We start from the raw sequence: 57,671 nt of genomic DNA, 5'->3' as shown, positions 1-57,671 counted from the left end.
ATTAAATTGCGCCAGAGAAGACCAATCTTCTACAGTACCAAAATCATAATAGCGATTGTAAAGGTCGGCTAATACTGATAGTACGATATCTGGACTGCCAAACGCTTGATTCTGAGTTAGGATATTAGAAGGCTCGCGATCTAAAAATTCACTATCTGAGGAACAACTGCCCAACAGAAAGGGAATTATTAAGAAATATATATATTTTTTCATTGCATTCATTTTTTAAAGTGAGATGTTGACTCCTACGTTTACAAATTTGTTTTGCGGATACTGTAACCCATTATCATCAGATATTTCTGGATCTACGCCAAATTCAGCAAGATTATCAATAGAGAAGAGGTTGTATGCGTTAACATAAAAGCGCGCTCTCGAAACATTGATTTTTTCAAGGAAAGTGTCTGGTAGCGAGTAGCCTAATTCTAGTGTTCTAGCTCTGATATAAGTGACGTTATGCAACCAAAATGTAGAATTTTTGTTGTAGTTACTGTGGCCGCCATCATTGAAGCGCAATGCAGGATATTTACCCGGAATCCACTCACTGTTTGGATCAAACGGATCTGCACGTCTCCAACGATCAAGGAAAATTTTGTTTAACGCACCATTATTTTGATACGCCCAGCGTTGTTCCCAGCTTTGATTCCAAGAGTATCCTGAGGCACCAGAGAAATCTGCTCTTAAGTCAAAGCCTTTATAGGCCGCAGAAAGACTGAACCCAAAGTTGATCAACGGGTTGTAATTATTATAGCCAATTGGGGTTTCATCATAACCATCTATACGGCCATCACCATTAACATCCTCATAAATAATGTCACCAGGTAGCAAGGTGCTGTTTCCGCGACCGTCAATATCAACAGGGTAGTTGTCGATCTCTTCTTGAGACTGAAATTGCCCTAATGCTGTGTAGCCCCAGAAAATTGTATTGTATCTGTTTTCTGAAGATGCACGGTACTGCTGATACGAGTTATCAAAGCGAGGCTTATATGATTCTAAGAATTTACTTCTTGAAATAGAAGCATTACCTGAAACATTAAAGGTCACTTCACCAAAATTTGTAGCGTAGGATAATGCTCCTTCAATACCATATTGAGCATCAGAGTTTACGTTTTCATCAGGAAGACCATAACCCAATTCATTTGGGATAAGGATGTCATATTTACGTCCTCTTAGGCCCGTACGCTTTCTGTAGAAGTAATCAACAGAACCAGATAGCTTAGAGTCAAATAGATAAAAATCAGCTCCAATATCTGTGATCTTACTCTTAAACCAAGAGATGTTTGTGATAGGCTGCCCTTTATCACGGCTAGCGATCACAGGGTTTCCATCTAAAATAGCTACGCCTTGATTGTAGTTATACCCTGTTAAATAATCATAAGGCCCAATACCAATATTATCATCTCCGAGGATACCATATGAACCTCTGAATTTTAGATTATTTAAAACGCTGTCATCACCTATAAGGTCTTTAAAGAATTCTTCTTCAGTGATTCTCCAACCTGCTGATGCAGAAGGGAAATACCCCACGCGCTTGTCTGGTGCAAATTTCCAAGAGGCATCGCGTCTCGCAGAAACTTCTAAATAATACTTGTCTTTATAATTATAGTTTAGTCGACCTATGTATCCTATACGGGCTTCTTCATTATCAGAATCATCGTAAGCATCAGTGTCTGAAAAATAAATTAGAGGTAGCGTATTTGTTTTTGGAACGGCGTGTACCCATTGCTCTTGAAACCTTGCTTCTTGTCTCTCAACAATAAACAGCCCTTCAACAGAGTGGTCTCCAAATTTACGCTTGTATTGTAACTGCCCTTGATAAATATTTCTCAAGACCTTGCGGGTTCTGCGTTCCCTCCAAGGGTTTGAACTTCCACCAGTTACATTATAGACATCATTCTCAGGATCGTAGGTATATGCATCGTAAGTATATTCATGACCATTGAGTACGCGGTCTGCAATATAGTAAGAGTACATTCCTTTTGCTTTTAAACCTTTTACACCGGGAATGTCATATTCTGCAGAAAAATTGGTTTGTAGTACACGCCAAATATCTTCTGCATAACCACCTATTTTAAAGTTGTGTAATGCCCAATTGGTCTCATTATGCCCTATATCGTTAAGATACTCCGGGTTGTCATTAGCATACGGACGCTCGAATGGGCGATTACGCAAAATTGCAAAACGAGGTAGCCAGTAGTCATCGGCTCCGGGAATACCAGGATTTTTACGCGTCTCTACGCGGCCATTGATTTGTACACCAACCTTAAGACGGTCTGTGATATTAGCGTCAACATTACTCTGAATATTACTTCTTTTAAAAGTAAACTCATCACCTAATACCGACTCTTGATCTAAGTGAGTCGCAGATAAATAATAGCTGATGTTTTCAGAACCTCCGGTAGCACTTACGTTTACATTGGTAAGCGGTGCATTTTTCTTGATTATAAAATCTTTCCAATTAAAGGATTGATAGCCACGCTCTTCACCAATTCGGTATTTTTCTAATTCTTCAGGAGTGATTCCTGTTGAGCCGTACTGGTTGACTTCAGCTTCAGCCTTACCTAACATCCATTGATAAGAATCGTTTACTGTCTCAGGAAAACGAGACCAGTTTTGCCAGCCTACATATGCATTAACATTGACCGTATTTTTAACTCCTTTACGTCCTTTTTTTGTAGTTACTACGACTACACCGTTTGCGGCACGAACCCCATAAACAGCAGCTGAGGCGTCTTTAAGTACTGTAATACTTTCAATATCGTTAGGAGATATGTTGTTAAACTGACCTTCATCTTGCTGAATACCATCAATTACATAAAGAGGAGTACCCATATTACGTATCTGAATTGAAGCACTTGCTCCCGGGCGTCCGTCATTCATACGGAAGCTAACCCCAGGTATTTTACCGGCTAATCCAGAACTTACAGTAGCACCTCCGTGCACTTTCTCCAGATCTTCGCTGGTTATGGTTGCAATAGAACCGGTGATCGACTTTTTATCTTGTGTAGAATATCCGGTTACCACAACAGCATCTAAGCCGGCAATATCCTCTTCAAGTTGCACATCTATTTGGGTTTGGCCATCAACAGGTATTTCTTTGGTTTTAAAACCTACATAGCTAAATACTAAGGTAGCATCAGGTGCAGCACTAATGCTATAATTTCCGTCAAAATCTGTAGTGGTTCCCCGCGTGGTCCCTTTGACCAAAATGGTAATATAAGGCAGTGGCCCTGCTGTTTCTCCTGCAGCGCTTACATTACCTTCAACAGTGATATTTTCCTGTGCGTATGTATTCTGTAAACACAAAACGCCTAGAACCAACATCAGCAAGGGATGCCATTTAATCGAGTTCAGTAGAAGTTTTTTCATTGAGTTTCATTTTTGTGTGAATTAGTTTTTAAAATTTCTGATTGTTAAAATTTTAAGAGAATAACGCGTTACGATATCGATATCGTAATGTTTGACGAATGTATAAAAACGTTTTATCTGGTATTAATATTAAAAGTAAATTTTACGTTTAATACGTAATATTGACGCAAATAGTGATGTTTAAGACAATTTGTAGTTACAGCTGTAAATCTTAAATGGCAATTAGGTTTTATATTGAAACTATAACGTTTGAATTTATTGAGTGCAAAACAAATCATTTCAAACGATATGGTATTTGTGTCAACGGTAGGTGAGCACATTCTAAAACCTGATCAATTGTTAATTTTTTTAGGAGTTTCCTGATTTTTTTGATGAAATCGTAATTGCGGTAATTTCTCAAATAATGGAAGATGCTTTCTACTGTCATCGTACTATAGGCCAAAAACTGCCTTTTTGTGAGAAACTAAGGCAAAATGCTCATTATCATGCTTACACACATCACTATTGAAAAATGCTTCAGTTCTAATGAGTTTATCATCTTCTGCTTAAGAGATTTAGTACTGCGCTATACTACTTGTTTAGTAAACAAATACATTCCGTTTTGGGTAGAAAAAAAGCGGAGTTGGTGAGACTCCGCTTCCATAGTATTAACGCTAATTAAATACTACTTGCTCAATTGTTCATCTTTGAGCATTTTAATAAAATAACCACCTACTACAGAGCGGGCTTTAAAACCAACTTTGTGTGCATCAGTGGTCTCGTGCCAGTCAGAAAGCGGCACACGGTCTGGTGTGGTATTAGCAAATTCCCAAACCGGATCAATTAGTGCATTGAAGTCAGCTTCATTATCAGCCAAAGTCGCCGTCCATAAAATCCAGTCAGACTTCGTGTAGGTTTTACGACTGTCTAATGGCAAACCGTAGTCTTCTTGTTTGGTTAGATAATAGGCGATTTCTGTTTTATGAACGTCTTCATCAAAAATATTCAAGCCCAGAATCTCATCCCAAACCAGGTTGTACTTCTGGCTCCAGGTACCCTCGCTTTCAAAAGCCAAGGTGTAGTGATCGCCATCTGCCGCGATGTTCTTCCAATTGCCAGCCATTTCTTTAGCGGCATTGGTATACTTTTCAGCAGTTGCAGTATCTCCCAGCATCGCTGCAAGTTTCCCGTAAGAAGCAATGGCCATAATCGCTTTTACCGAAAGGTTAGCATTACGCGCTAAATGACCGGCAAAATCATCTGTTGATAATTGGTTGGCTGGGTCAAAACCACTTTGCATCAGGTAATCTGCCCAGGTGGTAAGTGTTTCCCAGTGCGCTTTAGCATATGCTGCATTGCCTTCTACTTGAGCGATTGCCGCAGTTAGGATAAGCATATTTCCTGCTTCTTCTACCGGCATATCTTCTCCATAGGTCTGACCTAAAGCAATAGGGTAAGTTCCTATATCGTGCGCCGGAAATGACTTTTTCCATTTTCCGCTTTCGCTGTAGTAAAAGATTCCATTGAGCATTCCTTTAAGTAAATCTGGATTATAAACCAGAAATAGTGGAGCAGAAGGGTAGGTAACATCCACGGTATTGATCGAACCGTTGCTGTTATTTTCTTTTGATAAAAACAAAATATCACCATTAGGCGCTTCTACGAGAATATGAGCAGCAATGGCTTGACGGTAAGCGGCAACACAAAGATCTGCGTATTTCTTACCACCTGCAGCTAACGCATCATCGTACAATTTCTGATCAAAAGTTTTGACTTTATTGATCACGCCGTTGTAATTAGCATACGCTTCGCCAAGCTCAGCATTCATTGTTGCACCGTCTTTAGACCACCACGGTTTAAGGCTGGTTCCAAAATAATTCACCGCTTCGAGTTGATCATAACCAATCATAAAAACTTGTTCTGCGCCCTGTGCATCAATCTTACCAAGATCTGCAACGGTATTCAGGATAAGGTTTTTACCGGTTGTCTCAGCATCAGTATCCTGTACACTTCCGGTAGCAAAAGCTTCTAACCCTTTGGCAGCCGGAGAAACATACTGCTGTACATTTTCAGCTGGAGCAGCAACGTATAAATATCCCCAATCAATACGCAGGTCATCTCCTTTTTTCTCTAATACAGGCTGCGCCACAGAGCCTGCTTTCAATACCGAAAGCCCTTCATTTTGATATTCTGAAACTTCCACCTCTTGCACCGGTTGGTTGATCGCAATAGCAGAAGAAGCTCCTAGATATACTTTGGCTTGTTGCCCTTCTTTACCTGCGACTTTTACATTGATGTACGATATAGGTCTGCTATAGATCGCAAGATCCTCGATCAATAACGGAGAGGTAAATGTCACATTCACCTGAGTTCCATCGGCGTCAAAAACATATTCGGTTTGATTTGCTCTAAAAGCCACATCAATCTGTTTTGCTTTTTTGACGATCGAGTTGGTTTGCGTTTTGGCCTCAGTCACTAATCCGGCGTCTAAAAATTGTCCGCCCGCGGTGTTGCGGATGTGAATCGCAAGTACATTCCCTTCCGTTTTGAGCGTTTGCATCGCTTGTTCAGGAATAGGCAAGTACTTGTAGCTGTTTTGCCAGCCGTTGATATCTGCGATTTGCACCCCGTTAAGCCAAACTTTTACGTTATCATCATGGCTTAATTTTAGATACAAACTCTCCAGATCTGTAGTTTCCAGATCAAAGCTGCGTCTGTAATACAAGTCATCTGTGTTCCACACCGTTTTAGCCATACTCTCATTTTCACTGAAAGGTGCTTCCCCGGTTTTCCAAGCAGAAGCATCGTAGCTGGTGCTGATCCAATTTTCATCAGGTTTACTTTCGGAATAGCTAACTGAATAGGTTTCTTCATCTGAAGCCGGAAGGATGGTCTCATAAACTTTACTCTCGCTTCCTAAAAATTGATAAAACTTATCATCTAGCTGAAGCACTCCGGTGAGGGCGTGGTCTCGTTCGGTCCAATGCTTAGTAGGGCTAGCATTAAGTTCGTCGCCCATAGACCAAATGCTCAAATAAGGGTCGTGGGTAATGAGCGGGTAGGCCGGTGCGCGCAACGAAGCGCTGGCGGCATTTACATCGTTTTCGTTTTGTGCTGTGGCTTTCTCTTCTTTGCACGAAAATACAAAGAGGCACAGAAGGCTAAGCATCAATAAACTGTTTCTGTTCATAGTTTAAAATTTAGTTATTCTGGTTTTTTCCACAAAGTGGAAGGTAATTGGGCTCGATCCTTAATAATCAAAATGGCTTCAGCAGTGCGTTATTCTCTTTTATCAAAATATCCCAAACCCTTTTTTAAGGGCTCAGGATATTAAGGTATTAAGCTGAAGGTCAATCTAAATTATTCAGCAAACAAGCGCCATTCAGCTAATTGAAACAAACTATCGCCACCATTGGCTAAAATGTCTAAGCGATAATACGTATAGCTGGTATCATTGGTGATCAAAAACTCACGCGTTTGTCCTCTGCTTTCAAAAGACTGGCCGGTTCTTGAATCTATTTCTGTAAAATTGGTTCCGTCGTTAGATCCTGAAAGCGTCCAGCCTACAGGGTCTCTGCCGGGAGCATCATTTGCAGAAGTAAGCGAATATTTTGTTACGCGAACCCCTTGCGCAAACTCTTGCTGAATCCACTCAGGATTATTAAAGTCAAACAAAAGGAATTTGGTACCTGTATCTCCATCGGTTACCCTTATGGAAGCTTCGTTAGAATCTGCACCATTACGATTTTCGCGACTTACCGTTGTTATAGCCGTAGCGGTTATGTCTTGAGGTCCAAAGGTTAAAAGCTTAAGATTAAGCAGTCTCCATTCTGTTAGTTGAATGAGCGTGCTACCGTTGTTTTCTAGCACATTAATACGATAATAGCGATAAGCTTGATCGTTGTCAAATGTGAATTCTCTGGTTTGATTACGCGCCGTAAAGGTTTGGTCTGTACGTGTATCTAAAACCTCAAAGTTGGCTCCGTCATTAGAACCTAAAAGTTCCCAGGTTTTAAAATCACGGTCAGGCGCATCATTACCCGAAGTAAATGTGTATTTATTTACCACCTGAGCAAACTCAAAGTTTTGCTGCATATAAAATTCCTGCGGAAAACCATTAGTTAAGAATTTTGTGGTGTAATCATTATCAATCACTTTAAGAGAACCTTCGGCAGAGTCTGCACCATTAGGGTGATCTCTACTTACTACGATTGTCGCGTTTCCTTCTGAAGTAACGTCAATCAATTCTGAAGCGGGATCAAAAGGATAGTTCAAATTAGGGAACTCTGCACGCGCCTGTAGCAATTCGTTTTTATTGGTATCATCAAAACCAAAAGCGCTTTCTGCAAGCGGCTCAAGATCCTCACCGGTAGCACCGCTAAAAAAATGCACGAGTTCGCCTAAATTCATATCGCGGGCATAATCAGTTCCGTCAATAGGATAGTTGGCTGCAAGAACTTTAAAAAAGTTGTTGAGCGTGATACCTCCATTGTAGGTCTCATAAATAGGCAAAAACCAATCTCTGAACCAAAAGGTTTCTGCATTAGGATAATTTACCGAGGTAGCGCTGAACGCTGTTTTTACACGTTCGGCCTCTGCCTCGAGGCCAAGATTTACATAGAGGTCATAGGTAAAGATCTGATTGTAGGTATCTCCCCAAACTGCAGCTGCAGGTGATTTATGAACCCCGTTGCTAGAGTGTTCCACCACTTGCGCCATTAAAGCAGAAGCCACATCAAGCGTAGCACCTGATCCTTCAGTTGTTGTGATAGGAAGATCTATTAAACTACGATTACCGGCATCATCATCAAAGATGGTTTTGTAATACGTAGGGCTGTCAGATTCACCGTGACCAATCACATAAAGCAAACTCTTTTCACCATAGGTGCCGTAGTTTTCTACTACGTAGGCCCAAGAATTACTAAAGAAATTGAATGGCCATTCTATAGCGCGATCTACTTCCGCGTCGTAATAGACCGCGGTCGAAACATCAAAATATTGACGTAAAACATCCTCATCCTGTTCATTCCAGCTAAGTGTAATTCCGCGTAGCGGAGAACCTTCAGGATCATTATTCACAACAGAATCCGGTTCGCCTGTAACCAGAGACGAGTCGTCATCTCCACAAGATTGAAGCATCATAAATACCCCAAATACCAGTAAGACAGTATATATAGTTTTTTTCATAATTATCTAATTTTTTAGATGCTTAGCTTGGGGTTAGCAGCATATTCTTCCCATAATTCATCAACGGTTTTACCCGTGTATTTCTTCCAAGTTTCAGGAGTGTATTGCTTGGTACGCAAGTCTTCATCAAGCTTCACGACAAGGTCCTCATCGTAATTTTGCGTCAACCATACTAAAAAGCGCGCCGTAATACGGTATGCGTTCTCATAACTTTGAGAAGGGCTGAACGGGGTTAGCGACCATCCCGCTCCTTCATTATCTAAAGCATATTTATAACGGACGTAATCTGCAATTCCTTCTGTTAACCAACCGGGTCCTGCACCTCCGGGATAAGATTGTACCAAGTGCATAAGTTCGTGAGTAACTAGATCAAGATCTTCTGGTTTTTTGTGCAACCAGTCTGAGCTGATCGTGATCGCTCCTTGGTGAGCATAAGCTACACCATCGTAAGTTGTATCAATTTTTATGGTTACATGTTCCTGAGCAGCAGGATTAAAATCCTGTACCAGCTTAGGATACACTTTTTCAAAGATCTCTTCAATACCTTCTTGAATTTCGGGATCTAAAGTTTCATCCTGACTGGTGTAGGTTAAGGTATATTTATTTTGATCTTGAGCACAACCGGTAAGACTTAGACTTACTAAAGCGATTACGCAAGCGTTAAAAAATAATGTTCTCATAATATCGTATGTTTTTATAAATTAAGATTAGGCCCTGTACGTGGGCAGGAGCCTAATCTTGTGGCTACTGGTTTACCAACCCGGGTTTTGCACAAGCTCCGGGTTTGCGTTTAATTCATCTTGTGGAATAGGCCACAAATAATCTTGTGGTCTAAATATGCGCGTTTCAAAAGTCACTACGTTGTAGAACTCCTCTTCAGTACGGGCATTGATATCCATACCGTGCATTTCTCCGGCGAGGGCTTCATCAGCGATCTTCCAGCGGCGAACGTCAAAATATCTGGTGTTCTCTAAGAATAATTCTACACGGCGTTCTTTTCTTATCGCCTCGCGCATAGCTTCTTGGGTTGCAGGAGCATCCAGTTCTACAGAACCGTACTCAGGAATTCCTGCACGTTCGCGAATGAGATTGACGTAAGTCAAAATATCAGGATTTCCCGGGTCGTACTCGTTTAGTGCTTCGGCATAATCCAAATAGATTTCTGCTAAACGCAGCATAGGTAACGAGCGGTTATTGTTTCTGTAATCGCCAACCGGAAGTTTTTTTCTTGCGATGTATCCGGTAGGAGGATAGTCATTTGTACCTGCTTGGCGACCAGAGTTTCCACCAAACCAAGTCTTGGTAATGATATCACCAAAATTACGGTTGAGCCATAAACTGCCATTATAGGTTACTCCCACATAAAATCGTGGCTCTCTATTGGTCCACGGATTAAAAGTAGTTCTCGTGGTAAAATCATAAGGCGCCTGAAATTGAGAGAAACCATCAGCCACATAATTGGCCTGTGGATCATCAATAGCTCTTCCGTTTGAAGTAAAGAAGGCATCTACCATTTCTTGCGTAACGCTCAGACCACCGGCACCGCGTACTTCTGTAGCTGAACCTAAGTGGTAAGGAGTCATATCATAATGCAGATAATTAGCACCACCCGGGCGCGCGTAAACAATTTCAGAATTGTAATCTACTAGCATCACATCACGTGTAGAAAGGTAAGGGTTGTACGAACCATCCTCATTAAAACGCTCGTAAAGGCTATAAGTGTTGGGCACGTATTTGTCAATAAAAGCTTTGGCAGCATCGGCGGCAGCTTTCCATTTATTCACGTCATAATTTTGAGGGATTAGGTTTTCTCCTTCGGTGCCTACAAAATCAGCATAATCTGTGTTTCCATTAAAAAGCGGACTCGCCGCAAATAGCAGCGTTTGTTCTTTGATCGCCATTGCAAAAGGTGTGCTCATACGACCTGCATTATTACCTGTAAAGCTTGTGCCTTCAAGATCTGCTGCAGCCACGTCTAATTCTGAAGTGATATAGGCAGCTACTTCTTCAATACTATTTCTTTTTAAACCCAACGCTTGAAGGTCTGCATCAGCAGGAATTGGCGTTTCTCCTAGCAAAATAACCGGGCCGTAGCTTCGCATTAAATTGAAGTAATAATAGGCTCTTAAAACACGCGCTTCGGCTTTGTACTGGGTAATGATTGCAGGATCACAATCCTGGCATAAATCTACCGACTCAATAAAAGTAGATGCCGATCGAATTCCGCGGTAAAAGTTAGACCACAGGTTACTTACATTTTGGGTAGTCGCATTCCAGTCACCAATATTCAGGAAATTCCCCATATGGAATCCCCAAACATATTCGGCTTCATCAGAAGCGCCGGTCCAAGGTCCAGAGTTTTCAGTCGTAGTATAACGCTGTGCAAACTCACTGGGTATTTGTGAATACACATTAGCTAAATACTGTTCAACGGTAGATCTACGTGCAAAAGTCTCCTCAAAGGTAAGGCGATCATCAGGCACCTGATCTAAGTAATCATCGCCGCAGGAGAGCAATAATCCGCTAAGAATAAGTGTTACTATTAGTTTTTTCATAAGTTTTATATTTTTTTGAATCTGCATTACACGAGGTATTGCGATTCAATTATTTTTTTTAGAATTGAAAAGTTCCTCCTAAGGATACTACCGAAATGTTAGGATAACGCCCACCATTGTTGGTATTCAACTCGGGATCCCAAAGGTCAAATTTGCTCAGGGTAAACAGGTTAGTGGCGCGCATATAGATTCTAAAATCATCAACACCAAATTTTTTGGAAAAGGTTTCTTTAAACGTGTATCCAACTTCGGCAGTTTTCAGTCTTAAAAAGTCAATATCTCGCAACCACCACGTACTGTTTTGGTTATTGTTTGTTTGTCCTATCCCCGAAGCACTAAAAGAAAGCCTTGGGTAGGTGGCATAAGCATCATTGTTTTCAGTTGTCCAGCGATCCAGACTAGTGGTGTAGATATTACCTTCACCACCATCACCTATAAATGGGCGAATACCATAACCGCCTATAAAACGGTCAGAAAAACTTTGTCCCTGAAAGAATAAACTCGCATCAAAACCTTTATAAATAGCAGTAATTCCAAAACCGTAAGTCAGTGCCGGAACATCACCATCACCAATTACTTTACGGTCAAAGGCATCTATTTGGCCATCGCCATTTAGGTCTGAATATTTGATATCTCCCGGTTGAATTTGTCCAAACTGAGTTGGAAAACCGTCTGCGGTCGTAATAAAGCCATCGCCATCAAGGTCATCTTCTAGAGTGAATAAACGTTCAGCTATATAACCTACGTTAGCTAAAAGACCTGTACCCTGACGGTTTAACCAAGGATAAGGTTGTTCTGGGACTCCGTTCTCAACGATTTTATTTTTGTTGTAAGAGAAGGTTCCTCTAAACGAAAGGCGCAGCTCTTGAAATTGATGACTGTAGTTAAGCGTTCCGTCAAAACCTTTGTTTTCGGTAACCCCGATATTTCCGTAAGGATCGGTAGTTAAACCAATGTAATTAGGAATGTCGCTTCGGTTTAAGAAGGCACCTTCGGTACGCTCGTAGAAGAAATCTGTAATCAGGCTTAATCTACTATCAAATGCATTGATCTCAATCCCTAAATCTTGTTTGCGCGCTTCGGCCCAAACAACATCAACCCCGTAATAGGTTTGCGCGATTCCATCTACATACTGTCTATTTTCACTAAAGTAATATCCATCCTGCCCGCTTTCTACACGGTTGAGGTAAGCAAAGCGCCCTGCACCTGAATCAGACCCTACCAAACCGTCTGAGTAGCGCAGTTTAAAGTAATCAATATGCTCTTTTATAGGTTCAAAGAATTTTTCGTTAGATACGACCCAACCCACTGCCAGTGATGGGAAAAAACCGTAGCGGTTGTTAGGAGCAAAGTTTTCTGAACCGTTATAACCCGCATTCACTTCAAGAAAATAACGGTCGTCATAGGAATAGGTAGCTCTACCTGCTAGACCTTCATTTCTAAAAGGTATGGCTTCTGTAAAGTTGCCGGCAAATGCATTTGAATAATCGGTACGATTAGCAAGCAGTAGACCGCTAACGCTGTGTTTTCCAAAACTGCGGTCGTAGTTTACAGAAACCTGAGTGTAGAACCTGCGGTTTCCACCATTGCTGCGATCATAGCCAAGAAAGTTAGTACCTGTGTAGGTCTCGTTAAGCAATAAACCGCCATCTTCTGTGTATGGGAAATTAGCATCTACAAAGTAGGTACTTTCACGTTTTGACCTTGCTACATTCTGCTCGTTAAATGAATCAAAAGCAAAAAGACCGTGTAGTGATAAACCTTCAGTAATGAAACTCAGCTGCTGGTTGAGGTTTAGGTTAGTGTTGAGATTGGTACGGGTAATGGTACGGTAGCCTCGTAACGCAACTTCTGCATACGGGTTGCGTAAGCCGCCATTGGCACTTCTACCGGGAACGTAACCGCCTGGGTAAAGCACGGGATATTCTACCGGTGGTGCCTCTAAGGCGGTCCCAAAGATCTGATCTTCTAAACTGATATTAGCCGAAGTAGGCGTTCCGGGATAGTTTCCGTCTGATAAATAACCTTGTATTCCTACATTGATATCTGTGGTTTTGGTCAAATCAAGGGTAAGGTTTGAAGTGAAATTATAACGCTCAAAACCAGTACCTGAATCATAGCTCACATTAGGATCTGTTTGAAAAAGTCCGGTCTCGTTGTAGTATCCAAGCGACACATAATAGCGAGCGCTTTCGGCGCCTCCGGTGACATTGATGAGTGCTTGTCTGTTGCGTCCGTAACTTTTAAAAACTTCGTCCATCCAGTTGACATTAGGGTAAAGCAGCGGATTCTCGCCTGATGCTGTGGCGTCAATGTATTCCTGAGAATATTTAGGTAGATCCCCACGCGTGGTTAAGGCTTCGTTGGCCAAATTCATATAGGTAATACCGTCTACAAGATCTGGTGTTTTAGTAAAGTGCGTTACCCCTTCAAAATAGTCTAATGTAATTTGTGGCTTACCTATTTTACCTTTTTTGGTTTCGATCAAGATCACGCCATTAGCCCCACGAATTCCATAAACTGCGGTTGCTGAAGCATCTTTTAAAATAGAGAAGGATGCAATATCACGTGGATTAATGTTGTCTAAAGAACGCTCAACCCCATCTACCAGAACCAGAGGGTATGCATTACCAAAACTTGAAATACCGCGAATCCATAGATCTGCGCCATCGTAACCCGGTAAACCTGAGCGTTGTACCCCGGTAATCCCAGAAATACGACCGGCAAGCATAGTACCCAAATTGGCAACAGGTAATTCTAGTTCGTCTGCTTTGATCGTAGATTGTGCACCTACCACGCTGATTTTTTTCTGTTTTCCGTATCCTACTAATACGACTTCATCCAAAGATTGCGCATCGTCTGCCATCTGAATGTCAATACTGGATTCCCCCTTCACAGGAATTTCAGCAGTTTTCATACCTACATACGAGAATACAAGCGTTGCTTCGCCATCGCTCACCGTAATGGTATAATTTCCATCAAAATCGGTAAGTGTTCCGTTAGTAGTGTTTTGTTCTTTAATGTTGACTCCGGGGAGCGGTACTCCTTGCGAGTCTGTTACTGTACCGGTAACTGTAATACCGGTTTCTTCTTGGGCATACATTGCTGAAGTGGTGCTCAACAGCAATGTCATGAGAAGTATTCCTAAAACCAGGATGTTACACCTGGATTCTCTAGGTCGATAAAGGACCTTAAGAGAAAAAGAATACTTGTCAATGAGAGAAAGTAATTTTTTCATCCAATAAACTGAGTTTTTAAATTATTCGTGTTTCCGTTAAAAGATTGCTAAAACTAGTAAAACGTTTTACCAAATCTTTAAGAGAACGTTGCCTAATCTAAAATTCTCACGCTTAAAGTTATAGATTGAAGTTGATAATACAATATTAGGATTACAGAATGTAATTAAAATAGCGAAATTGATTAGTTAATGGAATCGTTTCAGTAATAAAAGTCGATTTGCATCATTATGTCTTAAAAGCACTACAAAACGTTTCAGATACCGTTTAATGACGCGTTTTTATAGTTATTGATTATTCGTAACTATTAATAATTTTCAAAAATCGAAGAGCATCGTGATACTATCTACTGCCGAAATGATAGTATTTTAACATAAATTGGCATCGCCGTATTTAATACCGAAAGAGTAAGATAGAAAGGAAGTAAAATTCTGGGGTGATTTTAAAGGAAATATTCCGCATAAAAAAATCCATTTTAGAAAGATTAGATCTTCTTAAAATGGATTTCATTTTATTTATTTAATAAAGCTTACCAAAAAGCCTTTGAACCTATTTTGCATTTTGTTTTAGGCTGAAAAATTGAGCGAAAGCTACTTCTTTTTAGAAGATTCTCGCGGGAGTAATTCTGCATCAAGCACCGATTTGATCACCGGAATTTCTTTATCGCTCTTTTTGAGAAGTTTGAACATAATGCGCATCAATTCTTCGCCTAATTCTTGAAGCGGTTGCGCTACAGCTGTGATCGAAGGCGTATTGATCCTAAAGAACTCATTGTCGTCAAAGGTCACGATCCCTAGATCATAGATGAGTTTTGGGTCCAATTCTTTGATGATCTCTAATGAAGCCTGCGTCAAATAATTGGTAGAAAAGAAAACGGAATCGATCCCGTTGCTTCCGGTAAGTAGTGCTTTGATTTTATTTTTTCCTTCCGGTTTGTGAATTTCTTCAAAAGGCAATTCAAGAACCGTAGGAGATAAGCCTGCTTGCTGTACAGCGTCACGGTATCCTCTCGCGCGATCTTTCATCTGAATTTGCTGTGTATCTATCGAAATAAACGCGATGTTTTTATAACCATTATCAATCAAATGCTGCGTCGCATTTTGGGCGGCTGCATAATTGTTAATCACCACGTGATGCACATCGAGATCTTCAAAATAGCGGTCAGCCAGTACTACCGGGATATCGCTTTTAATTAGGTTTTCAATATCCTTTTTTATTCCGGGAGAGGGTATGATTAAAAATCCGTCTACTTGTCGTTCGTGAAAAACTCTAATGAGCTCTCTGGAGCGCTTATCATTGTTTTCATTACTGCAAAACAAGACTTTGTAGCCTTTTTCATAAGCGATATCTTCAATGATCCTGGCGATTTTAGCAAAGAACCTATTCCCGATATCTTCGACCATAAAGACCAGAATTTTACTTTTTCCGGTACGTAAGCTTTGAGCAACCTGATTGGGGCGATAATTGATTTCTTCTACGTAGTCTTCAATTTTTTTAATGACTTCTTTTGAAATCTTTCGTTCTTCGCCTTTGCCGTTTAATACAAAAGAAATGGTGGTTATAGAGACATTTAGTGCTTTTGCAATGTCTTTTATAGATGGGCGCTTTTGCTTCATGCGTTATTTAGGTTCTCAAGAGATCAATAAGGCTTTTCTTGCCTTTCGTGATTTCTGTGGTTGGTTTTAACGTTTATAAAAATATTGATTAAGATGAGATAACGCATGTTTTTTTAGACTAAAAGCATATTTCAGCCAATTAATATCAAAAAATGCGTAAAAAATCTTTTAAAATCAGATAGAATGCTACCAAGTTAGGATAAAGATCTGCCTTAACTTTGCCTCCTTTTTTGATCTTATAACTCCACATACCTCTATGCGCATAAAAATTGATCGTTTTGTAGTAGCAATTATCGTGGTTATCGCAATTGCATATTTTTTCCCTCAGTGGGGTGTTGCTTCAAGTCCGGTACCTTTAGATCTTATAAGCGCCATAGGGATTGCGTTGATCTTCTTTTTTTACGGACTTAAGTTGAGTCCGCAAAAGTTGAAAGCGGGATTGGGAAATTTTAAACTCCATCTATTAGTACAGGCATGTACGTTTTTAATTTTTCCGTTGCTTGTGCTGTTATTCCGGCCGCTTTTACAGAATGAAACCCACGAGATCCTGTGGTTGTCTTTTTTCTTTTTAGCCGCTTTGCCCTCAACAGTTAGTTCATCTGTTGTGATGGTTTCCATCGCTAAAGGAAATATTCCGGCGGCGATTTTTAATGCCAGTATTTCCGGAATACTAGGCATCATCATCACGCCGCTGTGGATGGGTCTTTTTATAGACGATATGCAAAGCGATTTTGATTTTACCCAGATCTATACCAAGCTGGTGGTTCAGATTTTACTCCCCGTGATTTTAGGGATGTTGTTGCAGCGGTTTTTAGGAGATTTTGTTCAGAAGCATAGCAAAAAACTCACCTTATTTGATAAGAGTATTATTTTACTCATCATTTATAAAAGCTTTGCCGAGTCTTTTTCAGACGGACTATTCGCTTCGGTTTCCTGGTTAGATTTGCTTTTAATATGGGGTGGAGTACTAAGCCTGTTTGCTGTTGTCTTTTGGTTGACCGGAAGCATTGCTAAATGGTTACACTTTTCGATCGAAGATCAAATAACTGCGCAATTTTGTGGAACCAAAAAATCATTGGTACACGGTACCGTCTTTTCAAAAATCATCTTTACCGGAATGCCCGGCTTGGGCTTAGTGTTATTGCCGTTAATGCTTTTTCACGCTTCGCAAATTATGATCATCAGTGCGGTTGCTTCTCGTTTTGCCCGAAGAGTTACTGAGCAGGAAGTGCTTTAATCTACAAACCAATTTTCAAAAATATTCTGCGTATGCTGCTCTACTGAAGTAAGCGGTAAGCGCACAATATGCTTTTCTGTGGCGAGATAGCGACGCACAATACGGTCTGCATATGCCGAGCTTTTCTGCGGAATCAGATAATGCTCAAAATCCTCGTGATGATTAAAATCTGCTGCATCGTCTATAAAACCATATCCTGAAAACCGACCTTGTTTTAAATAGATAAAAGATTTCTCACCCGTTTCTCTGCCTTTTTCTACCAATAGGCAGGACTGCTCGTACTGGTGAATATAATCGAGCGCTTTAGACACGCGCAGATTGTAATCAGCAACACTAAGATCACCAGAACACGCACCACTGCACGTGTGTATTTTATAATGATTGCAGGTAGCCACGCCTTGTTGCAGCCCACAATATTTAGGGCATAATTCAAATTCCTCACAAAGATGCTCCATAAACTGAATGGCCTCCTCACGGGTGTAAAACTGCATCCAACTCACCGGAGCGATCTTGTTTTTATGCAACGCAAACTGCTCAATCCCTTGTTTATTATGATAGGAGGTAAGCTTATAAGGTTTCGACGGATTCTTTTGTGCTTTATTGTACTTAGGGTAATATTTTAAAATCAGTTCAGCTTCCCGCAACAGCGCCAGTAACTCACTGCCGGTAAGTTCATAGTCAATACTGTGCGTGTTTTGCAGCAATTCATATTTGCGATTACTCTTTTCTCTGAAATGCGAAAGCACCCGTTTCTGTATGTCTATCGCCTTACCGATGTAAAGCGGTTTTCCGTTTTTATCTTTAAAGAAATACACACCCGGTTTATGCGGAAGATTCTCAAAATCCTGCGCTTTAAAGTGCGGAGGGAAGTAAGACTCTTTTGATTTTCGGTTAAGGAATTCTTCGATGACTTCATAATCCGGATCAAGGTCCAGGCAGCGTTGAAATAAGATTACCGTAGCTTCGGTATCTCCTTGCGCCCGGTGCCGGTCGTAATGCGGAATGTTTATAGAAGTACACAAATTGCCCAGGCTGTATGAAAACAATCCCGGTATGAGTTTCTTAGCAAGCCGAACGGTGCACAAGCGTTTTCGGTTAAAGTCAATGCCTGCTTCTTTAAATTCTGCTCGCACCACGTTATAATCAAAACCAACATTGTGTGCCACAAAAATACAATCACGAGTAAGCTCTAGGATCTGTGGCGCAATTTCATCAAAATAAGGAGCATCCTCAACCATACGGTCATTGATGCCGGTTAGTTTTTCAATATACAGTGGAATTTCTCTTCCCGGATTTACGAGTGAAGTGAACCGGTTGAGCTCTTTACCATCCTGAAGAACAATGATGCAGATCTCTGTAATTTTATTGCCTTTGATCCCGCCACCGGTAGTCTCAACGTCAATAACCGCAAACTTGGCCTCTTTCATAAGTGCAAAGTACGCAAATCTCTAACTGTTATAAAAGGAAAAAATCCGTATTAACGGAATTTTTCCATCGAAAGTCAAGAGCATAAAAAAAACCGTGCGGGGGAACACGGTTTCTTCAAGTTATCGCATCAGCGTTTTAGAATTTCCATCCGAGTGTGAATAACACACGATCGCTTTCGGTGCTTCGGTAATAGCCTAAATTGGCAGTAAGGGCTTTAAACCCGTTTAAAAATACAGACCCACCATAACTGTTATGCCATTGTTCAGAATCTTCATTAGGTACCCAAACACGACCATAATCAAACCCGGCAGAAACGCCTAATCGCAGCGGGATAAAACTTGTGGTTAATTCAGCAATACCTACACGTAGATCGGTACTTTGATAAAAAGCCGTTTTACCGTTAAAGCGCTCATTTCTAAAACCACGTAAGCTGTTGTTTCCACCTAAAGTAGCTGCGTGATAGAATTCATAGGTGTCGCCAATATTCATCTCAGCACCAATCTTAGTAGCAAGAACGGCCATTCCGCTAGGGTGCAGAGGATAGTCCACCGAAAGGGTCGGGTTTACATAAGCAAATTCGTTATCGTATTCGTCAATATTGGTTTTGTATCCGGTCACCAAGTCAAACTGAAATCCCCTTCTGATGAAGGCAATAGCACCGCTTTTATTTTTGTATTGAAATGCTGCTTCTGCTCCTGCATAATACTGTGTATTGAAGACATTATCACCTGCTGCAAAAACATTAGTATCGCCGGTTACACCGCTTCCTGAATAGGAAGTATTTAAAGATTCGACGGTAGGTCCAAAGCGCAATTGCACGCGATCTTCGCGATAGATCAATGAGGGGTTTACACTCCACTGACTGATGCGTACCCGGTTAAAATCTCGATCTACTGCGTCACGATCATAGGTGGTCTCGTTTCCGGTTCCAAAGAAGTTGATCGCATAGTTAGGCGTAGTGTAGCGTGCGTCAAGGCCAAAATTCCATTTGTAAAAAGCGTGCGCGAATTCCCCTGAATACTTCAACTCAATACCGTGTGTGGCTGCAAAATATTTTGCGGTCAAGGTTTGTTGTGTTGAAAACGGATTATTTGCCAGGCCGTAGGTGGTGTAGGTTCCACTTAAACCTGCAGAAAAACCGGTATCCTGGTCGTAATTGATCGCGGGTAGGGTAGAGAAGGCATCCAGTTTACGAGAGGCATCATTATAAGTGTTGATGTCATAACTGTCAACCAACCATTTTCGCGTACCCGAATTTACAAACGTATTGTTCTTGCTTTTATAATCGTAAGCTTTTACCGCGCGGGTGTTTTCAAAATCATAAACGTCGTTGTTTTCTCCTCCTAAAATCTTGATGGGGATGTACTGATTGCCATCACCGGTCACTTTAAAAGTATCGTCATCATCCAGCCCGTAAATCCAGATCTCTTTGGTAAGCGCTTTATCATATGTACGTTCAAAACTGCGATCATCTTCGGTAGTCAGGCTAATGCTGGTTTTACCATCAGCTTGACGCGTAATCACAAACTCATCTTTATCGCCGGTTCCTAACAGAATCTGATGACGCATCAAATACTCGTAATAGCGGCGGGCAATATCCATTAAATTATCGCGACGCGCTTTTAGATTCTTTTGTATCGCTGCTGTACTTTGGTCCTGTGCTGCTTCGGGCAGGCTAGCAAAAGCAGTAGCGATGGTTTCGTTAGTAAGTCGCTCTTGAATAAACTGAACTTGTTGTTCCCAATCTTCCCAAGTGAGGCTTTTTAAGAAGGCCTGATCCAGCGGATATGCATACCTACTCAACCATTTTACGCTGTTTACGTCTTCGTCATACTTTTCCATAGAACGAAAATCAATCAACGCCACTTTTAGCAAACCTAAAACGAGTCCGTCATACTTAGGAAACGCCTGATCACGATCCCGGCGAATGGTTTTGTATAACGTGGTACCGTCTTCCTGCTCAAAAGCAGACCAACGCCACTGATCATAATGCCGGTCATAATCCCCCACAGCAAAATCCATTAAGCGCACTTTAAGAAAATTAGCTTCATCCACCTGATGTTTTTTCGAATCTTGTATTTCTGCCAAAAGATCTTTGGTGCTTATGATGTCATCTGCGTCGCCAAAGCGTTCAAAAGATTTGTTTTCATCGCCCGCGTGCGCCTCATACATATAGAGTTTGTCGCCGTAGTCTTCATTATATATGCCCAACTGTTTTTGCTTCGGTAGGTAATAGATTTTAGGTTGCGCGTTGTAAATATCAAGACTGTCAAAAATAGGGTTCAAAGCAAACGGCGCATAAGGTTGCGCGGTGGTATAAAAATCTTGTACGATGTCTTCGGCAATAGTGTTTTCCATAAAATCACGTACGTAGTGATCTGTGATTTTAGACTGAATAAAGCGCACAGCACTTTTACGCAGTTCGCGTGCCGTGTACTCGTGTTCTTCATCGTCAATCAGACGTAGCGAGCGCGACTGATTTCCTCCGCCTTCAGAGATCGCGTGAACGTTACCCGGAAGTTTTGAAAGATCAAGTACAGGTGCTTCAATTTCTTTACTATAAACATCTCTGTAGTGGTCGCCCCATAAAAACCGGTACATCCCGCTTTTATCTGTTTCTTCTTTAGTATAGATCGAAGCCTTCTTTGTACTACCCATACCGCTGATGTCCGGACTATTAATGTCTTGAGGTTTGGGTTGCTGGCGACGAATTTCTTTCTCAAAAAGCTTTTTAGGAGTACCGTTGTCTGTTTCATAAAACTCGACTACCGAGCTTCGGTCTTTATAAACGGTAAGTCGGGCAAAACCGTGCGCTTTAGACGCAAACTGACCGTCTTTCGCTTTGCGCACACCATCAAGTTTTTCTGAAGCTGCCCCACTGATGATCTGCGGAATTCCATCATCAAATACATACTGTAAGTTGCGATCACTCGCCGAAACGAAGATCACATCAGGAAATTGACTCGCCAGTGTTTCCAGCGTGCCTGCGTATTTTTGTCTGAGCGTGCTGTAATAATCTTCAACGGTCAAACCGCCTATGTTCTCTATAAAATTCTGCTGTGACAAGGTCAATATGGAATGATGTACAGCAACAATCACGGTTTTGTTTTGCTCGTCTTTAAGGTCGTCCTTAAACTTTGCAAAAAAGTCGTCCCGCGTCTTGATGTCACATTTATTGTTTAGATACAAATGATCGTCCCAGTCTTCAAGAAACCATTGCGAATCGATCATCAATAACTCTACATTATCCATATCAAGATTTTCGATCTCGCGCGGACAACCATCATTGGGCCAGAATTCGATCTCGCTGTTGTCTTGAATAAAAGATTCAAGATCGTCCAGATTTTCGTGACCGTTTTTATTCCATTCGTTTTTTCCCGGCATTAGGATCACGTTTCCGTTAAAAGCTTCCAGCGGTTCCATCAGTTCTTGCTGCAAAAACGTTTCTACCTCCTTACGGTCTTTCTTTTTTGGCGGATAACCTTGTTGGGTGATATTTCCGATAGCTACAAAAGTGGCTTTCGCATCCTTTTGAGACATCGTAGTAATGGCTTCTAAAACCGAAGTTGTAGTGGCATTAGGAGCGTATCCGGTGTTTCCGGTGAAATAAAAAGTTTGTTCTACTTCTTTATCCTGAGCAAATGTTTGTAGCGCAGGAAGTACTAAAACCATTAGTAAAGAAAAGCGAACTTGAAAAATTGATCTAATAAACGCGTATTGGTGATTCATAGAGGCTATTAAGTTTAAGGGATCAAATTATGCTAAATATGTTAATGCGAAATCTTTTTTAACCCTCTATAACATGGTTTTAAATAAGTGTTAAGAGATTTTAAGGGATTGGTATCTAAACAAATTGAAGATGTCCGGCCAATACTGTTTCTCGAGTTTCAACAAATTTCATTTCCCTAATCTATATTGTTAAAAGCAATACTACTCCATCTTAAATTTTTAGAAGATGTGTTCTGGTTGTTTGAAACCGGTAAGCAAGCCGTGACGCTGCATCCTTAGTCTTAGGTGTATTTTGAGGTTTATTCGCGCAGTTCTTGTGCTCTTAATTTTCTGTGAAATAAGATTTTACTAACATTTTAATCCTATTACCCATAATAATTTTGGAAAAAACAAACACTATGAAAACGCAACCAAAAGGACATTTTTCCCACAGCCTCAATCAGTTACTCAAACGTTATACGTTAAGCGAGCAAGATTTACAAACACTTAATGCGATGGATGAGAATAAGATCGTAAGTCTCGCGTATACTGATTATGGCGGTTTTGATGAGAAGACCGGCAATTATTACGCAGAAGAGCGCGATATCAATTACAAGTTGAAAGTAGATTATCTTAAAGACGAAGTCGGCGGAGTTGAAACCTTAATAATGCTTCCGGTAACCATGTCTTAACGATTCGTTTACTTATAGTCACTTAAACCTTATAATGCTTTTAACGTCTTGATTTTTCAGTGCAACTTAATTTTGTTGTACATACAACAGTATTGAGTCTCGGCTCCAATTTACGAGGCCTTGACTGAAAATCAATTTTTAATTTGAGGCGCAATTTGGGATTAATTTTCCACTAACTACGCCCATAAAATTCAAATACTATGAAAGATCAAGTGATTATCATTACCGGTGCTGCGATGGGACTGGGACTAGCAACTGCAGAACTGCTTGCCAAAGAAGGTGCAAAACTGGTTCTGGTTGACTATAATGACGACGCATTAAAAGATGCTGAGAAAAAACTTAAAGAGATCAATCCTGAAGTTGCTTTACTATCGGTAAAAGCAGATGTCTCGAGCGAGGAACAAGTAAAAAACTATGTGGATCAAGCAGTAAAGCAATTTGGTCGAATTGACGGTCTGTACAACAACGCAGGAATTGAGGGTAAACAGGCTCCGATTATTGATTACGATCTTGATGTGTTTAAAAAAGTGATCGACATCAATTTAATGGGAGTTTACTACGGCCTTCGTTATGTAATCCCGGTGATGCAAAAGCAAAATTTTGGCCGTATCGTAAATGTGGCCTCCGTGGGAGGTATTCGCGGGGTGCTCAATCAGATGCCGTACGTAGCGAGTAAACATGCTGTAAGCGGAATGACTAAAAACGCTGCTTTAGAATATGGTAAAGACGGAATTTTGACCAATGCGATCGCTCCGGGCGCAATTTTAACGCCTATGGTTGCCGAAGCATTTAAGCAAGTCAACCCTGATGATCCTAAAGCTGCCGAAGCTGAATATGCAAAACGAAATCCCACTCGTGCCTTAGGTGATCCTAAAGATGTGGCCAGTGTAGTTGCATTTTTATTAAGTAAAGCTAACGGGTATGTAAGTGGTCAAACCATTGCGATCGATGGGGGAGAATCTAATATGTACGGCAACGCCGAAAACTAAAAGCCTCGTGCTTTCTCTATATATTGAAGCCGCATCTAGCAATAGATGCGGCTTCTCCATTTAATTTTAATGTAAAATTCAAAAGCAGTAAAGCTTCAGTTTATAGGCACCGCCAAGAGGTTTAATACACCGTCTCGATGATTATCGGGATGCCTCGAAGTGAAACATTCTTTTTAATCAACGCCTCAAGGCTTGTCCTGAGGTAGTTTACTATTTGACGCGCAAAGCGGGCCTCACACCGCCGTGCTGCTAAACATTAAAATATATTGGCAAAGCCAAAGGATGCAACACCCTTGAGCTTGCCTTGAACTAATTTACTCAACGCCTTCTTTATCTTTCAAGGTGACTTCAAACATCGTGGCCACTCCGTTAGCTGCCTCGTTCGCGATGTATAAAGTGCCTTCCGGACTGAACGTAAGACTTTCGGGTTGTGCAAAATGAAATTTATTCAATTCGTGCAAGGCTTTAAAACTACCGGAAGCCGAAACGATCAACAGGTGCGGACTCGTTCCATCTACGATGTAAAAATCCCCGGTTTTAGGATGTATGGCAATATCTGAAGGTTTAAACGTGTTTTCTATTTTCTTTTTTTCCAAGGCTTTAAATGCATCCCACTTTAGATCGATCGCAAAAAGCGGTTGCTCATCCTGCTCGTGGGTCTCCAACGGAATTGCATAAACTCCTTTATAACGGTCCTCGTCAAGACCCTCATCTTTGGCAATGGTGATCAGTCTGTCGTGTTCCGGTTGATAGGCGAGCGATTCCATATTATTTTTAGAATCAAAACGCGTCTTAAAATCTGAAACCACAAGCGTATCGGCCATAATATCAGCGATCTCAAAAATGTGTCCGTCGCTGCGCATCACGAACGCCATCGTACCGTTGAGCGCGATAGCTTCATAATCATCGTCTTTAGCAAACCGGGTATCCTTGGTGATCTCGCTGGTATTCAGATTAAAATTGTAGATCACACCTTCCTCATCCTGAATGCAGGCAAGGGTAGAGTCATTAACCCAAGCGATACCGCTTACCTCATAGAGCAGCTCAGGAAATTCCCAAGTGTTCACCAGATTGTAACTGGCATTTTCCAGAATTTCACGTTCTTCAGCGATCGATTTTTTATAAAACGCATACGAAAGAACTCCGCTAAAAGCCAGCGCTCCAAAAATGACGTAATGGGCTAAATATTTCATACGTTAAGGTTGTAAAAGCAAAGATTCAATATAATTCTGAAAAGAATTGGTAATGATTTGTGAATGCTTCGTAATCATTTCTTAAATAGGAAACGTTAAAGTAAACCGGTGTCCCTCAGTATAACTATAGGTTAACTGAAGTTGGTACTTTACCGCAATAGCCTGCGCAATGGGCAATCCCAATCCGGTAGATTTTTCATTGGTGCCCGACTTTTTAAAGCGCGCAAAAATATCTTCCACCTTCAATGGAGTAGGTGTCCCTTGATTGGTGATGCTCAACGCATGCTGTTTTAATCTGAGGTGAATAGGTGCTCCCGGTGTGCCGTGTACCAGGGCATTTTTAATAAGATTATTAACCAGAATGACCGCCAGATCCCGATTCATACGGTAGGACATTTCAGTTTCCTCAAGGAGTATTAAGGCTGAATTTTTATGCGCTGCAATAGCTTCAAAGTCACTAAGGCTTTGGTGCAGCAACTGCTTAAAATCTACTTCAGCTTCCTCCTGAAATTGCTCATTCTCAATTTTAGAAAGCAACAATAAGGATTTGTTGAGCCGCGTAAGTCTGCCCAGATTATCAAGAACGCTAGCCATTTGCACGAGCTGCTCATCGCTAAGCGGTTGTTGTTCTATAAAGAGTTCGAGTTTATTGATCACAATAGCCAGAGGCGTTTGCAGTTCGTGAGAAGCGTTTTCTATAAACTGTTTCTGCTCTTCATAAGAGCGCTGTGCCGAAGCGATCAGCGCAGTCACTGTTGTATTGAGCAGCGTAAATTCTTCGATCTTTGTGGGTGCTGTAGTCAAGCTGGTCTTTCGGTCGAGCTTAAAATCTTTTAATTGATCAATAAGATAGTGAAAGGGTTTCCAGATGCGCTTCAGTAAAAGATTATTCAGTATTAAAATACAAAGGACCAAAAAGGCGTATAAGCCAATGAGGTAGCTCACCAGATCTTCGATCAGGTCGTCTTCCTCTACCATCGAGGTAATGATCTTCAGTTTATAATAGCCGCCGTTTGCCTGTATGGCGCTTTCGTAAATACGCACCGGTTCATAATCTTCCTCGTTCAGCATATACATCAAGGTGTCTTGATAGCGCTCTTGTTGCTGTTCAAAGCTAGGAGCCGTAATAGGAGTAAAGCTATACACGTGCTTGTCAAAATCATTATGCGCTAAGATCGAAGGATCCTCTTGAGCGCGCTTGAGAAGCAAAATTTTCTGATTCTCCAGTCCGTCATCAAGACTGTCATAAATCTCATCAAGCATCGCATAATAAAAGGCGACTGCCCAAATGGTGATCACTCCTAAAAGTAGCAGCGCAAAGTATTGTGTGGTGTAATTTAATAGACGCATCTAGTCGACTTCAAGTTTATAGCCCACGCCGTAAACCGCCTGTACGTTGATGCTTGCCGGTTCTAGTTTTTTACGCAGATTTTTTATTTGCGAGTAGATAAAATCAAAACTATCGGCTTGGTCAATGTGGTCTCCCCACACGTGCTCGGCCAGAGCAGCTTTGGTAACGAGTCGGGTTTTATTGGCGATCAGATAGGTAAGAATATCATATTCTTTCCGGTTGAGGTTGATGTCCTCTTCTGCTATAAAAACCTGGCGCGTTTCAGGATTGATGTTCACGTTCCCCAACTGTATATTGCGATTCCCTTCAAAGTTACGGCGTCGTAAAACCGCTTGTACCCGAGCCCGTAATTCGGCCATATGAAAAGGCTTCGGCAGATAGTCATCGGCACCCAGGTTGAGCCCTTCGATACGATCGTCTAACGAATCATTTGCTGAAACAATAATAACACCTTCCTCTTTTTGCTGGGCTTTAAGTTCTTTGAGAATTTTTAGACCGTTTCCGTCAGGAAGCATCACATCTAGCAAAATACAATCGTAGGCATAGGCTCCAATTTTATCTAGTGCTTCGGTATAGGTTGCAGCGCTTTCTACTAAATACTGTTCCTGCTCCAGTGTGCGGCGCATATTATCCAGCATTTGGGGTTCGTCTTCTATAATTAAGATCTTCATAGCAGGGGTTTCATAATATAGACTGCAAGGCTAAAGCGCAAATCTGGAATCAATTGGTAATGACCTTTTTTTTAATAACTACTAAGAACTATGCAAAGGTTAAGATGCTTTTAAAATCAAGGGCTTAAGTATTTTCGGCGTAAAGCTTAAGTATAAAAACCAGGCTTTGTTTGACTCTAGTTGTGAGCTTATCCTAAATCTTTTCAGTTTTGCTCCCGTGTTTTGTTTCAAATTTAAAAAAGAAACACGATGAAAAATGTATTTATGACCGCAATTCTGTTGGGCAGCGTTAGTCTGGCCACAGCACAAACTTCAGCAAATTCCGGAGTTCCGGCACCGGTGACCCAAGCCTTCTCTACGGCATACCCTAAAGCTACAGATATTGAGTGGGAACAGCACGCATTTTCTTATGAGGTAGAATTTGAGATCGACCGCTTAGATTATGAAGTGTGTTATGCTGCTGATGGAAGCGTGGTGGCGAGCGAACAAGAGCTTCGTGAAACCGAACTACCGGCAGGGATTCAAAATCAACTGAAACAGAAGTATTCGGGTTTCCGCTTTGATGAGGCTAAAAAATATATCAAAGATGGAAAAACGCGGTATATGGTTGAAGTTGAAAATACTTTTGGGAAAGAGCACGAACTCTTTTTTGATGATCAAAATGCTTTATTAAACGCGCCAAAGGGATCAAGACCTTAAAACGTTTCTGAAGCAGTTGACGAATGAACCTTTGAGTTGAATACCGAGCAAACAGCTGGTTTCTTCCACTGATTTAACCGAATCGCTCATTTACAAAGCGTCGTACACCTTTAGCAGCAGCTGATGGTTACGACGCTTTTTTAGTATTTACATATACTGATATAGCGCGCTAAGTGGCTTGATGTCAAAAGTATGTTTAACATATTTTAATATTCTGAGCGTCTAAAACTCCTAAATGATTTCAGATTTGTGCGGGTACTTTGTCTCAACTAAAAAATAGAACTTATGAAAACTATCGCTTTAATTTTAATGACCGCAGTATTAAGCCTGAGCAGCCAAGCGCAGGAAATTCCTAAAAATGTGCAAACCAACTTTGAGGTGCACTATCCCGATGCACAAGAAGTACAGTGGGAGGTTACCTCTAAAGCCTATCAAGTAAGCTTTGTGGAAGATCAGGCGCAACATACCCATTGGTACTCTGCAGACGGTTATTTGCTAAAAACCCAAAAAAGTGCAGATGCCAGCGTATTGCCGGAACCCGTTCAGCAGAAAATTGCTTCAACCTACGAAGCGTATCGTATCGCACAGGTAACGCAGCAAGTCGCTGAGGGCTATGTCACTTATCAATTGGCACTTGCGCACGCCGAAGCTCCGGCACTGGCAGTTCAAGTGAGTCACGATGGGCGTATTTTAGAGAAATTGCCTCTAGAGACCGCTTTGAGTTCACGCCAATCGTTCTAGTTTAACCCTACTGCAATCGTATAAATTATCATTTTTTTAATGCCTTTTTAGAAAGAGCAACTTATCTTGCCGCAAACAACCAACCCAATACACTTATGGCTTCAGGATTTTTTGCGCTTCTTGATGATATTGCAACCTTGATGGATGATGTTTCGGTGATGGCTAAAGTCGCCGGAAAGAAAACCGCAGGTATTTTAGGCGATGACCTCGCTGTAAATGCTGAGAAAGCTTCCGGCTTTATGTCTAATCGTGAGATCCCGGTCTTGTGGAAGATCACCAAAGGATCGCTGCTCAATAAGATCATCATTCTACCGGTGGCCTTTTTGCTCAGTGCGTTTGTGCCGGTGGCGGTAACGGTGATCTTGATCATTGGCGGACTCTACCTTGCGTATGAAGGTGCCGAAAAGATCTATGAGTTTTTTGTGCCGCACGCACACGAAGAGGAGCGCCCCGCTTTACAAAATCGCACCGAAGAAGAACTTTTAGCTTATGAGAAAGAAAAGGTGAAGTCGGCTATTTTAACCGATTTTATCCTTTCCGTAGAGATCATCATCATCGCTTTAGGTACGGTTACCGGCGAAGAATTAGTAAATCAGATCATTGTGGTTTCTATCATTGCTTTGGTGGCTACCGTTGGGGTGTATGGGATTGTCGCACTCATCGTACGTATGGACGAATTTGGGGCTAAACTCATCAACCTGAACGAGCAAGACGACAGCTTTTCTGATAAAGTGGGTAAATTTTTAGTCAATGCCTTACCGGTAGTGATCAAGTCTTTATCTGTTATCGGGACCATTGCGTTGCTTTTGGTTTCCGGAGGAATTTTTAGACACAATCTTCACGTGGTACACGACCTCTTTCACACGTGGCCGGGTATGTTGGCCGATCTTTTACTAGGACTGGTCATCGGTTTTGTGGTGCTGCTTATTATTGGCGGAGCCAAAAAACTGTTTACATCGGCATCCGCTTAATCGAAATTGTAGCTGCTTGAAAACTCTGAGTGTTTCCTAAAGGTTTCTTTAAGGTTTCTAAGCGGTTAAGTGAGGAGATAATTTTACTTTTGCAGGCCTAACCCTTTTGTTATGCGCACGCGCTCCATCCGCATCACTTATGCGATTAGTTTTTGTTTGCTTTTGCTGAACAGTTTTAGCTATGCTCAAGAACTACAACAAGACAGCCTATCGCGCTGGAATATCGATTACGGTAACAAAGGCGTATTATTTACGGCACCTGACGATGCCTTTAGTCTGCATATACAGAGCCGGTTGCAATTTCGCTTTGCGACCCCGGGAGATAATGATCCGGTGACGTTTGATGATTTTAACGATGAAAAGAATTCGGTTTTTAAGATTAACAGAGCCCGTCTCAAAGTAGGGGGGCACGCGTATAAACCCTGGTTGAAGTATTATTGGGAGTACGAATTAGGGCGCGGGAATCTGCTTGATTTTAGAATTATGATCGAGCGCTGGAAATGGCTCAATATCAAGGTTGGCCAGTGGAAGGTTGAATTCACACGTGAGCGCCGCATCAGCAGTGGTGCGCAGCAATTGGTGGACCGTTCTATTTTAAACCGAAGTTTTACCATAGACCGGCAACAGGGTATTGAACTCTACGGAAGGTTAGAAGGTCGCGGAGCAGCTGATTTCAGCTATTGGGCAGCTGTACTTACCGGCTCAGGACGCTCTAATAGCGAAAATGACGATAAAAACTTGATGTATTTTGGTCGCCTGCAATGGAATGTATTAGGAGACGATCTGGGCTTTGGCGGTATCAGCGACTTGCAAATTCACAAAACTCCCGAAGCACAAATCGCTTTTTCTGCGGTGACTAACCGGAGTCCGTTTACTCGATTTTCTTCTTCCGGCGGCGGATTTTTAACCGGTTTTGAAACCCAAGAACCCGGGCAGTACCGCATCAATCAGGGGAACTTTGAGACCGCTTTTGTTTATCGTGGATTCAGTTGGCAATCGGAGTTGCATTATAAAGAGGTGATTGATAAACTCGATGCGGATGCGACTACCCAATTGCGCGGGTATTATATGCAAGCCGGGTATTTTGCACATCAGGCGATAAGCTGGTGGCCTAAGCAACTGGAGATCGCAGCGCGCTACGCCAATTTCAATCCGAATATTGATAGTGAAACGTCACTAGACGAAAAATCCTTGGCGTTTAATTGGTTTTTTAAAGGACACCGCAACAAGCTCACCGCCGAGCTATCAAGTTTTGACTACGAGACCGAAGATGCCCAACTTGAAAACGAGCTGCGCTTTAGAATACAGTGGGATATTTCGTTTTAGTCGGCATACAGCGTATTATCATGTTTAAGCACATAGCGGCGCGCCTGATTTTGAAACTCCTGTGCCGTCTGACCGGTGTGGGTTTTAAAAAACCGACTAAAATAAGAGCGGTCTTTAAATTTGAGGTTATAGCCAATTTCTTTGATCGTATGCTCACTGTGTATCATCTGGCGCTTGGCCTCAAGAATCAAGCGGTCGTGGAGTAGTTGAACCACGGTTTTGTCTAATTTTTCTTTTAAAATCTGATTGAGTCGCTTTGCGCTCAGTCCCATCTTTCCGGCGTAAAAAGCGGCTGTACGTTCCTCAAGATAATTCTTTTCAAGTAACATCATAAATTCATAGACGCGCTTTTCATTGAGATCTTGAAGTGTAAAATGCTGTTCTTTTAATTCGATAAGCTTCAGCAATAAAACTTTCAGTAAGGCCTTCAGCATAATAAGATTTACCGCATCTTGATCATATTCGGCATACATCAATTGATACACCGCAGAGAGACTTTGGGCGTGTTCCTCACTCACTTGTAAGCAAGAGAACTCTCCCTGAAGGTTAAAGATTCGGAACACATCTAGTAAAAATTCCTTTAGATCATCTTCCAGCAATTCTTGTTTAAAAGAAATAAGCACGCCGCGTTTTCCGGCTTTGTTCAACTGATGTACACGATACGGTGGGATCAGGTAGATCCAATGACCATTGACGGTTTGAAAATCATACTGCGGAGGGTGCAGCGCATCTTCTTGCTGTAACCATACGATCTCAAAAAATTCACGTCTTCCGGGGTCGTCCAGATAAGAAGGAGGGCAGTCGGCTAGATCACGTATGTATAGTACTTTATCACTAAGCATAAATAACTTTTTATAGGGGTTGCTAACAATTAGGTAATAAGGAAAAAACCTACTGATTTCTAAAATGTACCACAAAAGTAGCATATCGTACCTAAGATATTTTGGTAATGTGCAGATTGTACCACACATCTATCATATTGTGAAACAAGTACCACGCGCTTCACAGTACTTTTGTTTTCTAATACAAACACGCAATTATGCAAACCCTTGAAACGATAAGCAGTGAAGCCGCATTAGCAGATGCAATCGCGCTGATTTATAATGAACACGAGTACCTAAGACAAGGTGTTGCTTTTGAACAACTCGCAGTACTTATCGCTCCTTTAGAACGTGCGCAGCGTATTTTTTTGATGGGAATGGGTCGCAGTGGATTTATGATGCAAGCGCTTGGTATGCGTTTGATGCATTTAGGTTTTGACGTACATATGGTAGGAGAGACCACCGCGCCGGCGATTACCAAAGGCGATGTACTGCTTGCAGGTTCGGGAAGTGGAAGTACCACCAGTATCGTGAACGCAGCAAAAACAGCAAAACGAGAAGGAGCTGCCGTACTCTGCTTTACCACCAATATGGAATCGCTTTTAGCAGATCTGGCCGATGTAGTAGTGGTGCTTCCGGCGGCACAAAAAAACAGACAAGAAGCTGAGGTTTCTCAGCAATATGCCGGTAGTTTATTTGAGCAAGCGCTATTGCTCTACGGAGACGCACTGATACAGCTGCTTTGGAATAAAGGCGGAAAGACTGCCGACCAACTTTGGCAGCGACACGCAAATTTAGAATAAGAACAAGAATAATTTTTAATATACTAAAAACAAGATATCATGGCTAAGTTACAAGTAGCAATTGATTTATTAAAGACCGAAGATGCCCTTGCATTGGCTACGAAAGTGGCTCCTTATGTAGACATTATTGAGTTGGGTACTCCACTTATTAAAAGTGAAGGATTGGCTGCAATTACAGCAATTAAGAATGCATTTCCTGACAAAAAGGTATTTGCAGATTTTAAAACCGCTGATGCCGGCGAGTTGGAAGCAGATATGGCTTTTAAGGCAGGTGCTGATTACATCACTATCTTAGGGTCTACCGGAAACAGCACGATCGCAGGGGCGGTAAAAGCGGCTAAAGCACACGGTAAAGGTGTGGTGGTAGACACCATTGGTGTTGCAGATCGTGTAAAACGTGCACAGGAAGTAACGGAACTGGGTGTAGCATTTGTGGAATTACATGCAGGTCTTGACGAGCAGGCAGAAGAAGGCTACTCGATTCAAGTATTGATCGACGAGGCAGCACGTGCCGGAGTGCCGGTTTCTATCGCAGGTGGTGTAAACCTTGACAGCATCAAAGCCGTAAAAGACTCTGGAGCTGTAGTAGCAGTTGCCGGTGGAGCGATCTACGGGGCTGAAGATCCTGCAGAAGCAGCAAAAGCGCTTCGCGCATTACTCAACTAATCAAGAGTTCGTAAGTTGGTTGAAAAACGAAAAGCTCCTGGCGCAAGTAGGGAGCTTTTTTATTGGTTCCGCCAAAGGGTTTTATACTCTGTCCCGAAAGCTATCGGGATGCCTCGAAATTAAAATATGTTTCCAAGCTATATCTTGGAGGCCTGCCTTTGTCGGCAGACAGGCTTGCTCTGGAAAGTTTGCGGTAGCGACCAAGGCTTTATTGCTTACGAACTAGCAAGAAAAGATTGCTTTATAATTTTTTAAGCTTAATGTCTTTAAAGATCACGCCTTGACCTTCGGCCTGTAAACCGATGTATCCGCTTTTTAAGGCTTGCCCATCTACTTTGAGTTTGGGATTGTAGCCATTGGCTACATCGCCGCCTATTTGGGTATTGGTATACCGAAGCACTTCTTTGCCGTTTACTTTATGAATGATCAGCGAATCCTGATACACGATGAGGTCTGCGTCTACCCAAGTATCCCAACGAAAGGTGGGGGAAGACGAATTGATACAATGATCGTTTGATTTTTCACCTTTATAATACACATCGGTACCGGGCGAACACATATTGCCGGTAGGTCTGGATTTTCCGGGTTCGGCTTCTGCCAGCATTTGATATTCTACCGAAAGCGGCCAGTCTTGTTCCTTTAAGATCGTTTCCGGGGCTTGGGAGTGGAACATCACGCCACTGTTGCGGTAGGTATAGCTCGGAGCATCTTCCATCCATTCGTCAGTAAATCTATATTTGAATTTTAAGTGAAACGAGGCAAAGGCTTCGTCGTAAAAAAAATGTCCGTAGGTCTCATCAAAGCTATCATAGTTATCATAGGCAACCACAATACTGCTGTCTTGCACCCGAAAGGTATCGGCATAATTTTCACCTACCTCGTGATGGTAAAACTTAGGCGTCCATCCGTTGAGGTTGGTACCGTTAAAAAGGGTGATCCATTCGTTTTCGGCTGTGTTTCTAGAGTTGCAAGCGGTGCTTACCAAAAGGAGCATCAGCCCCAAAATCTTTAAAAAATTCATATAAAACAATGCTATTCGTTTTAAATGTATAGATTTTTTATGGAATACACTTAGGATTTAGACCTACAGGGAATGGAAAGCTTTAGGTAATGCAAGCCCTCCGTCGTCTCGACGCTAGGAGAGATCACAATCGTATAGCACCGTAATGAAGTCTAAGAAACAAAAAAAGCTATCTGATTAGAATAACGCTCCTCTCCTTTTGAAGGAGGGGAAAGCCTGCGTAGTAGGCAGGGGTGGTTTTGGTAGATTTGCGGTAACATCACTCCTCCTCAACGAGGAGGGGAGCTGATGAAGTTATACGTGTAGTGTGATGTTTCTTGTTGTTGGAATGAGAAGTTTTTGGAGATTTTCAGTACGCGATACAATCGCGCACGAACACTCAAGTAAACCACAAACAATAAACTCATTACTGTAAACTGCAACTGCCTACTGTAAACTGCGACTGCTGACTGCCCACTGCTACTGTCTACCTCCCCCTCGAGGGCCGTCGCGTTCTTGCAGGACTTGGTCTGAATGTAATACACGGGCAGCTTTGGCTGAGGCTTCAACTTTCGTGGCACTGCGTTTGAGCATTTCGGTTTCAAAGGGCGTTAAGATCTTTTTACGGAGGTTGGTGTCTTTCCACGAGGTATTTGGTTTGCACACTTTGGTGATGCGTCGGGCTAGGGCTAGCGCATCCAGTAGGGCTTGATTGGCGCCCTGACCTTTAAACGGACTCATAGGATGGGCGGCGTCGCCCAATAGGGTTATGGGACCACAAGAAGCAAAGTCTAACGGACGTAACAGCTCCCGGTCATAAACCGGATAACCGGAAATAAAAGCAGCCGGAGTGGCTTCGATGATTTGCGGAATAGGATCGTGCCAGTTGGTACGTTTCAGCACTTCCTTCTTTAAGGCTTCAGCTCCTTGCGCACTTAAGTTTTTAGCTTCTGCTTCCGCTAGCGGATAACTGAACTGCCACATCATATGCTCGGGATCATAAGGCATCATATACATACGCTCGTTCCCATTGGCGGTTTGAAATACAGTTTTTTGATCCAGTAACTCGTGAGCAGCATCCTGCAGATCACTTAACGCACAGATCCCCAGGATCACGATACAATCGAGATAGCGCAAGGGATAGGGCTCTTGCTCAAACAATAACTCGCGTACGCTGCTGCGAATACCGTCGGCACCCACCAGCAGATCGGCGTGCGCTGTGGTGGCGTTTTCTTGGCTGTTAAACTTAAGTTCAATACCTGTTTCCGTCTGGTTGAACCCGTTAAGCTGATGTCCCCAGCGTATCGCGTCAGCACCCGAAAGTTGTTCTAATAGAGCCAAGCGCAGGTTTTGCCGGGCAATATGAATGTTGGTACGTTTAGGCGTTACATTATTTTGCGTATCCCACTTGCGCATGCCCCATTCGCCCAAGACCGTACCGTCTGGCGTATGTGCGATATGCCGGGTAGAAACGATGCCCTGTTCCAGAGTGTCTATGCCAAAACCTTTTACCGCCGTATGTGCCTGTTGGAGGGTAAGTCCGTAGCCCTGTGCACGGGTATCAAAATTAGCATCCCGCTCGTACAAGGTAAACGGAATTTCCCGGTGCAAACAAGCTACCGCCAAAGCCGTTCCACCAATCCCACCCCCAATGATCGCCAGATGTGGAAAGCGTGTGGTGTCCGGCTTCGGAGGGTGCGGGGCAGGGAGGAGTCCGCTTCCTGAGCAGGAGGGACACACCTGCAAATGCGCTTTAGGCTTTACCGGCTTGGGATTATCAGGAAAACGTTGGTACACCTCCAAAGCTTTTTGATACCGCTGCTTCGCACGTTTTGAGAGTCCGCGGTTCTGTTTCCCCAGACCATGACAATCGGGGCAGGCGGTATGGCTTGTGGGGGTGTTCATTAGAGAGCTATTATGTCGAAAGCAGATGCAAAAGTAAGAATCAAATAAACTAAACTTAATGAACTGAATAAAAAAAAAGGAGTACATCCGTACTCCTTAATTCTTTAGGTAGGTAAGACTTATTCAGTAAATTCAATGATTTGGGCGGAAACAATCACTTTGAATTTGGTCACAAATAAAAAGCCTGATGATTTAACTTCGACTACTTCATTGACAATACTGCGGGAAGCACCTTTCATTTGAGCAGTACGTAGCATATTGGCTTTAGCTTCTGCGATTAGACCATTTTTTGAAAGTCCTCCAATACCCAAAACATAGGTTGCCTGAGCTTCGCCTTTGACCAGGTCTATAACTTTAAAATTCTTTTTGGTTAGGACAACCTCGGTTGTGTTTTGATTAAAGTTTTTGGGCAAACCATGATGTGAGGCACAACTGGTAAGCGTTAGTGCAATTAGCAGGATAAGTGTAAAAAGTTTTTTCATAAAATGTATCATTTGAACCTACTTCTGTTTAATGTCTTTTTTCGGCTTGTTCCGACAAAAAACAAATCTAGTTAGCGCATCAAAACTTCTTTTACAGAATTCCGTAGTTTGGTTTATATTTTAATTGTTTTGAATTTTAGTTTTAGAAGAGTATAGATCCGTTTTAGAATCGTTCAATTCTTAAGGTAAGCGCACTCGTCACTTCGAGTGGTTGAAGTAGTGCGTTAGCAGTGCTTCAACTGTATCGAGAAGTGTTTTTAGTAAAAATGTTTCTTGCTAGATAGACTTCTTGTCCGAAAGCTATCAGGATGCTCTCAAAGTGACAGCTTGTTGCGTATTATTATTATAAACACGCGATACAATTCCCAATCTTCATTGGGACCAGTAGCATGGTAAACTAGGATTATTTACCTAGCATTGGTTTGATAAGTTTTCTTTCAAATCATGTTCTTTACTTTTCTTTGCTTCTCCAAAGAAAAGTAACAAAAGAAAAGAGCCCCTCGCTTGGGAATTTTTCGCTATCGCAAAAACCGCCTTGTCAGCTCCGCGTCGCTACCGCTCCTGTCCTTCGGAGCTTCCCGCGTCTATTCTGAACCGAGGGAAGGGCTAAAGAATACTATTCTTAGTTTCAGTTTGAAGACGGCCTATCATGAGGTTCTCGTTAAATTTGCAGGGAGCGGGGCGTCGGCAGGCGGTTCTGTTTGAGGCCCGTGGCCGAGTTAAGCGCATGCAGTGCAGCGAGCATAAAATTTAGAGAAGCTCATGTAAGCCTTAATCTTTTGTTTCTTTTGTATCAAGACAAAAGAAAGGGAAGATAAATTGAAAGTGTATTTTTTCAATCCATGTTCTGTTCATTTTCTTTACTCGCTTGATTTTTAGTTTACGGGAGCTCGTGAATCTCCAAAAGTCGATTTTAGTAATGTTTACTACTAATTGAGTTTATTCATTTTCTTTGCTTGTCCAAAGAAAACGAATCAAAAGAAAAGACCCCCTCGCTTAGGAATTTTTTGCCTTATCTGGCAAAAACCGCCTTGTCAGCTCCGCGTCGCTACCGCTCCTGTCCTTCGGAGCTGCCCGCGTCTATTCTGAACCGAGGGAGTTTTAGATACGTTTAACCCTTCGGGTATGAATGCGTATAACGCTTATGAATAAAAGGCTAGGTTTTGATGTGTAAAAATAGTTATGCTGCTTACTGCTACTGTTTACTGAATACTATTTAAAAACAGCCCTCGAAGTGACATAGCATTATCTATTTGTATTTTGTATTTCTTACTTTGTACTTTAACGCCGAATAATAAATCAGCAATAACAAACAGCAGCATAACAACTGCCTACTGCCAACAAGATTGCGCAAGCTGGAACTTTCGCTCTACGTTTTAGGTTCCTGAGGTTGTTGCGGTAAGCATTGTATTTATTGTTGACTGTCAATGATTTTTTAACAAACAACAGCATATTTTAGAATTGTATTAATTTCTATTTAGCAAATCTTAACAGGTGTACTTCCTAATTTAGTACTGATTATTAACAGCGATTGTAGTGCATTGCAAAACTTTTTTCTGAAGAATGACCTAAGTGCAGCTGTAGGTAGCTGCTGCTGCGAGAGCATGCGGTAAGCGCTTTACAGCGTCATCAAACCGAATTCGTCAGATGTACATGCCAATAGGCAACTCCTTTAGATTTACTGCAATTAAAAAGTATCAATCTTATAAAATTAACCTTATGAACCACGAAGAATTAATCAGTACTTTAAATGAATGTGCAAATTATTGTAACCATTGTGCGGATGCTTGTCTTGAGGAAGACCATATTCAAATGATGGTGACCTGTATACGGTACGATCGTATGTGTGCTGAAGTATGCTCTAGCTTAGCCAAATTGTTAAGCATTAATGTACCCAGCCAAAAGCTAATGGCTCTTGTAGAATACTGTAAAAACCTATGCGCATCTTGCGCTGAAGAATGCAGCAGCCACGAGGCTCAACATTGCCAAAATTGTGCAGCAGCTTGCAAAAGATGTGTAGATGCATGTAGCAAATTTCTTTATAACCACTAATTATTTACCACGGGCATCTACAACCAGATGCTTTAACTAAGGCCTCAGGCCTTAACAACTAACCAATCTTCTAAAGTCTGCTTTTTTCAATAGGGGTGAAAAGGCAGACTTTTTTAATATTCAGTCAGGTTGCCGACGCTATTTGCGTCGAGGTGTTACGCTTACCTTGTTTTAAGACAGTACTGCTGCAACAGATTACCTAAATCCAAGTCGGGAATGGTATGGTTAATCTAAAAATTTGCCAAATGCTTTACCTAGACTTATGCCGAGGTAATGTTGTTTATTGAATTCACGCCATTGGATTTCAAAGGCGATGCTTGATGCTCCATCTTTGTTTTTTAGATTTAAGGGGATGCCTAATTTCCAGTTGAGCGCATCATAACCATACCAAAAGTTCTGTTCCACGGCAGCACTCAATCCTATACAATCTTTATAGAGCGATGCAACTTCTGCTTTTACCTGCCCGGAGGTAAACTCTTCATACGCTCCGTAATAATAGCTGTCTGTAGTGGTAAGCGCAGGTTGTCCTTCGGGAGACCCCTCAAAAGAGGTAAAAGTGCGTTTTTTAACCGTCTCCGTTAGAATGTTGTTGTTTTGGTAAACACGAGGAATGGCTGAAAAACTAAACGAAAAGATTTTACCCTTATAAAATCCATTTATACTAAGTGAAGCCTCCCAGGCCTCAAACTGATGTTCAGATTTGATACTTGCATCTGTTGTGTTTGTAAAGGTGTTACTGCTTTTGGTAAGCGGAATATAACCTTGCAGGGTTACCCAAAATTTATACATGGATACGTATAAATCATTTTTAAGAATATATTCAGCCTCTTTGGTTGCTATTAATTCTTCCAATTCCTGGGAGTCTAAAGGCTTGGTTTCTAAAGTTTCGAGCGCCAGATTTTTTATAGTCTTTTCTCTATAGGTTTTTAAAAGCCGACTTATTTGGTGATCAGCGTTTTTAGTAAGCGTACCCGGTATAAACCAGGTTAGTTTGAATTGAGCACCTATGTTTTCTGCCCAATTGGAATCTTTAAAGTTATAAAAGGATCCAGTAGGTTCCCCTTTCAATTTTAGACCTCCTGAAGCTAAAAAGCTTTGATAACTGGTTTTCGTAAGTCTAGGATCAAAGTTTCCGGTTAAGCTAAATGAATTATCATCATCGTCTAATAGGAAGCTTAAGCGTTGCGTAGAGATTTTAGTATTGGGAAGGTATTGGTTTAAAACGTCACCTATAAGAATATTTAATGTTTTGTCGTTTACAAATTGGGAGCCGGTGATTTCAGATTCATAGTCTAGCAAAGCTTTATCGATTAGGGCTCTAGGGGCTTGATTCTGAGCATAACTTAAAAGGGGTATCAGCAGGAGTATCCTAAATGTTCTCATAATACAGGTATTGGATGGTTAGTTAATTCCGTGTCATAAAGTACTTTTTTTACAGTCGTTTCACCATCCCCAATAGCGGGTATTTTCCACCTTTTTAGTGGGAATACGGAAATCCGCATTAGAAGTATTTCGTGAAATAATATATTTGGAGAAGACCTCCTCAAATGCCAAGAACTAGAAAACGGACTCCTACGCTATTGCGAACTCGACACCCTTGCGATGGTAATGATTCTGGAATATTTTAGAGAAGTGATACAAGAGAAAACGAACAGTAAACCTAAAATTGAAATAAAAATATTAAACAAACCATTTCTATATTTTAAACAATACTAGATGTTTTTAAGAGTAAGCTTCCTATTTTTGGAAAATAGCCATAAAGAGCTAGTACTTTAGCTTAGAGATCACTTGCTACGAACACACCATATTTTATGCCAATAGATAAATTAGACCTCCAATCACCGGACCGGGTAAATGAAAACTTTGATAAACTTGCAGCTCTTTTTCCCAATTGCGTTACTGAAGGCGCAGAGGGTAGGGCTATAGATTTTGACCTGCTCAAGCAAGAGCTAAGCCATGCCGTGATAGAAGGTAATAAAGAACGTTACCGTTTAGAGTGGCCAGGGAAACGAGAAGCCATAGTAACCGCCAACCTACCCACTACCAAAACCTTGCGCCCAGTAAGAGAAGACTCTGTTGATTTTGATAATACACAAAACCTCTACATAGAAGGCGACAACTTAGAAGTGCTCAAGCTACTGCAAGAAAGCTACTTGGGTAAGATTAAGATGATCTACATAGACCCGCCTTACAATACAGGTAAAGACTTTGTGTATAAAGACAACTTTAGTAAAGACGCCCAGGAAGAACTTATAGAAAGCGGACAAAAAGACGAATACAACCAACGCTTGGTAGCCAACCCAGAAACTGCAGGACGTTACCATTCCGATTGGTTAAGCATGATGTATCCTAGACTGAAGTTAGCCAGGAATTTACTTTCGAATGATGGAGTAATTTTTATCTCAATTGACGATAATGAAGTTCACAACTTAAAAAGAGTTTGCGATGAAATTTTCGGTGATAGCAACTTCATTGCGAATGTAATTTGGGAAAGAGCATTCGCTCCTAAAAATGATGCTAAGTATTTTTCAGATAGTCATGACCACATATTAGTGTTTACCAAGAACATACTTGAATTTGAAATAGGGAAGCTTGAAAGAAGTGAAGAAGCCAATTCAAGATACAAGAATATGGATGATGATCCAAGGGGACCTTGGACTTCAGACAACCTAACTGTAAAGACTTACAGTGCCGCTTACGACTATGAAATTAAAACGCCTTCAGGAAGAATGGTGTCTCCTACCGATGGTAGGTGTTGGTTCACGAGTAAAGAGCGGATGCAAAAGCTCATTGATGATAACAGAATTTGGTTTGGTAAGGATGGAAATAATGTTCCTCGGTTAAAACGTTTCCTTTCTGAAGTTCAAACAGGTATGGTTCCCATTTCAATTTGGCCTTACAAAGAAGTTGGTCATAATCAGGAAGGCAGACAAGAAGTAAAAAAGCTATTTGATGATAAAGGATATTTTGACGGACCAAAACCAGTAAGGCTTTTATCGAGAATACTTCAAGTTGCGAATTTGGATGAAGACTCTACTGTTTTAGACTTCTTTTCAGGTTCAGGAAGCTTAGCCCACACGGTCTATTCGTGGAATGCTGAAAACCAAGAAAGAGTGAGTTTTATTCAGGTTCAACTTCCTGAAGAAACGGATGAAAAAAGTGAAGCCTACAAAGCAGGTTACAAGAATATATGCGAAATAGGTAAGGAACGCATTCGCAGAGCAGCCAAGAAAATCAAAGAAGAAACCAATTCCGATATAGACTATGGCTTCCGTGTTTATCGCTTAGACAGCAGCAACATGCAAGATGTCTATTACAAGCCACAAGATTATGATCAAGGTCAATTAGATGCTTTTGCAGATAATGTAAAGTCAGATCGTACCGCAGAGGATTTATTGGCGCAGGTGATGTTAGATTGGGGCTTAGCCCTATCACTCAAAATCACGCCCGTAGATGTATCAGGCAAGAAAGTCTTTAAGGTAGCGGAAAACTCGCTCTATGCTTGTTTTGATAGTGATATAGATGAAGACTTTGCTAAAGCCATTGCTGAGGATAAACCAATGCGTATTGTATTTAGGGATAGTGGCTTTAAGAACGATACAGCAAAAACCAATGTAAAGCAGCTATTTAAGCAGCTAAGTCCTGAAACTGAAATGAAAGTGATTTAATATGAAACTACAGTTTAAAGAACAAGACTTTCAGGTCAATGCGGTTCAGGCTGTAGTAGCTAGTTTTGAGGGGCAACCCCTTAAAACCAATCGATTTACCTTAGAGCGTAGTAAAGAACTCCTACGTAAGGCTAAACAAGCAGCTACTGGTTTAGGCACTTTAAATTTTGACGTAGAAGAAGAGATTGGTTATCGTAATGCCTCCATCCAGATTATGGAGTCTCAAGTGCTTAAAAACATACAAGAAGTACAGAAGCATAATAACCTACACGAAAGTCAAAAGATTGAACGCCCTAAAGGCGTAAAATTGGGGTACAACCTCACCATAGAAATGGAGACTGGTACCGGTAAAACCTATACCTATATTCGTACTATGTACGAGTTGCATAAAAAGTATGGGTGGAGTAAGTTTATTGTGATTGTACCAAGTATCGCCATTCGTGAAGGGGTATTTAAGTCTTTTGAGGTAACACAGGACCATTTTCAGGAACGCTTTGGGCATAAAATCAATCCGTTTATCTATGACTCCAGCCGGCCGCAGGATATTGAGAATTTTGCTTCTGATAGTCGTATAAGTGTCATGATTATCAATACTCAGGCATTTAATGCACGAGGTAAAGATGCAAGGCGTATTTATCAGGAGTTAGACCAGTTTGGTACTCGTAAGCCTATTGAGATCATTGCCCAAACCAACCCTATCTTAATCATTGATGAACCACAGTCTGTAGATGGTAAAAAGACGTTGGAGAGTATGCAAGACTTTAGACCACTTTTTACGCTACGTTATTCAGCTACACATAAAGATGAATATAACAAGGTTTACCGTCTTGATGCTTTAGACGCTTACAATAAACGTTTGGTAAAAAAAATACAGGTAAAAGGAATAAATCTAAAAGGCTCTACAGGGACTAACGGATATTTGTATTTAGAAAGTATTAGTCTTAGTACTTCAAAACCACCTTATGCTGTTATAGAGCATGAGAAGCGAACTGCTTCTGGCGCGATTTCTAAAAAACGGGTAAAGGTAGCTGAGGGATATAATATTTATGAGCAGTCTGGCAATATGCCTGCTTACAAAAATCAAACGATAACTGAAATAAACGGCTATCTTAATAAAATTGTAGTTGCCGGGGAAGATGTTTATCCTGGTGATATTCTAAATGACAAGGATGAGCACGCTTTCCGAAGAGTGCAAATACGCGAATGTATACTTTCACACTTGCAAAAGGAAAAACAACTCTTTGGTCAGGGTATTAAAGTACTCTCTTTATTTTTTATAGATACCGTAGAGAAGTACAGAGTATACGATGAGTTAGGAGAACAGCAAATAGGGGAATACGCACGTTTGTTTGAGGAAGAATACAATAAGGTTAAAAACGAATTCTTAGACCTCTTTGAACAAGAATATAATGACTTTTTAAAAGATACCGATCCAAGTAAGGTTCATAAAGGCTATATGCCTACAAATTATGGAGAATATCTTAAGCGTGATGATGCAAGTAAGGTGCATAACGGGTATTTTTCTATAGACAAAAAAGGGAGAACTGTTGATTCTAAAGTTAAACGCGGGCGTGAATGGTCAGACGATGTTTCTGCTTACGATTTAATAATGAAAGACAAAGAACGCCTGTTGAGTTTTGAAGAACCTACGCGTTTTATCTTTTCGCACTCTGCACTTAAAGAAGGATGGGATAATCCTAACGTTTTTCAAATCTGTGCATTAAAGCATGCCGAAAGTGGTAGCTTAACGAGGCGCCGTCAGGAAGTAGGTCGTGGTATGCGCTTAGCTGTTGATAAACGAGGTGTTCGTCAGGATTTTGATTTCGTAGGCGACCGGGTCCACGAGTTGAATAAGCTTACAGTCATAGCATCAGAAAGCTATGAAGCATTTGCTAAAGGCTTACAAAAGGAGATAGCCGATACACTCAAAGAAAGACCACAAAAAGCAGAAGTAGATTACTTTGTGAGCAAGCTTGTTACCAACGAACAAGATGAGGAATTACGATTAACAGAAGATGATGCAAAGAAGCTACAGTTCAAACTCATTGTTAGTGAAATCATAGACGAAGATTACAAGATTACTCCTAAAGGCAAAGAACTGATTGAACAAGGTAAAGTCCCTCTGCCCGAAAAGCTTGAACCCTTTAAAGAATCTGTCTGCAAGCTCCTACAGACCATTTATACAGGTGCCGAATTTAAACCTGAAGATGAGCGTCAAACTGTGGTACTCAACCCTAACAAGAATTTTGCTAAAAAAGAATTTCAGGCACTTTGGGAGAAAATCAATCTTAAAACTATTTATGAAGTACAGTTTGATACAGAACAGCTTATTCAGGATGCTAAAATAAAAATAGATGCACAACTCAATATTGGCGATCGCGTTTATGAGGTAAAGACAGGGGAATTAGAAGATGGCAGTGCTGGACAAATGAAAGAAGGTAGCTTAGTCCGTGAGTCTAAACGCCAGTATATGAAGCTTAAGAATGATTTGTATGCCGATACGGTTTATGATATCGTAGGTGAAATTGAAGTTCAAACCAATCTAACGCGTAAAACCATAGTAGCAATACTTAAGAAAATAGCACCAACTAAATTTGCATTAATACGCAAGAATCCTGAAGAGTTTATTGGGAAATGCAGCAAGTTAATTAATGAGGTTAAAGCGAGCTTGATTATAAACAATATAGTATATCATAAAACCGAAGAGCGACACGATGCTAAAACGGTTTTTACCAATGACAAATCAGCTTTACGCCAATCGGATTTACTTAAGAAGCATATCTATGATTTTCTTACTTCTGATTCTAAAATCGAATCAGACTTTGCTACTGCATTAGAAAACAGTACAGAGGTAGTGGTGTACGCTAAGTTGCCAAAGAGCTTTTATGTAAGCACACCAGTAGCTAACTATAGTCCTGATTGGGCAATAGTTTTTGATAGAGACAAAGTGCGCCATATCTACTTTGTAGCAGAGACTAAAGGATCTGATTCTGATATGGACCTAAGAGAAATAGAGAAGCTAAAAATCCATTGTGCGACAGAGCATTTTAAAGAGATCAGTGGTGCTGAGGTAAAGTTTGAGAAGGTAAGTAGCTACGAGAAATTAATGGATATTGTGCAATTGAGTTGATAAAATAAAAGACATATTAACTATTGTAAAGAATAAATGAACTTTATTGAAAAGGGATAATTATAGAGTTAAGAATGAATAAAGAAGAAATAAATAGTCTAATACAGACCCCTTGGATGCAAGGTTTGATCGCCTCCGAAGAATTTTATTTTCAAAAAGGACAAGATGCTTTAAAGAAATGGATAGAAATGGATGTAGAAAGTGAGTTGAAAGAATCGCTTATAAAATATTCTACTAATTATAACCAGTTTTTAGAAATAGCAGAATCAAATCCTAATTTTAAGAAAATCAAAAATCTGCTTTGTGAGATTATTTCCTATTGTGATTCTAATGCTCGTGATAAGAATCTACTTAATCAATATGATGACAACAGAGTTCTTGCTAAAGCAAGTGTAAGAATGAACAAATGGATAGAGGGATTAATTAGAACAAAGTTTAAAAATGGTGAAATTAAAGGTGCTTCAATTTTAAATGCTTTGAATTACCTTCTCTTACCTCAAGAAAATTCAACTATTTTAAGTAGAAATCATCGTGAGATGATTTCGGAGAATCTGTTTGTAAAATCTTTTAATTCAGAACAATTTGTAGAAGAATTAAAAGCCTATTTTGAGCAATGCAATATCTCTGTAAAAAATCAAGATAACTATACATATCTATTATCATGCATTATATACTCAATAAAAGATAAATGGCAAGATGATGTAGTTGGTCTAATGGCATCAGATAGTACAGGCTGGCAAGAGAGAGAGCTTATATTAGATAAGCAATGGGCTGGATTAATACTATGGAACAGTAAAAAGCCGACTAGGGGAGCTAAGGTTTTAGAATTCTTAAGAGATAAAATTGAAGATACAGGCTTCTTCCCTCTTTTTTATAGCGTCAAAGGTAACGCGGTTTATTGTGCAAACATTACAGACTTTGCCACTAACCAAGAGGAGCTTGATAAAATTCAATCTCAAAACATTTCATTAAAAAATTTTAATTCTGATTTTTCAGAATATAGAGATGAAAAAAAATCTGCTAAGATTGTTTTTGTTGCTGAAGGAATAGAAAAAATCAAACCAATATCTGTTGAAGAATTTAATTTCTATAAATGTTCCCCTCCTAGGCAGGATAATTTATCTCCAATAAAAACCTTAGCAGAAGATCAAATAAAGACCTTACCAGAAGATCACAATATAGCAACTGAACAAAATTCTGATAAAATGGCCAATGAACTAAATCAGATACTTTATGGTCCTCCAGGTACCGGAAAAACATACAACACCATTAATCAAGCTTTAGAGCTTTGTGGTGAAAATTTAACCGGATTAAGTCGTTCTGATATCAAAGCACGTTTTGAGCAAAAGGTAGATGACGGTAGAATCATTTTTACTACTTTTCATCAGAGTATGACTTATGAAGACTTTGTAGAAGGTATCAAGCCGATTGAGCCTGAAAAAGAAGGTGATCCGGTGATTTACCGTGTGGTAGAAGGGATTTTTAGAAAGCTATGTATTGAAGCCTCCTTTTCATTAGCCAAAGAGGAAGAATCCGTTGCCACAGAAAATGTACTTGACTTCTCATTAGCTTTTGACAACTTTGTTCAAGAGTTAGAAGAAAAATTAGCTTCAGAAGAAACGATTGAGCTAGCAACCAAAAATAGAGGTAAAGTAGTTGTTGATGGTATTTCTCAGCAGGGCAATATCATCATTAAACATCCGGGAAAAGACAATATTTATCCTGTTTCTAAACAAAGACTTTCAAAGCTGCATACAGCATTTCCTGATTTAGCCGATGTAAACAATATCGACCAACAATTTAGGTCTATCATTGGGGGTAGTAATTCCACAGCAAATTGGTCTGTGCTGAATGCTATCAGAAACAATAACCCAGTTACTAAAGAGACGCCAAAAGAGATTAGAAAATACTCTTGGGACGATAAAGTACAAGTAGTAAAATCTTTGAAAAAGGAAAATTTCAAAGGAAAAACTGGAGAACCGTATGTACTTATCATTGACGAAATAAACAGAGGAAATGTATCGCAGATTTTCGGTGAACTAATCACTCTTATAGAGGAAGATAAGCGGTTAGGTAATCCGGAAGCAATTCAAGTACAATTGCCATACAGCAAAGATTGGTTTGGAGTACCTCCGAATGTTCACATTATAGGAACCATGAATACTGCAGACCGAAGTGTAGAAGCATTGGATACAGCTCTTAGAAGAAGGTTCAGCTTTACTGAAATGCCTCCAAAACCGGAACTCATTAACACAGAAGGTAGGGCTGAAAATGGTATTTTAAACGGTATAGAACTTTCAGTCCTCTTAGAAACCATAAATAAGCGTATCGAGAAACTATTGGACAAAGACCACATGATTGGTCATAGTTATTTGCTATCGGTAGAAGGATTAAAAGGCTTGAAATCGGTTTTTCAAAACAAGATAGTGCCTTTACTACAGGAATACTTCTTTGGTGATTATGGTAAAATTGGGTTGGTGATTGGCTCTGAATTTTTTGATATCAAAGACAATCAGGTAGATGAAGACTTTTTTGCTCCGTTTGAAGATTATGATAGCAGCCCTTTGGTAGAAAGGAAAGTTTATCATCTCAAAAACATCCAAGACTTAAGTGATGAGCTGTTTATCAAGGCTTTGAATGAACTACAACGTAAAAACAAGTGATTGAGTAAAGAGAATAAGCATATCATCGTATTTGAACACGAGAGCCTTCGTACAGACCGAGGCGAGCAAAGGCTTTCAAATGATCAGCTAGAAGCTTTACAATTGTTCTATGGAGAAAATGGTGTTCCTTATTACTCGTTGATCCATCACGGCGTTCGTTTTAATGAATATGTTGGTGTGATTCAAGTTGCTAAAACGGTTATAGAAGTATTGCCAAAAGCTGATAGATCCAATGACGCAGAAAGGTGGAGAAACGTTTTAATTAGCATGCTGTATGCAGTTGGAATATTTGATATTCATGCTCCAAGCAACAGTAATTTAAGATTGCGTCCAAACTCTATTCTTGACCTTTATTTTGAACTTTTCATCAAGGAAGTTGAATATCTGTTGCATAGAGGTTTAGTGAAAAAATACCGAAAAACAGAAGGCAATAGAACCGCTTTAAAAGGCAGTATTCAGTTTTCCAAGCAAGTCAGTCAGAATCTGGTGCATCCAGAACAATTTTATGTAAGGTACACAACTTACGACAAAGAACATGGCATACATGCAATTCTTTATAAAGCCTTGAAGCTATTGAGCTATATCAATATCAACGTGCAATTAAATAGCAGACTGGGAGCCTTATTGTTGAATTTCCCAGAGTTATACGACATTAAAATAACAGAAACCTTATTTGATAGAATTTTCCTTGATCGAAAAACGGAACCATACAAGAATGCACTGGAAATAGCCAAACTCATTCTACTCAACTATCACCCAGATGTAAACCGAGGCACCAATAATGTATTGGCACTGATGTTTGATATGAATGTGCTTTGGGAACAGTTTGTATATGTAAGTTTAAGAAGGTATAAAGCAAGTACTACGAGTATTGCTGCTCAAAACACAAAGAACTTTTGGAAGCCACTATCAGGCTTTCGCAGTAAAATGAAACCCGACATTGTTCTTAATAAAGGCAGACAAGATTGTGTAGTACTTGATACTAAATGGAAAAACTTGAATGGCTATAATCCATCCCCGGAAGATTTGAGGCAAATGTTTGTGTACACGAAATACTTTGGAGCAAAAAAAGTAGCTCTAGTATATCCAGGGGCAGAAAACAGAAACCAATCAGGGCAATATTATGACCATAGCTCTCAGGAGTCAAGGAATTTGAGCAATGAGGAATGCAGCGTTATCTCGATTGGAGTTGAAAAAGACGTGAAGGCATGGCAAAAAGCAATACATAAAAACATTAGTAATTGGTGGCAATTTGCATAAATAATTAAATAATCGGTAGAGGCACGATCGATTTTGAAAAACTGGAATAATTAAATGAAGTTAATTGACAATGTAAATACCCGCTTAGGTGATGATTTAAAAGACTCAATTAAAAAAGGCAGTAAGCTCAGTATTGCAGCATCAACCTTTTCTATATATGCTTTTGAGGCACTGAGAAAAGAATTAAATAGAGTTGATGAGTTACGTTTTATTTTTAGTTCCCCAACCTTTATAGAAGAGAAGTTTCAGAAAGAAAGCAGAAAGTTTTACATACCCCATATTGTTAGAGAATCAGAACTATGTGGAGGTGAGTTTGAAATAAGGCTGATGAATCAGCTTAATCAAAGAGCCATTGCTAAAGAATGCTCAAAATGGGTTAAAGAAAAAGTTACATTCAAATCAAATAAGCATAACAATCAACCCTTAAATGGGTTGATTCATCTAAAGCAGGATGAAAAGAATGCTCAGGCCTATACTAATGTAAGTGGCTTTACAACATCCGACCTTGGAATCACACACAAGAAAGGATTCCCAACACTTATTCAAAAATCAGAATACCCCGATAGTAAAGCTTATTTAGATTGGTTTGACCAGATTTGGGAAAATGAGGAAGACTTAAAAGATGTAACGGAGAAAGTACAGCAATATTTTGAAAGCGCATATAAAGAGAATAGTCCAGAATTTATATACTTTATAACACTTTATAATATCTTCAATGACTTTCTAGACGACCTATCCTTAGATAATCTACCTAATGAGCAAATAGGTTTTAAAGATACTTTAGTATGGAGTAAACTCTACAATTTTCAACAGGATGCTGTAATAGGTGCTATTAATAAGTTAGAAAAATACAAAGGTTGTATTTTGGCAGATTCGGTTGGTTTAGGAAAAACATTTTCAGCATTAGGTGTCATCAAGTATTACGAGATGCGTAATAAAGATGTTTTAGTGTTATGTCCCAAAAAGTTAGAGGCAAACTGGAATACCTATCGTCATAATGATAAAAACAACATTTTAGCTGCTGATAGATTTAGATACGATGTATTGTTTCATACAGACTTAAGCAGGGAGCGTGGAATGAGTAATGGTCGAGAACTTGCTAATGTTAACTGGGGTAATTATGGTCTGATTGTTATAGACGAATCGCATAATTTTAGGAATAATAATACTGTCGTAGGTAAGGAGAATCGCTATCAAAAACTATTGCGTAAAGTTATTCAAGAAGGTATTGAAACTAAGGTTATGATGCTATCGGCTACTCCGGTAAATAATAGATTTAATGATTTACGAAACCAGTTGGCCTTAGCTTATGAAGGAGATTCAGAAAACATAGATCAAAAGTTAGATACACAAAGTGGTATAGATCAAATATTTAGAAAAGCACAACAAGCTTTTAATATTTGGAGTAAATATGAAACGGAGGAGCGTACTACAGAGAAATTACTGGATATGCTTGACTTTGATTTTTTTGAAATCTTAGATTCTTTGACCATTGCACGGTCAAGAAAGCATATAACAACATATTATGATACATCTGCAATAGGAAAGTTCCCCGAGCGGAATAAACCGGTATCAATTCAAAGTCCTCTCACAAGTTCGAATAGCATAACCTATGTTGACCTAGCAGAAAAGCTAACACTTCTCAATTTGTCAGTCTATACACCTCTTAATTATATACTACCAAGTAAGGTTCAAGCCTATTCGGATTTGTATGATAAAGAAGTGCGATCGGGATCTGGAAAACTATCTCAGGTAGATCGCGAATTGAGTCTTCGTATCTTAATGCGCATCAATTTACTTAAGCGCCTAGAGAGTTCCGTAGATTCATTTAGAATTACTTTAGAAGGTATTATTGGTCAAATTGAACAAGCTATCAAAACTATAGATAAAGGAGTAGACGATGACTATGAGGGAATTCATAAAATTTTAAATGATGAGAATTATGATTTTGAATCCAATTGGGCAGATGAAGATCAAGTTATAGGCAAAAAAATAAAAGTTCATATCGCAGATATGGATACAACAAAATGGCGTGAAGATCTTACCGAAGACCTTTTAATTCTTAGCAAACTATGGGATAGAATAGTTGATATTAGAGGTAAAAAGGATACTAAATTGCAACACCTTATTACCCTTGTCAATCATAAAATTGAAAAACCATTCAATCCAAATAATAAAAAGGCTATTATTTTTACCGCATTTGCCGATACGGCAAACTATTTATATGAAAATATTCATGAGTATTTAAAGCGTAAATACAATTTAAATGTAGCATTGATTACTGGTTCAAGGCGTATCTCCAGTTCTAAGCAAATACCAGCAGATCTTAATGCGATACTTACATGTTTTTCTCCACTTAGTAAAGATAAAGAACAATTATACCCAAATATTAAGGAGTCTATTGATTTGCTTATTGCTACCGATTGTATTTCTGAAGGGCAAAATTTACAGGACTGCGATTATCTGATTAATTATGATATTCACTGGAATCCGGTACGTATAATTCAACGCTTTGGTAGGGTAGATAGAATTGGATCTAAAAATGAGAGTATAACTATGGTTAATTTTTGGCCCGATGTTACTCTAGATAATTATATCAACCTTAAGCAACGTGTTGAGAACAAAATGCTAATTAGTAATATGGCGAGTACTGGTGATGACAATATACTTAATACAGAGGAAAAGGATTTAGAATATAGGAAAATACAGCTTCAGAAGCTTCAAGATGAAGTTATTGATTTAGAAGACTTAAGAGAAGGCGTAAGTATTACAGATTTAGGTCTCAATGACTTTCGAGTAGATTTGACAAATATGATAAAGGAATATGGGGAGTTGAAAAACATACCTGAAGGTCTTCATGCTGTTGTAAAGTCAGGATCCATTTTGCAAGACGGTGTAATATTTGTCTTGAAGAATGTGAATACAAGCGTAAATATAAATAAGTTAAATAGGCTTCATCCCTATTATTTGGTTTACATAAAAATGAATGGGGAGTTAATACTTAATCATGTAGAATCCAAGAAGATTCTTGATGCAATGAGAATGTTAGCTAAAGGTAAAAAGGCGCCCCTTGAAGATGTGTGTAAAGAGTTAGCTGATCTTACAGATGACTATCATAAAATGGATGATTATTCTAAACTTTTAAAGCAAAGTATTCGCACAGTTTTACAAAAGGAAGAAGAAAAGGAAGTACTAAGTCTTTTCAAATCTGGAGGTACGACCGCTCTACAAGAAAAAATTAAGGGAATAGAAGATTTTAAGCTAGTATCATTTTTGATTGTACGCTAATGGATTTTTTTAATTTACCTAATCAATCAAAAGTAGCTCGTGTTATACCGAAAAATGCTTTTGATGAGTATACGAGCACTAAACAAAAAAGATTGCTTACTGATTTAGTTCTTCGTATTACTTGGACGCACAAACTTTCTAGAGAGACAATAAATCTAGAAGCTAAAGAAATACTAGAAATACAAGTATTTAAGGTTGAATTAAAGCAAAAAGCTGATATATCTAAGATACTTGACATCATCGATAAGGCTATTCCGTATCATATTGTGTTTTGGATTGAATTCAAACAGCAAGCTTATTTGTCGTCTGCCTTAAAACATTCTCATCCTAACAGCGATGATATTTCAGTGATAGATTGGAGATTTAATTGCCACTGGTTCAATATCGACACAAATACTTATGTTTTTAATCTTAATAAAAGTATTGATGCTGTATTTAAGAATATGTGTGTCCAATTGACAGGAAAGCCGCTATTCGATCAAAAGCCTTTTAGCTTAATACTTAAGAATGAAAAAGAAATAAACAGACTTGAAAATGAGATTGATCGTCTAAAAAAAAGCTTGAGGCAAGCAAAACAATTTAATAAAAAAGTAGAGTTGAATATTGAATTACAGAGTAAGTTGGAGCTACTAAAACAAGTTGAATCTAGAACGTTTTAATAGCCTGTTTTGTACTTTTTCAAATCTCTATTTGCTAGTTAAATTAATTCTCCTCAGTAGTGAAACTTAATGATCTAGTTTATTTTATTAAAACCCCGCTCCTCAACACGCAGCGCAGGGGTTTAAAGGTTTCAACCCGTTCAAGAATACTTTTTAAAAACAATTGATTACTAATGACCAAACGCTCTAAAACGCCCTGGCCTACCAAAGACGCGATGCAGCAGGTATATGCCAAGAAGCTATGGGGTAGCGGGAATACCGACTTTTTTTCCGGGGAGGGTTCGCACGATACCGAGACGGTACAGGCTTACCTAAAAGCGGTTATTGGCTTTTTTAAAAACTTAGAAGCCCCACCGGTGGTGTGTGATCTGGGCTGTGGTGATTTTAATGTCGGTAAAGAGTTGGTGCCCTACACCCAAGCCTATAAAGCCGTAGATATTGTACCGGAGTTGATCGCGCACAACCAAAAGACGTTTACAAGCAAACAGCTCATGTTTCACACCTTAGATATAGCCAAAGACACCTTACCTGAGGGTGATTGTGCCTTGCTGCGACAGGTATTGCAACACCTTTCCAATGCCGAGATACAAGCGATTGTCAACAAGCTGTACGCGTATCGCTATGTGATCCTTACCGAGCACCTGCCCGATCAGGAGTTTACCCCCAACATCGATATCATTTCCGGGCAAGGCATCCGCCTTAAAAAAAAGAGTGGTGTAGCGCTACAGGCACCTCCTTTTAATTTTAAAGTAAAAGCTGCAAAAGAGCTGGTATCCCTACCGGCTCCGGGAGTTAAAGGTAGGCTCGTTACGACTTTGTATACGGTGGTTTAGGGTTAATGCGTGAGGATTTTTAGAGGATTATTTCTATCCGGTAATCTTACTTTACTCGCATAATTTTTGTTTACGAGAGCTAGGGAGTCTTATGCCTTCATTTTGAGCAATGTAACTTACTATTAATGCATCTTACTTTTCTTTGCCTCTCCAAAGAAAAGTAACAAAAGAAAAGAGCCCCTCGCTTAGGAATTTTTCGCTACCGCGAAAACCGCCTTGTCAGCTCCGCGTCGCTACCGCTCCTGTCCTTCGGAGCTGCCCGCGTCTATTCTGAACCGAGGGAGTTTTGATGACGTGTAACCCTTCGGGTATGAATAGTTCTTCTTTGATCTTTTCTCTATAGGCTTTATTCTAAAAATCCCAAGGCTTTAAAAATTTTTAACGGAGCCTTCTTGCTATACTGAAGAAAAAGAATTGGAAACCCTTCGCGTATAAATAACTTATAGTCTTAAACTAGTAGTAACTCTTGCAAACTGAAAACAGTAACTGCCAACTTAATCCGAGTTTCCTGCATCTATTCTGAACCGAGGGAAGACTAAAGAATGTAACTCTTAGCTATAATTTAAAAACGGCCTACAAGAAGGTATTGTGAAATTTGAAGTGAACGTAACGTAGCAAGCGGTTCTGTTTGAGGCCGCGATAGCGGTCGAGTTAAGCGCATGCAGTGCAGTGAACGATAAATTTAGATACCGTCTTGTGAGCCTTGACCCGAAGCTTCGGGATTGTTTCTTTTGTATCAAGACAAAAGAAAGGAAACATGAATAGTAGTGGTACTGGTGCTACTTAGCATCGAGCTTTTGTGATAGAATATAAGAAATACAACCTACTCCTCCGGTAACTTCAGGTCTTGATGCAACTCCATAAACATCTCCCCGGGATCCACGTCAATGGCCAAGGCGATGAGGTAGAGTTCTTCAGCTCGAAGATGGGTCTTTTCTTGATTTGAAAGTTCGCTTAAACGCGTTTTACTTATTTTAGTTCCTATAGAATATTTTATTCATTTTCTTTGCTTGTCCAAAGAAAACGAATCAAAAGAAAAGACCCCCACGCTTAGGAATTTTTTGCCTTATCAGGCAAAAACCGCCTTATCAGCTCCGCGTCGCTACCGCTCCTGTCCTTCGGAGCTGCCCGCGTCTATTCTGAACCGAGGGAGTTTTAGTTTCGTTTAACCCTTCGGGTAGGAGTAGTAATTCTATTTAAAAACAATCAGTAATCTCGACGTTAGGAGAGAGCTCACTCGCATAGGAGCTCCCATCTCCTGTAGGAGAAGGGTTGGGGATGAGGGGTATTGATGGAATGTAAAGCTTCCTATTCGAAGAAAAGGACATTCAATTAAAACTTCAAAAGTTGGTAAAGCTCTATTTTAAGGGCTTTGCTTATTTCAAATAAAGAATACGCGGTAGGATTTACTTTTCCATTTTCAAGCTTCTCAATAGCTTGTCGATCCTTACCACATTCACGAGCCAAATCAGATTGTGTCCAACCCTTTTGCTCCCGTAATTTAACGATGCGGTTACCTACTTTTTTCTTTAATGCGTCTTTAGTCATATAACAAATGTCATCTTATCGTATGACATTTTTGTCATATAATTAGTTGACAGTTGAAAAGTTTTATTACATTTGTCGTATAGAAATATGACAAATGTAGAATATGTAAAACTGAATTATGACTCCACAACTCCAACTCCCGTCTAAAGTTGCGCTGCATGAGGCGCTCGAACCGCTTACGGAATCCTTGTTGCAAGTTGCTCCGGTACAAGCACTGTATCTCAGTGTAATCCGTCAAACACCTGATGCGATCTACAACCTCCTGATTGTGGTTCAGGAGGCCGGGGCCTTGACCGATTTACAACAACAAATCCCGGTGCTGCACGTGCAGTTTCCGCTAGTACGGATGCAAGTGTATACCCGAAAGCAGCTGCAGCGGTTGGTGCAGGAGGGAAGCGTGTATGGATGGTGGGGGTACCACCTGGGGGATCGTATTTACCCTCGGACTGCAACCGAAACCTTTGAAAATTGTTCCGAGCGGCAGTTGGAACAACTGCACCTTAAGGCGCAACAGCAGCTGGAGCAGGACGCGGCATGTATCTGTAAAGGCTTTGATACTGCGGTATACTGGTTTGAGCGGAAGGACTATGCGGCTTCGGTATTGGCTTTGGTGGAGGTGTTTAAAACCTGTCTTGCGCTAGCGGGCAAGTGGTATACCGGTAGGGTGATGGAGTACCCTTCTTTAGAAGCCCAGCTCGTTGCTGTACGTCCTTTTCTTCCCCAATTGCGCAAGCTCTTTCCCACACCCGAAGCACCCGATGCCGATCCCACGCTCTTGGAATTGCTGGATGTTTGGTCGGCAGATGGGGTCCCTAAGGATGAAGTTATAGACCGGCATACCTGTTACCAGATACAGATGTGTATGGAGCGGGTATTTACGGTGGTAGATACTGCAGCCCGGGAGCTGTTGGAAGCCTGTAGTCCAAAACCAACTCCCCCAGAGGCAGCCTCCCCAGTGGGTGCTACCCGATCGCCATTAGAGCAAGCGCTGCAGGAGGCTTTAAATTATTTACGAGAAACGTACCGCGTACACTCCGCCTATTTACTCTACAGTGCGCAGGACAGCCGGGTGCAGGCGGTCCATTGCTTTTCGGCCACCGAAATCCAAGAGCATCAAAGCACCGCGGTGGTGCTGCTTGTCACGTATAAGTCGGTAGGTGTCAGTCCGTCGCAACTCACCGATCGGGTTTATAATCAAACCGGACGGCGCATCCGTATCTGTTTTATTCTAGAAACCGTGAAGCGGGCGCACAAAGCGCTGGATTTTGGTAGTAATTTTCTGCAAAAGGCATTGGGGGAGGGGAAACCCTTGTGTGCGGAAGATGATCGCTTACGCGGGTTTTTGAAGCAAGGGTATTTGTACCATTCACAACAGGTTGAGAAACTCCAAAAATATTGGGACCTCCGCAGCAACCGGGCGTATTATCTCATTGAGAGCACCCGTATTCTGGATACCCGCGAAGACGCGCTGGTGCAACTGCATATGTATGAGGAAGCCTTGATCCAGACCTGCCTGGGCTTGATCCGTTTGTTTTGGGAGTACAGTCCGGCCTACACCTCCCTCAACTACCTTTTAGCCCTGTGTCGCAGTTTTACGTCCTTTCCTAGCACACTGCTGGAAACCACCTCGTTTAAAGCGCGTCGTCGTCTGCACCTGCTTAGCCACGCCCAGCAACACCTGCGGTATGGAAGCACGTATACCGTCACCGATACCGATGCTAACGCGGCCTATCACCTGTGCAAACGTTTTATGCAACAGGCTGAAGCATTGGCTGCGGAGCGGTTACACTTTTTAAAACGAAAAGCCTATCAGCGGGAAGTAGACTAGATTAGAAGATTCAAAATTCAAAGTTCAAAATTAGAATGGGATGTGTAGTGCTTATGCGGTTCTCTGTTTACCGATTATTGTTTGCTGCCCACTGCCCACTGCGACTGCCGACTACAAACT

Annotated in this window: 38 protein-coding genes (1 of these 38 only partly in view); 18 read left to right on the top strand and 20 right to left on the bottom strand. The window is 40.6% G+C overall.

Annotated elements, in window-relative coordinates:
• The 8 genes from BUA96_RS02715 to BUA96_RS02680 all read right to left on the bottom strand — a co-directional run.
• A protein-coding gene (locus BUA96_RS02715) for a RagB/SusD family nutrient uptake outer membrane protein (protein WP_072980471.1) crosses the window boundary here: on the bottom strand, positions 1-213 show its 5' end (the start). It extends 1,668 nt beyond the left edge of the window; 213 of the gene's 1,881 nt are visible here — the first part of the coding sequence; it begins with the start codon at positions 211-213; its stop codon lies off the left edge, out of view.
• A gap of 12 nt (positions 214-225) precedes the next feature.
• Entirely contained in the window at positions 226-3,366 is a 3,141-nt protein-coding gene (locus BUA96_RS02710) for a SusC/RagA family TonB-linked outer membrane protein (RefSeq protein ID WP_084673032.1), read from the bottom strand.
• A 664-nt stretch (positions 3,367-4,030) separates the two neighbouring features.
• Positions 4,031-6,535, bottom strand: coding sequence for a glutaminase domain-containing protein (locus tag BUA96_RS02705; protein WP_233430595.1), 2,505 nt, complete (start codon positions 6,533-6,535; stop codon positions 4,031-4,033).
• 170 nt (positions 6,536-6,705) lie between these two features.
• Entirely contained in the window at positions 6,706-8,532 is a 1,827-nt protein-coding gene (locus BUA96_RS02700; protein ID WP_072980080.1) for a discoidin domain-containing protein, read from the bottom strand.
• 14 nt (positions 8,533-8,546) lie between these two features.
• On the bottom strand, positions 8,547-9,212 hold the full coding sequence (locus BUA96_RS02695; protein ID WP_072980078.1) for a basic secretory protein-like protein: 666 nt from the start codon (positions 9,210-9,212) through the stop codon (positions 8,547-8,549).
• A gap of 72 nt (positions 9,213-9,284) precedes the next feature.
• Entirely contained in the window at positions 9,285-11,087 is a 1,803-nt protein-coding gene (locus BUA96_RS02690) for a RagB/SusD family nutrient uptake outer membrane protein (protein ID WP_072980465.1), read from the bottom strand.
• Positions 11,088-11,145: 58 nt separating this feature from the next.
• Positions 11,146-14,220: a SusC/RagA family TonB-linked outer membrane protein gene (locus BUA96_RS02685; RefSeq protein ID WP_233430594.1), complete on the bottom strand. Its 3,075-nt coding sequence runs from the start codon at positions 14,218-14,220 to the stop codon at positions 11,146-11,148.
• A gap of 693 nt (positions 14,221-14,913) precedes the next feature.
• Entirely contained in the window at positions 14,914-15,939 is a 1,026-nt protein-coding gene (locus BUA96_RS02680) for a LacI family DNA-binding transcriptional regulator (protein ID WP_072980073.1), read from the bottom strand.
• Between the two features lie 256 nt (positions 15,940-16,195).
• Between BUA96_RS02680 and BUA96_RS02675 the strand changes: the two genes are divergently transcribed.
• On the top strand, positions 16,196-17,176 hold the full coding sequence (locus tag BUA96_RS02675) for a bile acid:sodium symporter (protein WP_072980071.1): 981 nt from the start codon (positions 16,196-16,198) through the stop codon (positions 17,174-17,176).
• On the opposite strand, the gene BUA96_RS02670 is transcribed toward BUA96_RS02675, so the two are convergent.
• Together BUA96_RS02670 and BUA96_RS02665 are read right to left on the bottom strand one after the other, a co-directional pair.
• Positions 17,173-18,603, bottom strand: a complete 1,431-nt coding sequence (locus tag BUA96_RS02670; RefSeq protein ID WP_072980069.1) for an exonuclease domain-containing protein — start codon at positions 18,601-18,603, stop codon at positions 17,173-17,175. The two genes, BUA96_RS02675 and BUA96_RS02670, sit on opposite strands and share 4 nt — an antisense overlap.
• Before the next feature lie 136 nt (positions 18,604-18,739).
• Entirely contained in the window at positions 18,740-22,333 is a 3,594-nt protein-coding gene (locus BUA96_RS02665; RefSeq protein WP_072980067.1) for a ShlB/FhaC/HecB family hemolysin secretion/activation protein, read from the bottom strand.
• A 398-nt stretch (positions 22,334-22,731) separates the two neighbouring features.
• Between BUA96_RS02665 and BUA96_RS02660 the strand changes: the two genes are divergently transcribed.
• The gene (locus tag BUA96_RS02660; protein ID WP_072980065.1) at positions 22,732-23,004 is read left to right on the top strand and encodes a hypothetical protein; all 273 of its coding nucleotides are present in this window, start codon (positions 22,732-22,734) and stop codon (positions 23,002-23,004) included.
• Positions 23,005-23,204: 200 nt separating this feature from the next.
• Positions 23,205-23,993 carry an SDR family oxidoreductase gene (locus tag BUA96_RS02655; RefSeq protein ID WP_072980063.1) on the top strand — a complete coding sequence of 263 codons (789 nt, stop codon included), beginning with the start codon at positions 23,205-23,207 and terminating at the stop codon, positions 23,991-23,993.
• A 314-nt stretch (positions 23,994-24,307) separates the two neighbouring features.
• Here the strand turns inward: BUA96_RS02655 and BUA96_RS02650 are convergent, their stop codons facing one another.
• From BUA96_RS02650 to BUA96_RS02640, 3 genes are all read right to left on the bottom strand, one after another.
• The gene (locus BUA96_RS02650) at positions 24,308-25,186 is read right to left on the bottom strand and encodes an SdiA-regulated domain-containing protein (protein WP_072980061.1); all 879 of its coding nucleotides are present in this window, start codon (positions 25,184-25,186) and stop codon (positions 24,308-24,310) included.
• Positions 25,187-25,267: 81 nt separating this feature from the next.
• Entirely contained in the window at positions 25,268-26,536 is a 1,269-nt protein-coding gene (locus BUA96_RS02645) for a sensor histidine kinase (protein ID WP_072980059.1), read from the bottom strand.
• The gene (locus tag BUA96_RS02640) at positions 26,537-27,208 is read right to left on the bottom strand and encodes a response regulator transcription factor (RefSeq protein ID WP_072980057.1); all 672 of its coding nucleotides are present in this window, start codon (positions 27,206-27,208) and stop codon (positions 26,537-26,539) included.
• A gap of 249 nt (positions 27,209-27,457) precedes the next feature.
• Here BUA96_RS02640 and BUA96_RS02635 point away from each other — a divergent pair, with 249 nt between their 5' ends.
• The 4 genes from BUA96_RS02635 (at position 27,458) to BUA96_RS02620 (ending at position 30,945) form a co-directional block, all read left to right on the top strand.
• Positions 27,458-27,907, top strand: coding sequence for a PepSY-like domain-containing protein (locus BUA96_RS02635; RefSeq protein ID WP_072980055.1), 450 nt, complete (start codon positions 27,458-27,460; stop codon positions 27,905-27,907).
• Between the two features lie 285 nt (positions 27,908-28,192).
• Positions 28,193-28,648 carry a hypothetical protein gene (locus BUA96_RS02630; RefSeq protein WP_072980053.1) on the top strand — a complete coding sequence of 152 codons (456 nt, stop codon included), beginning with the start codon at positions 28,193-28,195 and terminating at the stop codon, positions 28,646-28,648.
• Positions 28,649-28,743: 95 nt separating this feature from the next.
• Entirely contained in the window at positions 28,744-29,619 is an 876-nt protein-coding gene (locus tag BUA96_RS02625) for a DUF808 domain-containing protein (RefSeq protein ID WP_072980051.1), read from the top strand.
• 111 nt (positions 29,620-29,730) lie between these two features.
• Positions 29,731-30,945: a porin gene (locus BUA96_RS02620; protein ID WP_072980049.1), complete on the top strand. Its 1,215-nt coding sequence runs from the start codon at positions 29,731-29,733 to the stop codon at positions 30,943-30,945.
• Here BUA96_RS02620 and BUA96_RS02615 read toward each other — a convergent pair.
• Entirely contained in the window at positions 30,942-31,787 is an 846-nt protein-coding gene (locus BUA96_RS02615) for a helix-turn-helix domain-containing protein (RefSeq protein WP_072980463.1), read from the bottom strand. The genes BUA96_RS02620 and BUA96_RS02615 overlap by 4 nt on opposite strands.
• 197 nt (positions 31,788-31,984) lie before the next feature.
• Here BUA96_RS02615 and hxlB point away from each other — a divergent pair, with 197 nt between their 5' ends.
• Both hxlB and hxlA read left to right on the top strand, forming a co-directional pair.
• On the top strand, positions 31,985-32,569 hold the full coding sequence (gene hxlB, locus BUA96_RS02610; protein ID WP_072980047.1) for a 6-phospho-3-hexuloisomerase: 585 nt from the start codon (positions 31,985-31,987) through the stop codon (positions 32,567-32,569).
• Positions 32,570-32,608: 39 nt separating this feature from the next.
• Positions 32,609-33,235 (top strand): 3-hexulose-6-phosphate synthase, encoded by a 627-nt coding sequence (hxlA, locus tag BUA96_RS02605; RefSeq protein ID WP_072980045.1) that lies wholly within the window; start codon positions 32,609-32,611, stop codon positions 33,233-33,235.
• A gap of 241 nt (positions 33,236-33,476) precedes the next feature.
• Here hxlA and BUA96_RS02600 read toward each other — a convergent pair whose 3' ends face one another.
• From BUA96_RS02600 to BUA96_RS02590, 3 genes are all read right to left on the bottom strand, one after another.
• Positions 33,477-34,256, bottom strand: a complete 780-nt coding sequence (locus BUA96_RS02600; protein WP_072980043.1) for a 3-keto-disaccharide hydrolase — start codon at positions 34,254-34,256, stop codon at positions 33,477-33,479.
• Between the two features lie 459 nt (positions 34,257-34,715).
• Positions 34,716-36,140: an FAD-dependent oxidoreductase gene (locus BUA96_RS02595; RefSeq protein ID WP_072980041.1), complete on the bottom strand. Its 1,425-nt coding sequence runs from the start codon at positions 36,138-36,140 to the stop codon at positions 34,716-34,718.
• 119 nt (positions 36,141-36,259) lie between these two features.
• Positions 36,260-36,622 (bottom strand): DUF6567 family protein, encoded by a 363-nt coding sequence (locus tag BUA96_RS02590; RefSeq protein WP_072980039.1) that lies wholly within the window; start codon positions 36,620-36,622, stop codon positions 36,260-36,262.
• A 1,647-nt stretch (positions 36,623-38,269) separates the two neighbouring features.
• Between BUA96_RS02590 and BUA96_RS02585 the strand changes: the two genes are divergently transcribed.
• Complete coding sequence (locus BUA96_RS02585; protein WP_317041285.1) at positions 38,270-38,674, top strand: four-helix bundle copper-binding protein; 405 nt, start codon at positions 38,270-38,272, stop codon at positions 38,672-38,674.
• Between the two features lie 225 nt (positions 38,675-38,899).
• Here BUA96_RS02585 and BUA96_RS02580 read toward each other — a convergent pair whose 3' ends face one another.
• Positions 38,900-40,057 carry a hypothetical protein gene (locus BUA96_RS02580; RefSeq protein ID WP_128755745.1) on the bottom strand — a complete coding sequence of 386 codons (1,158 nt, stop codon included), beginning with the start codon at positions 40,055-40,057 and terminating at the stop codon, positions 38,900-38,902.
• 428 nt (positions 40,058-40,485) lie between these two features.
• On the opposite strand from BUA96_RS02580, the gene BUA96_RS02575 reads away from it, so the two are divergent.
• From BUA96_RS02575 to BUA96_RS02545, 7 genes are all read left to right on the top strand, one after another.
• Entirely contained in the window at positions 40,486-42,342 is a 1,857-nt protein-coding gene (locus BUA96_RS02575) for a site-specific DNA-methyltransferase (RefSeq protein ID WP_072980035.1), read from the top strand.
• 1 nt (position 42,343) lies between these two features.
• Positions 42,344-45,472 carry a type III restriction-modification system endonuclease gene (locus BUA96_RS02570; protein ID WP_072980033.1) on the top strand — a complete coding sequence of 1,043 codons (3,129 nt, stop codon included), beginning with the start codon at positions 42,344-42,346 and terminating at the stop codon, positions 45,470-45,472.
• A 74-nt stretch (positions 45,473-45,546) separates the two neighbouring features.
• Positions 45,547-48,135 (top strand): McrB family protein, encoded by a 2,589-nt coding sequence (locus BUA96_RS17355; RefSeq protein WP_072980031.1) that lies wholly within the window; start codon positions 45,547-45,549, stop codon positions 48,133-48,135.
• Positions 48,136-49,395, top strand: a complete 1,260-nt coding sequence (locus BUA96_RS02560; protein ID WP_072980029.1) for an McrC family protein — start codon at positions 48,136-48,138, stop codon at positions 49,393-49,395.
• Positions 49,396-49,449: 54 nt separating this feature from the next.
• Positions 49,450-52,683 carry a helicase-related protein gene (locus BUA96_RS02555; protein WP_072980027.1) on the top strand — a complete coding sequence of 1,078 codons (3,234 nt, stop codon included), beginning with the start codon at positions 49,450-49,452 and terminating at the stop codon, positions 52,681-52,683.
• Positions 52,683-53,342 (top strand): DUF4391 domain-containing protein, encoded by a 660-nt coding sequence (locus BUA96_RS02550; protein ID WP_072980025.1) that lies wholly within the window; start codon positions 52,683-52,685, stop codon positions 53,340-53,342. The genes BUA96_RS02555 and BUA96_RS02550 overlap by 1 nt, the downstream gene beginning before the upstream one ends.
• A gap of 173 nt (positions 53,343-53,515) precedes the next feature.
• Complete coding sequence (locus BUA96_RS02545) at positions 53,516-54,175, top strand: class I SAM-dependent methyltransferase (protein WP_072980023.1); 660 nt, start codon at positions 53,516-53,518, stop codon at positions 54,173-54,175.
• A gap of 823 nt (positions 54,176-54,998) precedes the next feature.
• Here the strand turns inward: BUA96_RS02545 and BUA96_RS17465 are convergent.
• Positions 54,999-55,148 carry a hypothetical protein gene (locus tag BUA96_RS17465; RefSeq protein ID WP_394365239.1) on the bottom strand — a complete coding sequence of 50 codons (150 nt, stop codon included), beginning with the start codon at positions 55,146-55,148 and terminating at the stop codon, positions 54,999-55,001.
• A gap of 359 nt (positions 55,149-55,507) precedes the next feature.
• Positions 55,508-55,723 carry a helix-turn-helix domain-containing protein gene (locus tag BUA96_RS02540; protein ID WP_072980021.1) on the bottom strand — a complete coding sequence of 72 codons (216 nt, stop codon included), beginning with the start codon at positions 55,721-55,723 and terminating at the stop codon, positions 55,508-55,510.
• 118 nt (positions 55,724-55,841) lie between these two features.
• On the opposite strand from BUA96_RS02540, the gene BUA96_RS02535 reads away from it, so the two are divergent.
• Positions 55,842-57,551 (top strand): hypothetical protein, encoded by a 1,710-nt coding sequence (locus tag BUA96_RS02535; protein ID WP_072980019.1) that lies wholly within the window; start codon positions 55,842-55,844, stop codon positions 57,549-57,551.
• The last annotated feature ends 120 nt before the right edge of the window (positions 57,552-57,671 follow it).

It is taken from the genome of Leeuwenhoekiella palythoae, from assembly GCF_900130045.1.
Taxonomy (GTDB): Bacteria; Bacteroidota; Bacteroidia; order Flavobacteriales; family Flavobacteriaceae; genus Leeuwenhoekiella; species Leeuwenhoekiella palythoae.
Note: the sequence above shows the minus strand (reverse complement) of the source record. Positions and strands in the feature narration are given on the sequence as shown.

Coding starts and splice junctions, on each gene's coding strand:
- BUA96_RS02625 (WP_072980051.1), top strand. CDS start 28,744: ATGGCTTCAGGATTTTTTGCGCTTCTTGATGATATTGCAACCTTGATG.
- BUA96_RS02535 (WP_072980019.1), top strand. CDS start 55,842: ATGACTCCACAACTCCAACTCCCGTCTAAAGTTGCGCTGCATGAGGCG.
- BUA96_RS02580 (WP_128755745.1), bottom strand. CDS start 40,057: ATGAGAACATTTAGGATACTCCTGCTGATACCCCTTTTAAGTTATGCT.
- BUA96_RS02640 (WP_072980057.1), bottom strand. CDS start 27,208: ATGAAGATCTTAATTATAGAAGACGAACCCCAAATGCTGGATAATATG.
- BUA96_RS02650 (WP_072980061.1), bottom strand. CDS start 25,186: ATGAAATATTTAGCCCATTACGTCATTTTTGGAGCGCTGGCTTTTAGC.
- BUA96_RS02655 (WP_072980063.1), top strand. CDS start 23,205: ATGAAAGATCAAGTGATTATCATTACCGGTGCTGCGATGGGACTGGGA.
- BUA96_RS02645 (WP_072980059.1), bottom strand. CDS start 26,536: ATGCGTCTATTAAATTACACCACACAATACTTTGCGCTGCTACTTTTA.
- BUA96_RS02585 (WP_317041285.1), top strand. CDS start 38,270: ATGTACATGCCAATAGGCAACTCCTTTAGATTTACTGCAATTAAAAAG.
- BUA96_RS02635 (WP_072980055.1), top strand. CDS start 27,458: ATGAAAAATGTATTTATGACCGCAATTCTGTTGGGCAGCGTTAGTCTG.
- BUA96_RS02545 (WP_072980023.1), top strand. CDS start 53,516: ATGACCAAACGCTCTAAAACGCCCTGGCCTACCAAAGACGCGATGCAG.
- BUA96_RS02590 (WP_072980039.1), bottom strand. CDS start 36,622: ATGAAAAAACTTTTTACACTTATCCTGCTAATTGCACTAACGCTTACC.
- BUA96_RS02680 (WP_072980073.1), bottom strand. CDS start 15,939: ATGAAGCAAAAGCGCCCATCTATAAAAGACATTGCAAAAGCACTAAAT.
- BUA96_RS02700 (WP_072980080.1), bottom strand. CDS start 8,532: ATGAAAAAAACTATATATACTGTCTTACTGGTATTTGGGGTATTTATG.
- hxlB (WP_072980047.1), top strand. CDS start 31,985: ATGCAAACCCTTGAAACGATAAGCAGTGAAGCCGCATTAGCAGATGCA.
- BUA96_RS02630 (WP_072980053.1), top strand. CDS start 28,193: ATGAAAACTATCGCTTTAATTTTAATGACCGCAGTATTAAGCCTGAGC.
- BUA96_RS02550 (WP_072980025.1), top strand. CDS start 52,683: ATGGATTTTTTTAATTTACCTAATCAATCAAAAGTAGCTCGTGTTATA.
- BUA96_RS02675 (WP_072980071.1), top strand. CDS start 16,196: ATGCGCATAAAAATTGATCGTTTTGTAGTAGCAATTATCGTGGTTATC.
- BUA96_RS02600 (WP_072980043.1), bottom strand. CDS start 34,256: ATGAATTTTTTAAAGATTTTGGGGCTGATGCTCCTTTTGGTAAGCACC.
- BUA96_RS02555 (WP_072980027.1), top strand. CDS start 49,450: ATGAAGTTAATTGACAATGTAAATACCCGCTTAGGTGATGATTTAAAA.
- BUA96_RS02595 (WP_072980041.1), bottom strand. CDS start 36,140: ATGAACACCCCCACAAGCCATACCGCCTGCCCCGATTGTCATGGTCTG.
- BUA96_RS02690 (WP_072980465.1), bottom strand. CDS start 11,087: ATGAAAAAACTAATAGTAACACTTATTCTTAGCGGATTATTGCTCTCC.
- BUA96_RS02665 (WP_072980067.1), bottom strand. CDS start 22,333: ATGAATCACCAATACGCGTTTATTAGATCAATTTTTCAAGTTCGCTTT.
- hxlA (WP_072980045.1), top strand. CDS start 32,609: ATGGCTAAGTTACAAGTAGCAATTGATTTATTAAAGACCGAAGATGCC.
- BUA96_RS02710 (WP_084673032.1), bottom strand. CDS start 3,366: ATGAAAAAACTTCTACTGAACTCGATTAAATGGCATCCCTTGCTGATG.
- BUA96_RS02670 (WP_072980069.1), bottom strand. CDS start 18,603: ATGAAAGAGGCCAAGTTTGCGGTTATTGACGTTGAGACTACCGGTGGC.
- BUA96_RS02705 (WP_233430595.1), bottom strand. CDS start 6,535: ATGAACAGAAACAGTTTATTGATGCTTAGCCTTCTGTGCCTCTTTGTA.
- BUA96_RS17355 (WP_072980031.1), top strand. CDS start 45,547: ATGAATAAAGAAGAAATAAATAGTCTAATACAGACCCCTTGGATGCAA.
- BUA96_RS02695 (WP_072980078.1), bottom strand. CDS start 9,212: ATGAGAACATTATTTTTTAACGCTTGCGTAATCGCTTTAGTAAGTCTA.
- BUA96_RS02660 (WP_072980065.1), top strand. CDS start 22,732: ATGAAAACGCAACCAAAAGGACATTTTTCCCACAGCCTCAATCAGTTA.
- BUA96_RS02620 (WP_072980049.1), top strand. CDS start 29,731: ATGCGCACGCGCTCCATCCGCATCACTTATGCGATTAGTTTTTGTTTG.
- BUA96_RS02615 (WP_072980463.1), bottom strand. CDS start 31,787: ATGCTTAGTGATAAAGTACTATACATACGTGATCTAGCCGACTGCCCT.
- BUA96_RS02685 (WP_233430594.1), bottom strand. CDS start 14,220: ATGACATTGCTGTTGAGCACCACTTCAGCAATGTATGCCCAAGAAGAA.
- BUA96_RS02570 (WP_072980033.1), top strand. CDS start 42,344: ATGAAACTACAGTTTAAAGAACAAGACTTTCAGGTCAATGCGGTTCAG.
- BUA96_RS02575 (WP_072980035.1), top strand. CDS start 40,486: ATGCCAATAGATAAATTAGACCTCCAATCACCGGACCGGGTAAATGAA.
- BUA96_RS02540 (WP_072980021.1), bottom strand. CDS start 55,723: ATGACTAAAGACGCATTAAAGAAAAAAGTAGGTAACCGCATCGTTAAA.